This window comes from Cypionkella aquatica (genome assembly GCF_030161095.1).
Taxonomy (GTDB): domain Bacteria; phylum Pseudomonadota; class Alphaproteobacteria; order Rhodobacterales; family Rhodobacteraceae; genus Cypionkella; species Cypionkella aquatica.
In genome coordinates, this window is record NZ_BSPP01000004.1 from 393,612 (window position 1) to 451,282 (window position 57,671).

Genomic DNA, 57,671 nt, shown 5'->3' on the forward strand with positions numbered 1-57,671 from the left:
GTAGAGACCAAGCTGGAAAGCCTTGCGCGTTATGCGGCTGACCCTTCGGCGGCGGGCGGGTTGCAGGCCACCGATTACTTCATGTTGCTGTGTTTGAACCGCCAGATCAACGTGCTGCGGCATCTGCGGCAATCGCGCTATGTGCATCCAGAGCGGCTGTATGAGGAGTTGTTGCGGTTCTCGGGCGAGTTGTGGACGTTTGATCAGGATAAGCGGTTAGCACCGCCCTATGACGCCTATGATCACGCCGATCTCAAGGGCTCGGTCGAGCCTGTGGTGCGCGATATTCAGCGGTTGCTGTCGCGTGATGTGGGTCGGGCGACGCGCTTGGATCTGGTGCAGGTGCGGCAGAATTCTTATCTGGCGCAGGTGCCGGACCGCAACCTGTTCCGCGATGCGACGTTTGTTGTCGAGGTGGAATCTTCGCGGGCGTTGACCTTGGTACAGCAGCAGTTTCCGCTGCTGTGCAAAGTGGGCCCGAACACCCGGATGTCAGAGATTGTGAATAACAACCTGCCGGGGATCGAGTTGATCCATATTCCTACGCCGCCACGTCAAATCCGGGCGGTGTCGCGCAATGTCTATTTCATCTTGGAAAAGAATTCGCCGCTGTGGCGCGAGTTTTCGACCGCTCCAGCGATCGGGATGCACTTTGCAGGCGACTGGCCTGATCTGAAGATGGAGTTGTGGGCCATCGTGGAGACCAAGGTATGAGCAGCAAGGATGACGGCAACAAGGATAAGACCGTCATCGGAGGCATGGGGATGCCCGCGCCGCTGCCGGGGGGCGTCAATCCGATGCCGGGGGGGAAACGGCAGACCACCCCGAATGAACACACCGTGATCGGCGGGGCATTGCCCGGGGCGGGCGGGGCGTTTGGGCCGGGGGGATTTGGGCCTGCTGCGGGGAGTTTTCCACCTGCGGCTTCGCCGGGGTTTTCGGGGGAAGCGGATGCTTGGGGCGTGCCCGCGCCTGCGCCTGCTGGTGGGGGTCAGGGTGGGTTTGCGCCGATCCCGCCCGCATCTTCTACTCATCCTGGGGTGAACTCTCCCGGCTTTGGCGGGCAGCCGTTTGGGCAGGCACCTGCACCGCGTCCCGTGGCGGGGGCGTTTGCACAACCGGATCAGTTTTTCCCCGATGCGTCGACCGCACAGCCCACCAACTACGCCAATACCGGGCCTAAGATTGATCTGCGCAAGGCACTGGTTGCCAAGGGTTTGGGCGCTGGCGGGCCGAAAAGCCCGATGCTGGCGGCGGCGGCCAATTTGTTGATCTTGTTCGGGCGGTTGCGGACTCAGATGGTCGAGATGGAGGCGGTTCCGTTGATGGAATACGTCACCCGCGAGATTGAGGGGTTTGAGGAGAACTGCCTGAATGGCGGCGTGGACGCGCATCAGGCGCAGGTGGCGAAGTATCTGCTGTGTGGCACGGCGGATGATATCGTGCAGAATATCCCCGGCACGGATCGGCATTTATGGATTCAATATTCGATGGTGGCGCGGTTTTTCAATCGGCGCACCTCTGGCGTTGGGTTCTTTCAGGAAGTTGAAAAGGCGTTGCAGGCCCCGGCGCAGAACTTCCAGCTTTTGGAACTTGCGATGACCTGCCTGAGCCTTGGGTTTGAGGGGCAGTATCGCAGCGCGCCGAATGGTGCGGTGGAGTTGGCGCGGATCAGGGGTATGATCTATGACAGCCTGCGGCGGGTGCAGAACCGGCCGGATGACGATATCTCGCCGCGCTGGCAACCTGTCATGGTTGGCGGGCGGCGGCGGTTTGGTGGCACGCCGCTGTGGGTGATCGGGTCAATCCTGGGCGTGGTGCTGATGGGGGCATATTTTGGGCTTTCCACCCTGATCGCGCAGGAGGGGTCTGTGGTGTCGCAGAGGTTGCTGTCGCTGACTCCGACCTCGAAGATCAGCCTCGTGCGGGCGGTGGCGTTTACGCCGCTGGAGGTGGTGCCAGTGTCTGAGAGCAGCCAGTTGGACCGCCTGCAAGAGAAGATGAAGGACGATATCGCCAGCGGCTTGGTGGCTGTCGACATCAAGGGCGATTTCATCTTTATCCGCGTCAGCAATGCCGCTTTGTTTGCCAGCGGAAAGGCGGAAACCAAACCGGAATTCAATGACTTGGCCGCGCGGATCACGGCGGCTTTGGATAAGGAACCGGGGCCGGTTTATGTCTGGGGTTATACCGACAACGTGCCGATGTCAGGGCGCGGGCGGTTCAAGAACAACCACGATCTGTCGCAGGCCCGCGCCGAGGCTGTGCAGAAGGTGCTGGCGGTGGGCATGACCGACCCCACCCGCTTTGAAGTAGAGGGCAAGGGTGAGGCCGAGCCGATTGGCGACAACGCCACCGATGACGGGCGCAGTGCCAATCGCCGGGTGGAGATCATGATCAAGCGGGAAGAGACTTTGCAATGAAGTGGCTCAAACTGGCGCTGGTTTTGATCGGGTTTTTGGCATTTTCCGCCGTGGTCTGGTTTGCAGGCCCGCTGATCGGCTTTGGCGAATCCCGCCCCTTTGATCCCGAATGGGTGCGGGCGCTGATCATCGGTTTGTTGGCGCTTGTGCTGCTGGTCTGGGGGCTGGTCGCGTTCTTGCGTCGCCGCAAGGGCAGTGCGGCGCTGGAAAAGGCGATTGTGGTTGACGCGCCTGCGGGCGATGGCCGCGAATTGGCCAGCCGAATGACAGCGGCGCTGAATACGCTGAAGAAATCTGGTAATTCAAAGACTTACCTTTACGACATGCCTTGGTATGTAATCATCGGGCCGCCGGGGTCGGGCAAGACGACGGCGCTGGTGAACAGCGAGATCAAGTTTCCGGTGTCGGGCCAGCAGGGTGGTTTGCAGGGTTTTGGCGGCACGCGCTATTGCGATTGGTGGTTTGCCGAAGACGCGGTGATGATCGACACGGCGGGGCGCTATACCACGCAAGACAGCGACGCGGGCGAGGATAAGGCATCTTGGACCAGCTTCCTGAATTTGTTGAAGAAAAATCGCCCCAAGCAACCGATCAACGGCGTTATTCTGGCGATTTCCGTGGCCGATCTGATGAACGCGGGGCCGGATAAGATCACCGCCCATGCAGAAACCATCCGGGCGCGCTTGGGCGAGATTCACGAGACGCTGAAGGTGGATTTCCCGGTTTATGTGATGTTCACCAAGGCCGATCTGATCGCCGGGTTCCGTGAGTATTTCAGCAGCTTTGCAGCGGGCCGGCGCAAGAAGGTGTGGGGGGCGACTTTCCAGACCGAAAGCCGCAAAGAGCAGACGTTTGATCGGGTTGGAGGCGAATTTGATGCGCTGGTGGCGCGGTTGTCGGATGAGGTGATTGATCGTTTGTCGGAAGAACCTGACGGCGTGAACCGGATTGCGATTTTCGGGCTGCCGGGCCAAATGGCGATGCTGAAAGACGAGGTGGAAAGCTTCCTGCGGCAGGTGTTCGAGCCGACGCGGTATAAGACCAGCGCCATTCTGCGCGGGTTTTATTTCACATCCGGCACGCAGGAAGGCACGCCGATTGATCAGGTGCTGGGCGCGATGAGCCGCAGTTTAGGGGTGCAGGCGCAGCTTTCTGGCAAGGGCAAAAGTTTCTTTCTGCATGATCTGCTGACCAAGGTGATTTTCGGGGAACAGGGCTGGGTTTCCTATGATCGCAACGCGGTGCGGCGGTCTTCCGTCCTGCGCATGGCGGTTACGACGGCAATGCTGTTGGCCTCGGCGGGGATCTTGGCGGCGTGGGGCTATAGTTATCTGAACAACCGGACTCTGGTGGCCTCGGCCCAGGCGGCGATGGCGGATTATGAGCTGGCAGCGACGGAAGATTTGCAGGCGATTGAGGTGAAGGACACCGATTTTCTGCGTGTCAGCAACGAGTTGAAGCTCTTGCGCACGATGCCTTCGGGATTTGAATCGCCGGAAGAGCCAGAGGGCGATTGGACGCGCGGCTTTGGGCTGTCGCAGCAGGGCGCGATCCGGCAGGCGGCGCGGGATGCCTATGCGCAGGGGTTGGAGCGGCTGTTGCGGCCTCGGCTGGTGTTGCGGGTCGAAGGGCAGTTGCAGCAGTTCGTTTTGGCGAATGAACCGATCCCGATTTATGAGACGTTGAAGGTGTATAAGCTGCTGGGTGGGGCCGCGCCTGCCCCGCAGGACGATCTGGTGAAGACGTGGTTCCATGATGATTGGGAGCAGGTGATGTTCCCAGGCATCAACGAAGAACCAGCGCGGGATATGCTGAACAAGCATCTCGCGGCGATGCTGGAACTGGACGATACCACCGCGCCGACGGTGGAATTGAACGCTGATCTGGTGGCGAAGGCCGAGGTGATTTTGGCGCGGATGTCGGTGGCGGATCAGGCCTATTCTTTGATCGTGGCGACCGCTCCGGTGTCGGGGTTGCCGGATTTCAACGTGGTGGAACGCGCGGGGCCGGATGCGCGGCTGGTGTTTGAAACTGTGGATGGCTCTGATCTGGGCAATCTGACGGTGCCCGCGCTTTATACCTATGCTGGCTTCAATGACTTCTTCCTCGATCAATTGGCGGCGGTGGCGCATAAGCTGGAAACTGAACAGTGGGTGATGGGCAAGCAGGCCGAAGCCGCGAAGGTGGATGAGCAGTTGGCGCGGCTGGGGCCGCAACTGCTGGCGCGGTATCGCGAGGATTATCTGGCGGCTTGGGATGCGGTGTTGTCGAATATCAAGCTGGCACCCATGGCGGCGGACAAGCCTGCCTATCTGGCCCTGTCAGCAGCGGCCTCGCCCACCACTTCACCGATTTTGAAGCTGGTGGAGGGAATCTCGGCGGAGACCAAGCTGACGCAGCCGTTGGCACCAGAGGGCGTAGCGGAGCAGGCGTCTGAGGACGCGACGGCGGTGGCGGATGCGATTTCCCAAGCTGGCAGCGACGTGACGCAGATGGTGGCCAGCCGGACCAGCGGGTTGCAGCGGATCGGGCTTGATATCGCGCTGGCGGCGGGGAAATCCCAGAAACGGGCCGGGGCGGCGGCGGGGGCGGCCCCGACCGTGCCGGGGGCGGATATTGAGGCGCAGTTTGCCGAATATCACGCGCTGCTGGAGGGTTCGCCGGGGGCAAGGCCAATTGATGCGCTGCTGAGCTCGCTGGGGTCGATACAACAGGGGTTGGTCATTGCGGCGGGGTTCAATCAGGCGGAAGCCAACGCGCAGATACCGGCGCTGATCGGCCAGTTAAAGACGGCGGCCAGCCGACTGCCGCCCGAGCTATCGCGGATGGTGAATGAGGCGGTGGATAACTTTGAGGGCGATGCTGCCTCGACCGCCGTGGCGCAGATCAACGCGGATTTGACCTCGCAAGTGACAGCGGTGTGCGAGGGGATTGTGGATGGGCGCTATCCGTTCAGCAAAAGCCCGGCGCGGCAGGTGCCACTTTCCGAATTCGCGCAGTTGTTTGCACCCGATGGGGTGTTGGATCGGTTCTTCAACGCCAATCTGGCGATCCACGCCAATATGGGCGCGGGCGATTGGACATGGCGCGAAGATAGCCCGCTGGCGAAGAAGCTATCCTTGCAAAGCCTGCGGCAGTTTCAGAAGGCAGCCGCCATTCGGGATGCGTTCTTTCCGGGGCGATCCCCTACCGTCAAGCTGGACGTGACGGTGAACCAGATCACCGCGCATGACCGCATCAAGCAGTCGATTCTGGTGATTGATGATCAGCCGATCCAGATGCGCAAGGCGGGGAATACTCCGGTGACGGTGACTTGGCCGGGGGGAGCGGGAAATACCTCGGTGCAACTTTTGCCCGAGATGAACAACCGCGAAAGCCAAATCATGTATCAGGGGCCATGGGCGTTTTTGCAGTTCATCCGCGACGGCAACCCGCGCCAGATCGGCGATGTGATGCAGGTGGATTATGTGATCGGCGGGCGCAACATCACGTATGAAATCCGGGTCAATGCGCTGGTCAACCCGTTCAACATGGCGGAATTGCGCGAATTCCGCTGCCCAACAGGTCTGTAAATGCTGGCGCTTTACGGCAAGCATCGCTCAAAAGGCGACTTTCTGGGCGGTGCTTTGCCAGTGCAGGCGGGGCTGGAGGGCTGGCTGGATAGCACTTTAGCCGAAGCGCGGCACGGTCTTGATCAGGACTGGGAAACTGTGTGGGCCAAGGCCCGCCCGCTGCGGTTCTGGATCGGGCCAAGCGTTTTGGGGGAAAGCCTTGCCGGGGTTCTGGCGCCAAGTGCCGATAAGGTCGGACGACGCTATCCGCTGCTGATCGCAGGTTTCGGGCCGGATTGCCCACCTTGCCCGGTGATTGACCCCGCGCAGGACTGGCACGCAGATGTCGAGGCAAAGCTGCTGGACTTGCTGGCGGCAGAGCATGCCGAGTTGGATGGATTCACGCTGCCTTGCCCGGCCGCGATGGAAACTGGCCCCCCCGAGTTCTGGGCCGCACGGCCCGGCGCGGATGTAGTGGGGCTGCTGGAGGATGTGGCGCTGACCGATCATAACCGTGCCAGCCACAATCGGTCTTATTGGTGGATTGCCGGCGATGACTTTGGCCATTCTCAGGTCTGGGCTGGTGAAGGCTTGCCCTCTGGGCATGTTATCGCGTGGTTTTTACGCGGATATGCGGAAAATGCCTAAGGCAGGTTGGGGCTAGGCAGATGCACCGCTTTGCGCCTAAGCTGCACAGATATATTCAGCCCATCGGGCATAGGTTGTTTTAAGTGGGAGGGTCGATGATCGAGGCTCCATTTCAGTTTCAGACCGGGGCCGCGACCGATACGGGCCGCGTGCGCGATCACAATGAAGACAGTTTTTTAACCCTGCCAGAGGCCGGTGTCTGGGTGGTCGCTGACGGCATGGGCGGGCACCACGCCGGTGATTTTGCCAGCAAGACGATTGTGGACAGCGTCGGGTCTTTGGGGCGGCCGGTTTCAGCCCCTGATCTGCAAGCGCGATTTATGGATCGGATCGTGCGGGCGCATCAACTTATTCAGGATCAATCGGCGCTGCTGAACGGCGCGACGGTGGGGGCGACATTGGTGGCGCTTTTGGCGTTTGATCAGCATTTCGCCTGCATATGGTCGGGGGACAGCCGGATTTATCTGCTGCGCGCAGGCCAATACACCCAAGTGACGATGGACCATACCGAGGTGAACGAGTTGTTGCGCACCGGAGCGATCACCGCCGAACAGGCGCTGACATGGCCGCGCCGCAATGTAATCACGCGGGCGATTGGCGTGCATGCCACGCCGCAGACTGATGAACGCTCTGGCGGCCTTGCCGATGGCGACGTGTTTTTGCTGTGCTCGGATGGACTGACCGAGCATATCGAAGATGCCGAGATGGCAGAGGCTTTGACACGATTTGCGCCACAAGCGGCTTGCGATGCGCTGATCGAACTGACCTTGCAGCGCGGCGCGCGCGACAATGTGACGGTCGTGGTGGTCAAGGTCGCAGCGGTCCCACCGGCAACGGGGGCATGGGGATGAGCGACGCATCCGGCACCGGGCCAAATCACGCCACCACGGTCAGCTCTGGCACGCTGATCATGGGCACCTATGAGATCGAGCGGCTGATCAACTCGGGCGGCATGGGCGAAGTTTACCGGGGCCGCAATATCCACAATGACGAACCCGTGGCGATCAAGATCGTGCTGCCGAGTTTGGCGCATGACCCCAAGATTGTGGCGTTGTTTCAGAAGGAAAGCACGACGCTGTCGCGCCTTAGCCACGAAGCCATCGTGCGCTATCATGTGTTCACGGTTGATCCGATGATCGGGCGACCCTGCATGGTGATGGAATTCGTGTCTGGCACAGCGATGTCCGACCGGATCGAACAGGGGCCGATGCCGGTTGGCGATGTGCGGGTGATGCTGCGGCGGGTGGCCTCGGGTCTGGATAAGGCGCATCGCGCAGGCGTGGTGCACCGCGATCTGTCGCCCGACAATGTGATTTTGGAAGAAGGTCAGGTCGAGCACGCCAAGCTGATTGACTTTGGCATCGCCAAAAGCACCGCCCTGGGCGCGGGCACATTGTTGCAGGGCCAGTTCGCGGGCAAGTTCAACTGGGTCTCGCCCGAGCAGTTGGGCGCATTTGGCGGCGCGGTTGATGGGCGGTCGGACATTTACTCGCTGGCTTTGGTGACGGCTGCGGCCAGCAAAGGCGAAGTTTTGCCAATGGGGGCGTCGATTGTCGATGCCGTGGGCAAGCGCGCGGGCGTGCCTGATCTGACAGGCGTCGACACAGAGTTGGTGCCGCTTTTGTCGTGGATGCTGCAGCCCGATCCAGCGGCGCGGCCCGCCAGCATGGGACAGGTGATGGCGGCGGTGGATAATCCGGCGCTGGTGCCGCAGATCGCACCACCCACACCGAAAACCCCCGACCCTAATCGCACGGTGATTGGTGGGGCTCTGCCGATCCCCGAGCCGAAACCGCTTTCCATCCCACCCATTGTTGCGGTGCCCGTTGCGGAGGCATCCGTCGCACCAGTGTCAGATGTGGAAATCTCGGGCGCTCCAGTTTCTGTGGCCCCAATTTCTGTGGTGTCAGCGTCGGTGGTGCCGCCGGCCAAAACTTCGGCTCCGGTTGGGGCGACGGTGATCAGCGCGGCCTCAGCCGAAAGCGAAGATGTCAGTCCGTTTGGTGCGCCGTCTATGGTCGCGCCAAAGGCCGCGTCCATGCCCGAGCCGCTGCCAGTCAAAAACAGCAAAAGCGGCCTGATCGCCGTCGTGGCGCTGCTTGCATTGGGCGGCGGCGCGGCCGGTGCTTATTTCGGCGGAGTATTTGACGGCAATGCGGTACCCGCTGCAGGCGAAACGCAGGCGCAAGCCGACGCGCGGGCCAAAGCAGAACTGCAAGCCGAAGCCGATGCAAAGGCGGCGCAAGATGCCGCAGCAGCCAAGACCGCTGCCGATGCCAAAGCCGCCGAAGACGCTGCGCGTCAAGCAGAAGCGGCAGCGGCAGCGAAGCAAGCCGCGGATGAGGCTGCGGCCAAACAAGCCGCTGATGAGGCGGCTGCAAAGCTGGCAGCGGATCAGGCCGCGGCACAACAAGCTGCAGATCAAAAGGCCGCCGAAGAGGCCGCCATCAAAGAAGCCGCAGACAAAGCCGCGAACGACGCTAAAGCCGCCGCAGATGCGGAAGCCGCCAAGATCGCTGCCGACGCGAAAGCGGCCCAAGATTCCGCGCAGCAAGCGCAGGCAGCGGCGGCAGCCAAGCAAGCCGCGGATGTGGCTGCAGCTAAACAGGCGGCCGACGCCGAAGCCGCCAAATTGGCCGAAGAAGCCGCCGCAAAAAAGGCAGCTGAAGAAGCCGCAGCCAAACAGGCGGCAGCTGCCCAAAGAGCTGCCAAAGAGGCAGCCGCCAAAAAACTTGCTGATGAGGCAGCAGCACAGAAAGCAGAGGCAGCCGCCAAAGCCGATCCTATGGCGACCCAACTGGCTTATCTGGCTGGCATTACGCCCCCGCTTTGCACGCTCGTGACGCTAAAAGATGCCAAGCCATCCGGCTTTGGGCTGGAAGGCTACACAGCAGACTCGCAGGCTTTGGCGGGCTTTGCCCAAGGTTGGAAAGATGCAACCAACACCACGCCAGATCTTGCCACGCATCAGATCAATGCCGCGCAATGCCCACTTCTCGACTTTGCCAACCGCTTTCCTGCACCAGATGCAGACCCTCTGACGGTGGTTATGGCCTCATCCAGCGAGGTGGTGAAAAGCGGCGCCAATGTCAGTGGCAAGGTTGAAGGGCTAGAGGGCCGCGATTTCGCGCTGTTCATCTTTTCAGAAGGTGGCGGGGCGACCAATCTGAAACCTTGGACCACAATCGCCACCGATGGCACTGCCACATTCGAGTTCAAGCTGACGCTGGAAGCCAATGCCCCGCCTGCGCCGCAAATTCTGGTGGCAATGGTAACGGACAAGCCCTTGCCGGCGCTAGATAAGGTGCCCGCTGGCGTGACCGCGCAATCGCTGATGCCGTTTCTGGAAAAACAACTTGAAAAAGCCGGGGTCAAACCGACACTTGGCTTTGCCTATTTCCGGCTGGAAAACTGAGCAGAAGGTAAGGTCGCAGCTTTTCTTGCCAGATTGGCGCGGCTTGATGTAACGTGTGGGTATCCGGGGTTATTTTCCCCAAGCCTGCCCGTTTTACGCCTATTTTTGAAAGCGATACCAGATGCCCACATTTTCCCAAGACAATCGCATCGGTCGGATGTTCACGCCATTGCCGGCGAACGATTTGGTGCTGATCGAATTTTCTGGCAGCGAAGCAGTGAACACGATCAGCCAGTTTCGCGTGAAAGCATTGTCCAGCAAACCCGTTTCCGCGATCGAGCCGCTGCTTGGTGAGGCGATCGCTGTTGAGATCGTCACGCCGTTGGGTGAGGTCCGCGACTTTCACCAGATGGTCGATGCGATCCGCTATCTTGGCCCCGAGGGTAGCGAACATGTCTATGAATTTGAACTGCGGCCATGGTTTTGGCAGCTGTCGCGGCGGATCAATTCACGGATTTTTCACGAGGTGAACGTGATCGACGTGATCCGCAAGATCGTCGACGAATACGGCAATTCCGATGTGGCGGGCTTTATCGACCTGACCGTTGGCAGCTTTCCCGAGCTGGAATATCTGGTGCAATACAACGAATCCGATATGGATTTCCTGTGCCGGATGATGGAGCGGTTTGGCATCAACTATCATTTCAAGATGGAACAGAGCCGCCATTCCTTGGTGCTGACCACAGGCGCAGATGCGTTCAGCGATGCGCCCTCAGTTCCGCGTGCGTTCAGCCCGCTTGGCAGTCGCGGCGATAACACTGACGAGCATTTTGAGGCGTGGTCGCCGCAACGTCAGCTGACCACCGGTGCGGTGCGACTGATGGATTACAACTTCAAGACGGTCAGCGCCAATATGGAAGCCCGGCGCGAGAATCTGCGCGGCTTTGTCGGGGCCAATATGGAAAGTTTCGGCTATCCCGGCGTGTATCTGACGGCGGAAGAGGGCAAGCCCATCGCGCAACGTCAGCTGGATGCCCACCGGATGGGCGATGCCACGGTGCGCGCGCAGGGAAATGCCGCCAGTTTGGGGGCCGGGATGAAGTTTCCGCTGTCAGCCCATTCCGACGCAGGCCAGCTTGATGAATACGCCGTGCTTGCCGCCTATCATTTCGCGTCAAACGGCACGTTCCGCTCGGGCGGGGCCACTGCGGAAAACGCCTATCATGGCTCGTATGTGCTGACCCGCAGCTCAAATCCGATTGCACCGCCGCGCCAAACCCGACTGCCCCGCATCAACGGACCGCAAACGGCGGTGGTGGTGGAAGGTGCCGACGGCGATATTGATGAATTTGGCCGCATCAAGGTCAAGTTTTTCTGGGCTCCCGACGATGTTTCGATGTTCTGCCGGGTGTCACAGATCTGGGCGCAGGATGAATGGGGTTCAATCTTTGTGCCCCATTCTGGCATGGAAGTGATCGTTGAGTTTCTCGACGGCGACCCTGACAAACCTTTGGTGACGGGCTGTGTCTGGAACGAAAAGATGGGCCCCGAGATGCCAAAGAACCGCCTGATCAGCGGCTTCAAGACGGTGCGTAACAACCAGTTTTTCTTTGACGACACAGAGAATGACGAGAAAATCTTCATCCGCGCGCAGAAATTCATGACGCGTGAGGTGATGAAGGATGACAAAACCACCGTGCATGGCAAACAGACGCTGAAAACCGATGGCAGCAAAAGCGAAAGCGTGGGCGGCAGTGTTTCCACCTCGGTTGGCGGCGATGAAAGCCACAAGGTCAGCGGCAATCTGACAATCGAATCCAAGCAGAAGATCGAGATCAAGGTGGGCTCGTCCAGCATCACCATTGACCAGACCTCGATCAAGATCAAAGCCTTGACGGTAGAGGTCGAGGCAACCGCCGAATTGAAAACAAAGGCGGGCGCGATGGCGACGCATGACGGGGGGGCGATGATGGTGATCAAGGGTATTTTGGTGACAATCAACTGATGGGCAACTGATGGGCAGCGCAACCGATACCACTCCGCCCACCTCGATTGCCCCCGCGCCGGGCTTTCGGGTGCAATTGGGGCAGCAACTGTTTGGCACCATGCCGGAAATGGCCGATGATATCGGCGCACGCCCCGGCGAGGGCGAGCATATGTTCGACTTTGGCAGGCGCTTGCGCTTGGGTGACACGCCCGAAGAAGCGATCTCGCTGATGGCTTTCGCGCTGCATCCGAGGCAAGCGATCTGGTGGGGCCATGAATGTCTGAAAGCTGCCCCTGAACTGCTGACCGATCAAGACCGCGAGATGTTGGAACTGTGCGCCACATGGGTGGCGGAACCCTCCGAGGCAAACCGGTATACCGCTCTGGATGCAGGCTTGCATGTGGCGGTGCGGGGGCCGGGCGCATGGCTGGCACTGGCGGTCGGTTGGGCGAGTGGCTCGATGGCCCCGCAGGGGCTGCCGCCTGCATTGGTGCCGATGTTCGCGATTGGGCGGGCGCTGAATGCTGGCGTGCTGACGGCACTGGCACGGGTGCCGCAAGATAAGCGGCGCCGGATGCTGGATCATTACGTGGCCATGGCCGAGGTGCTGGCAAAAACTGCGTAAGCACCCTATTTACAATATGTCGCCTGCACGGGACGTGCGCGCGCGCCCTGCCCCTCGTTTCTGGAATAAACCGGTATGAAGCTTACTCTGCGGATCGAGAATTTAGACAGTCTGCCGGATGGCGGCCCGCTGGAGTTTTCTTCCGTGGCGCGTGGCTTTGAGGTTGGCCGCGATTCCGCGATGGATTGGACGCTGCCCGATACCAACCGCCATATCTCTAGCCGGCATTTTGAGATCAGCTTTCGCGATGGCCAGTTTTGGCTGAACGACATCTCGACCAATGGCACGTTTATTTATGGCGCTTCGATGCGGGTCTCGTCACCGTTTGCGCTGACGCACAATGAACGCTTGCAGGTCGGCCAGTATATTATCCGGGTGCTGGTGGTTGATCCGGCCGCACCCGATGCCGCATTTTCCGCACCTATCGCCGCCGCATCTGATCCGTGGAGTCTTGCGCCATCACCATCGCCGATGCCGCAATTCTCGAACACGCCGCTGCCACCGCCGACACGCCCCTCACAGGCACTGGCCGGGCAATTTGGCGACAGCTTTGTGGAAAACCCCCGACCTTTGGGATTTTCACCAACCACTCCGCCGCTGGATGAGCCAATCGCTGCCCCAGCAAGTCCCTTGCCGCAAGCGATTACCACGCCGCCGCCGGTTTCCGTGCCGACCCCACCACCGCCAGCGGCATCCGAACCCTTTCCGCTAAAGCCTGTGCCAGTACCGCAAGAAGCCCCGGCAGATGCCCTGCCGCTGCTGGACGCGATCTGCAAAGGCGCGGGCTTGCCTGCGGGCAGCCTGTCAAAGGTCGATGTGGCGCAACTGGGCGAAGACATCGGCAAATCAATGCGCATTGCAACCGAGCAGTTGATGGCGCTTCTGGGCGCGCGGGCGGCTGCCAAGCAATTCGTCAAAAGTTCCAGCCGCACCATGATCGGCGGCATCAACAACTCGCCGTTGAAATTCAAGCCGAATGCAACCGAGGCTTTGACCACCATGTTCACCCAGAAAACCGAAAGCTATCTGGGCGCAGTTGCGGCATTTACCCAAGGTTTTGACGATGTAAAGCGCCACCAGACCGCCGTTTACGCCGCGATGCAGCCGGCCCTTGCGCGGTTGTTGGAAGACCTTTCCCCCGAGTCGATCGAAGAACGCTCTACCGGGGGAATCATGTCATCGAAAAAAGCGCGGGCTTGGGAATTGTTTGTGGAACGCTGGGATGCCAAGACGCACCCCTATGAAAACGGTATGTTGGACGTGTTTCTGGCCTATTTCGCAGATGCTTACGACGAAGCGGTGAAGTCCGCCAATGTGAAAAACGGCGGTTGACCATGCCGCGGCGCGGCGCTAGCCTTCACATAAGTTTTGCAAAGGACCGACAATGACTGCTGCATTGATCACCCTTCTATTTGGCGCTGGCTTGGCGGGGCTTGGCCTGATCGCCGCACAGCCGAAACCGCAGCAAGTGCGTGTTGTCGCGAACCGCAAGTAACCACTCCACATGCGGCTGGATGATCTGATCAAGCCGATTTCCCCGGACGCGCCCTGCGGTGAAGATTTGCTGGCGCTGGATGACCCGGATTTTTGCGACTATTACTTCAACGTCGAAGATCGCCTGCCCACCAGTTACTTCAACATGGTGCGCGGCACCTTGTTTGATTCCAAATCCGTCGATCAAAAGGGCGAAACCGCCCAGTTGGATGCGCTGCTCAAACGCAGCCGCGATTTGCGCCTGTTGGGGCTTGAGGCCAAGTTTCAGATTCTCTCAGGGCGGTTCAAGGGTTTTGCGGAAGCGGTGATGGGCTTTGCCGCTTTGCTGGAAAGCTATCCGGGCGACGTGCATCCGATTGATCCGGTGGATCGCCAGAATGCGATTGAAGAGCTGAACTCCCTCGCAACCATAGCGGCCCCGTTGGATTACGCGATTCTGCTGACCGACAAGCGGGTTGGCGACATCATGTATCGCGGTTTTGGCACTGCGACCGGCAAGATACCCGCCCGCGAAGGCGAAGCGCCGGGGGATGCGGCGGCGATCAGTGGTGCACTCAGTTCTTCGGAGAACGCCAAGGCCGTCGATGCGCTTTACGAGCAACTGACAGGCATGCGCAGCGCCATCAGCACCATGACGCAGCTGTGCCGATCCAGCCCACAGCCGTTCTCGCCAAAGCTGGATCGGCTGGATGACAAGCTGGCCGATCTTCTGGCCATGGTGGTGGATGCGCGCGGCGATCTTGGGGGCACGCCAGCCGCCGCAGGGGATGGCATCGAAAGTGATGCTGGGGCGACTGCGGCGGTTTCGGTCGGTGCTGCGACCACAATCACCGTGCAAACTGGCACCGCCGAGGTGCCAAATCACCGCGCGGCCTATCAGCTTTTGCAAGCCGTAGAGCGGTATTTTGCCACCACCGAACCCGCCTCGCTGGCCATGGTTCTGGTGACGCAATCGCGCTTGCTGATCGGGCGGCCCTTGGTCGAAGCGCTGGACGCTTTGCTCGAAAATTCTGCAGGTTACGCCAAGATCAACTTTGGCTCTGACACTGGCTTTGAAATCTCGATGTCACGGATGCGCGATTTGTCGGGGCAGGCGAACATCACCAGCGAAGATTTCTCGACACCGGATGAAAACGACCCCGCCCCGCCCGAGGTGGTCAGCCGCGATCATGCCGGGCAGATCCTGAAGTTGATCGAGGATTTCTTCCGGATGCGCGAACCGGCCAGCCCGATTCCAATCCTACTATTCAAAGCGCGAAATATGCTGTCTAAAGACTTCCACGCCCTTGTGCGCGAGCTGATTCCACCGAACTGATTTGCTGCAGTGATTTTGCTGCGACGACCACCGTTTTAATTGACCAAATGCCCGCGCGGGCGCAAAGTTGAAATTTGTTGACTTGTTGCACTGGTGCGGCTTTCCTCTGCTTATTTAGATCAGGAGAATTGTTATGGCAGCTTCCGATTCAGCCACAGGCTTTATCAAACGCAATCGCCCGCCTCGGGTGCAGATTGCCTACGCAGACCCGATTGAGGCGAACAAACAAGTCGAGCTCCCTTTCGTGATGGGCATCATGTCCGATCTGTCTGGCAATGCGAGCAAAGTTGAAAAGCCCCCCGTTGCTGACCGCGAGTTTACCGCCGTGTCGTCGGATACGCTGGACGATTACATGGAAAGCGTCTCGCCGGGCTTGGCCATCAACGTCGATAACAAGCTGGACCCGGAACAGGGCGGCAAGCTGTCGGTCAATCTGAATTTCAAAAAAATGGCCGATCTTTCCCCCGGCGAAATCGCGCGGCAGGTGCCTGCGCTGAACAGCCTGCTGGAAGCACGTCAGCAATTGGCCAATCTTGCCCGTTATATGAACGGCAAGTCGGGCGCGCAGGATCAGCTAAAGCAGTTGCTGGCTGACCCGGCACTGATGGCCGCATTGGACGAACGTCGCGCTGCCGCCAAGCCAGAAGGCGAAGAATAAACCCGCGCGCCGTTGCAGGCCGCATATTCCGCAAGACATTTTTAGGACATCGACATGGCAACTGAACTGCAACAAGACGGCGGAGCCGGTGGCGCCCTTCACGAGCTGGACGAATTTTCGGCCATCCTGAAGCAAAACTTCAAACCGCGCAGCGATGTCGCCGCGCGTGAAGTGGAAACCGCAGTCAACACTCTGGTCCGCGAAGCACTGGCGGATGGCTCGGTCATCACCGACGACATCCTTGATACCATCGACAAGATGCTGGCCAAGATCGACGAAAAGCTTTCGCAGCAGGTCAATGAGATCATCCACAATCCAGAATATCAAAAACTGGAAAGTGCATGGCGCGGCTTGGCTTACACGGTGAACAACACCGAATCCGATGCCACGCTGAAGCTGCAAGTGATGAACATTGGCAAGGCCGAGCTGGACAAGGAACTGCGCAGCTATCCGGGCGCAAAATGGGATCAAAGCCCATTGTTCAAAAAGATCTACGAGGCTGAATTTGGTCAGCTTGGCGGCCAGCCCTTTGGTGCGCTGGTTGGCGATTATGCCTTTGATCATTCGTCCTCTGATGTGCGTTTGCTGCGCGATCTGGGCAAGATTGCCGCCGCTGCACACGCGCCCTTCATCACCTCGCCCGCGCCAACCCTGATGGGGATGGACAGCTGGAACGAGCTTGGCAATCCGCGCGATCTGTCCACGGTCTTTGATACGCCCGATTATGCGGGCTGGAACTCGCTGCGCGATTCGGAAAACTCGCGCTACATCGCCTTGGCGATGCCGCGGGTGCTGGCGCGCGCGCCTTACGGCCAAAATGGCGAGCCGGTGGAAGAGTTCAACTTTGAAGAAACCACCGACGGTCACGAAGGCAAGCAATATGCCTGGATGAACGCGGCCCATGCGATGGCGGTCAACATCAACCGCGCGCACAAGGAATACGGCTGGACCGTGCAGATCCGTGGCGTCACGTCGGGCGGGGAAATCTCCAGCCTGCCGGTGCATAATTTCGATACCGGCGATGGCTCCACCGATATGAAATGCCCGACCGAATTTGCGATCAGCGACCGCCGCGAGGGCGAGCTTTCCAAATCGGGGATCATGCCCTTGATCCACCGCAAGAACACCGACCGCGCCGCATTCTTGGGCGCGCAATCGCTGTACCGACCGAAGAAATATCAGAACGAAGAGGCCACGGCCTCGGACAATCTGTCTTCGCGCATCCCCTATATCTTCGCGATTTCGCGCTTCAGCCATTATCTGAAGTGCATGGTGCGCGATATGGTCGGTTCAAACCGCGAACAGGCGCAGCTGGAAAAAGAGCTGCAAAACTGGATCAACCAGTATGTTCACGGCAACCCCGCAACCGCTTCGGAACGCGAAAAGGCCTTGATGCCTTTGGCTGCAGCCAAAGTGGAAGTGATCGCGGATGAAGAAAACCCCGGCTACTACGTCGGCAGATTTTTCCTTCGTCCGCACTACCAGCTGGAAGGCATGGATATCGGGATGAGCCTGGTGTCCAAGCTGCCGTCCAGCAAATAAGTCGCGGTCTCGGGCGTAGGTCCGAGGCAGCTAAAGTTCATTCAAAGGAGAGTATGAAATGGCCGGAACAGACATTTTTCTGAAAGTTGGCAGTGGCATCAACGGTGAATCCACCGACGATCAATTCAAAGAGCATTTGAACATCGACAGCTACAGCTGGGGTGTGACGCAACAGGGCACGTTCAGCGCCGGTTCGGGCGCGGGCGCGGGTGCTGGGCGTTCGGTGGTGCAGGACATGCATTTCACCAAGCTGATCTGCAAAGCCTCGCCCGATCTGATGATCGCTTGCGCTACGGGTAAACACATTCCCGACGCGACGCTATTCGTGCGCAAAGCCACCGGCGACAAGGCGATGGTGTATTTCCAGTTCGTCATGAAAGACGTGCTGGTGTCGTCGTATCAGACCGGCTCGGGCGGCGGCCAAGGTGCTTTGATCAACGAGCAGTTCTCGTTCAACTTCCGCGAGCTGACGCTGACCTACTGGCAGCAGACGGCGCAGGGTGGTCAGGGCGCCAAGACCGAGAAGAAATACGATCTCGCCACCAACAAAGGTTCCTGAGTTCAAGGGCCGGGCGCGACCAGTACCCGGCCTTTCCCTTCGATCACCGCTTGACCCACCGCTCCGCAGGCGACCTGATCTTAAGAAAGTCGCCCGATGGCAGAGCGTGACGGCATTTTCCAAGTCTCATTGATGAACGTGTTCCGCCAAGCCTCGCGCGAACGCGACTCTCAGGCGCGCGATGGCATGATGACGGATGCCGATGGACGTGTGCTGTCGGCGCGCAGTATCGAGCGTCGTGAAGGCGCAGGTCAGGCGACGCTGCGGGACCATCTGGCGATTGATCTTGGCAATCTCATGGCGACCGTGCATCTGCAGGCGTCCGTGCCTTTGGACAACCTTGATTATGTAAAGAAATCAATCTTGAATTACGGCATCCCAGATATGTCGCGGCTGACCGTGGACGATCACCGCAACAGCCAAGTCGCGCGCGATCTGCGAGAGGCTTTGCTGGCGCACGAGCCGCGCCTGATCGCGGAATCTTTGGTGGTGAAGATGCGTCGCCCCGAAGCAGACGCCGCCCAGCGCATATCTTTCGATATCACCGCCGAAATGGCCGCCCGCCCAGTGGATGTGCCGCTTGAATTTGTCGCCGAGATTGACACAGGCGCTGGCAAAGTCGCGCTGTCAAACCTTGTGGTGCGTGGATGAACCGGGCGTTTCTTGAGGCGTATAACCGCGAATTGGCGCTGCTGTATGAAGGCGCCAAGGAATTTGCTGAAGATTTCCCCGGCATTGCCGAGCGTTTGGGCGGGCTGACGCAAGACAACCTTGATCCGGCTGTGGCGGGTTTGCTGGAAGGTGCGGCATTCATGGCCGCCCGCGTGCAACTTAAGCTCGACTCAGAGTTTGAGACCTTCACCAGCGAATTGCTGGATCAGTTGCTGCCAAATTTCATGGCCCCGACGCCCTCGGCGATCCTTGCGCAGGCTGATCCGAACTATGCCGAGGACGAGTTGGAGAAAGGCAAGAATTTTGCCCCCGGCAGCTACCTCGATGCGCGCTATGTTGATCGTGACCAACGAATTTCCTGCCGCTTCCGGCTGTCTGCGCCGCTTACCCTGTGGCCGCTGCGGCTGAACACGGCGCGGTTTGTGGCGGGGCCGACCGGGTTTCAGGCCTTGGGGCTGGATGTGGGCGCTGATACGGCGGGCGGGTTGATCCTGTCTTTCCTGCGCCCGGTGTCTGCCGCGCAAAAGGATAAACCCGGCAAGCCTGTCGCTGCCATTCAGGCCGACACGTTGCCCATTTATCTGACCGGTGATCTGGGCGAACAAATCTCGGTCTATGAGCATCTGTTCACCAACACAATCCGCGCCACCATCCGCTATCTCGATGCGCGCGGCGATCCGGTTTTTCTGCGGCTGGAACCCGGCTGGCTGGATCAGATTGGCTTTGACGATGCGGAAGCGATCTTTCCCGAAGATACTCGGGTGTTTCGGGGCTTTACCCTGCTGCGCGAGTTTTTTCTGTTTCCGCAGAAGTTTCTGGGCTTTCGCCTGCAAGGTCTGCGCAAGGTTCTGCCACGCATCCCGGCCGCCAGTTTTGATCTGATGATCGAGATGAACGCCGTGCGCCCGAACCTGCCCGCCCGCATCACAGCCGAGAATTTCCGCCTGTTTGCAGCCCCTGCGATCAACCTGTTCGAGGAAAACTGCGCGCAGGTCAAACTGGACACTTTGCGGCACGAGTACCTTGTCAGCGCGGATTCCAGCCCTGCCTCGCATTACGAAGTGCATCGGATCACCGAGGTGTTCGCCTATTACGCCGGGGTGAAAACCAAGATCCCGGTGCATCCGCTTTATGGCATGCCCGCCGATGTGATGGCCCCGCGAGAGGCGTTGTATTACACTGCCAAGCAGCGCCCGCGGCGGTTGACGGCCAAGGAAAAACGCTTTGGCCAAGTGCAGGGCTATACCGGCACCGAAAGTTTCATCTCGATCTACGAGCCGGGGCATCTGGATAGTGCCGAGCGGGTCAAGCGGTTGCAGATCAAGCTGCTGTGTTCCAACCGCCACCTGCCGCAATATCTGCCGATTGCCCAAGGTGGTGCGGATTTCCGATTGAACGACGACACCGCCGTGCCTTTGCGCTGTGTGGCTGGGCCGACCAATCCGCGCGAATCGATGCTGGAACTGGATCAGTCGGCACCGCATCGCGCCAAGGCTGGCCCGGTGCATTGGCGGCTGATCTCTTTCCTGTCGCTGAATTTTCTTGGCCTTGATAATCGCGGCAGCCGGGATGAGGCGGCGGCGTTGCGTGAATTGCTGATGCTGTTCACCGATGTGTCTTCACAAGTGACCGAGCGGCAGTTGCAGGGCCTGAAATCGGTGACAAGTCGCCCTGTCACCCGCACCATCCAGCGCGCTGGCGGCTATCATGCCGCGCGCGGCACTCAAGTGACTCTGCGGTTTGATGAGCGGGCGTTTGAAGGCTCGGGCGTCTATCTGCTGGGTGCGGTGCTGGATCGGTTTTTCGCCGAATATGCCAGCGTGAACAGCTTTACCCAAGTGGTGCTGACTTCTGATCAACGCGGCGCAATCAAGACATTCCCGCCGCGCACGGGCCAAGGACCGCTGCTATGAGCGCGCGCCGCGATGATCTGAAAGCCGATCCGGCCAGCTTTGGGTTTCTGGCGCTGCTGCGCGAGGTGGAGCGTGGCAAGCCCGCGCAACCGCGTATCGGGCGCAATCAGACCATGGCGCAGGAAGTCGTGCGGCTGGGGCAGGAACCGTTTCAGGCCTTCCCGGATCGCAACGTCAGTCAGGTGACAGAAAACGCCGAGGGCAAGCTGCGGGTGCGCTCGAACTTCCTTGGCTATTTTGGCCCGCAGGGTGCCCTGCCGATGAACACCACGGCAGAAGTGCAGCAGTGGTATATGTTCAAGGATGAGGCGTTTGTGCGCCTTGCCGATCTGTTCACCAACCGCTTTCAACAGTTGTTTTTCCGGGCTTGGTCGGATGCGCGCGGCATCACGCAATATGATCACCCCGGCGATGATCGCTTTCAGGGCTATGTCGGCGCGCCCGTGGGCCTTGCCTCGCCCGCCTTGCAGGGCCGTGGCACGGTGCCGGATATGGCGCGGCTGCCCTTGGTCGGCATCGCGATGGCGCGGGTGAAAAGCCCGGTCCGGCTGCGGCAGATTCTAGAGACCCTGTGCGGCGTGACGGTAGAGATTGAAGAGAATATTCCGGTCTGGCTGGGGTTTGAACCTTCGGATTTGACCCGGCTTGGGGCGGCAAATTCGGGACTTGGGCGCGATTGTCGTTTGGGCAGCCGCGTGCAATCGGTGAATGAGAAAATCCGGGTGGCGGTGAAAACCGAAAGCCTGCCGCAGTATCAAAGTTTTCTGCCGGGTGGGTCCAGCTTTCAACGCCTGACCGAATTGCTGTTCAGTTACTTGGGGCATGAGACAGAGGTGGAAATCGCACCGTCCCTGCCCGCCGATCAGATCAAGGGCGTCGCCTTGGGCAAGGGTGGCGCTTTGGGGTGGACGGGGTGGATCGCGCCACCCGACTCCCCGCCCGGAACCTACCGATCCGACGCCGTTTTCGCCTCGGACCGCCGCACCGCCTGACATTTGAAAACTGATTTGAAGGGAAACACCATGGCCGATATTAGCCTTGAAACCGTCGCCGGAAAGCTGAACCGGGTGGGGTATGATGCGTTTTTGCAATCACTGCGCCACGCCAAGAATGAGGGCAACCGCAACGTGGAACTGTCGCATTGGCTGTTCCACATCGTGCAAAACCCGAAATCGGACATCTCGGCGACGCTGAACCATTTCAAACTGGACCGTGCCAAGCTGGAGAAAGATCTGGCCTTGGTGATCGACAGTTTCCGCAAAAGTGCCACCGAAATGCCGTCAGTTTCCGAGTCGATGACGACGGTGATGGATCACGGCTGGCGCTATGCCACCTTGCTGTTTGGCGAGGCGCAGATCAGGACCGGGCATATTCTGGTTGCGGCGCTGAAGGATAAAGAGGCGCGGGCCAAGCTGGTGCAGATGTCGAAAGTGTTCGGCGACATCAACCCCGATACGCTGGTGAACGAGGCGCGGGGGGCGTGGAAGGACTCTGATGAGGAGGACATGCGCCCGATGGATGGCACCGGGATTGGCCGGGCACAGGCCGGGGCTGCTGCGGCGGGCGGGCAAACCGGCACCACCGCGCTCGACCGTTTCGCGGTGGATATGACGGCGGTGGCGGCATCCGGCAAGATGGACCCGATTGTGGGCCGCGATGAAGAAATCCGGCAGATCATCGACATTCTGCTGCGGCGTCGGCAGAACAACCCGATCCTGACCGGTGAGGCTGGGGTGGGCAAAACCGCCGTTGTGGAAGGTTTCGCGCAGCGGCTGGCTGCGGGCGATGTGCCGCCGAAATTGCAGGGCAACAAGCTTTACATGCTCGATCTGGGGCTGATGCAGGCCGGGGCCAGCATGAAGGGCGAGTTTGAGCAGCGCCTGCGGTCAGTGATTGACGAGGTGCAGGGATCGCCGGTGCCGATCATCCTGTTCATTGACGAGATTCACACATTGATGGGCGCGGGCGGGGCGGCTGGCACTGGCGATGCGGCGAACCTTTTGAAGCCTGCCCTTGCGCGCGGGACTTTGCGCACGGTGGGGGCGACGACATGGATGGAATACGCCAAGTATTTCGAGAAAGACCCGGCGATGACCCGGCGCTTTCAGCCGATCACCATTGACGAACCGTCGACCGACCGCGCCTGCTACATGCTGCGCGGCATCCTCGCGCCGATGGAAAAGCACCACGGGGTGCGGATCTCGGATGAGGCTGTGGTGGCGGCTGTGAACCTATCCGCCCGCTATATCCCGTCACGCCAACTGCCCGACAAGGCGGTTTCGCTGCTGGATACCGCCTGCGCGCGGGTGGCGATCAGCCAATCGACCACGCCTGCCAAGGTGCAGGATTTGCGGGTGAAGATTCAGGCCCTGGCATCTGAAATCGCCGCCAAGGAAGCCCAGCGCGATCTGGGCGAGGTGAACGAGGAACGCATCACCGAAGCGCAGGGCGAACAGGCGGCGGCCGAGGCCGAATTGGCGGTGACCGAGGCTATGTATACCGGCGAGAAGGCCAAGGTTGATGAAATCTTGGCCCTGCGCGCCTCGCTGACCGAAGACGGTGCTGACACGGCCACCCTGCGCGGTGAACTGGCAGGCAAGATGACCGGGCTGGAGGAAACCAAGCCGGACGACCGCATGGTTTACGCCCATGTCGATGCGCAATCGGTGGCCTCTATCATCTCGGATTGGACCGGGATTCCGGCGGGCCGCATGGTGTCGGATGAATTGCAGATGATCCTGACTTTGGGGGATCGGTTGAAAGAGCGCGTGATCGGGCAGGATCACGGGCTGGAGATGATCGCCAAGCGGATTGAAACCTCATCCGCCAAGCTGTCGAATCCGAACAAGCCGATTGGGGTGTTCATGCTCTGCGGGCCTTCCGGTGTGGGGAAAACCGAAACTGCGCTGGCCTTGGCCGAGGCGGTCTATGGCGGTGAGCAGAACATCATCACCATCAACATGAGCGAGTTTCAGGAAGCGCATACCGTCAGCCTGCTGAAAGGCGCGCCCCCCGGCTATGTCGGCTATGGCGAGGGTGGGCGGCTGACCGAAGCGGTGCGGCGTAAACCGCACTCGGTGGTGCTGCTGGATGAGATCGAAAAGGCGCATTCCGATGTGCATGAGTTGTTCTTTCAGGTGTTCGACAAGGGCATCATGGAGGATGGCTCGGGCCGCCCGATCAACTTCAAAAACACGCTGATCCTGTTGACCAGCAATGTCGGCACCGAAGTGATCATGGATATGGCGGAAAAGGGCGAAACCAAGCCCGCGGTCGAGGATCTGACCGAGGCGATGAAGCCTTACCTGACCCGCGTCTTCCCGCCTGCCCTGCTGGGCCGCATCGTGACGATCCCGTATTTCCCGCTGTCTGCCGAAGTGCTGTCGGGCATCGTCAAGCTGAAGCTGAAAGCCATCGTGCGGCGGATGAAGGAAAACCACGGCGCTGTGATGACAGTCTCGCCCGAGGTGATGAGCTATCTGGTCGATCAGTGCAAAGACCCGGATTCGGGTGGCCGCATGGTGGACAACATCATCACCAACACCATTCTGCCCGACCTAAGCCGTGAGGTTCTGTCGCGGATGGTGTCGCAGACGCCGATCAAGACGGTGGAAATCGTGATGAAAGACGGCGCGATCGGCTACGATTTCGGGTGAATCTGGCGCAGCTTGCAGGCATTTTGCGGCGGCTGCTGGATGCCGGACTAAGCGATGAAAACTGTCCCAGCTGGGACAAAATTATATAGGTGGTGGTTTTGGCCACCGCCTATACAGCATCGGGTAAGAGGGATGGTTTTCAAGCCAGCCAACGTCAGATCGGCGTGCCCAAAATCCCCGCGATGATCTTCTGATAGGCCAGCACTTCGGGCGGGGTGGCGGCGACGGCGGGAAGGCTGCCGCCACCCTTGCGCCCCATCTTCAACTCGGCCCATTCTTTGACATAGGCGATGGTGCGCCCGGCGAGGAATGGGTTGGCCTTGATCACACCTGCACCCATCACATCACCGACCAGCTGGTCATCCTGCGCTTTCAGCACCATGTTCGCGCCCTCGGCCCCCAGGAAATGGCACAGATACAGCCGCCCCGCCGTGATGTCATGGCCGCGCGCGCGCAGATAGCTTTCGCCTTCACGCGCCAGTGCGGTGACCATTTCGCGGCTGATCGTGGGGTCGTTGCGCAAGGCAAGCAGATCGGCGCGGGTCATGGTCGAGGCCAGGTCGGGGCGATATTGCCCCATCATCCTGATCCATGTGCTTTCAATGAACTGCCCCAGACCCGTGGCACTGGACAACGGATTCTTCGCGCTGGCATTGCCGCCGGATTCAACATGGATGATTTGATCGACCAAGATTTCCACCGCCGAACCGCCGCCTTCGGCTACCACCGCAGCCCCCGCCGCAAGCGGGTCCACTGCTGTGCCGTTCTCATAAAGCTCGAAATGCAGATGTGGGCCGGTGGATTGGCCAGTGGTGCCGATATAGCCGATCAACTGCCCTGCCGTGACCGCAACGCCCGATTTGATGCCATCGGCAAAAGCGGAAAGATGTGCGTAGCGGGTCTCGAGATTGCCGGGATGGGTGATTTTGATCAGGTTGCCATAGCTGCCGCCGTCGCCCGCGACCAAGATCGTGCCGCCAAACGCCGCCACCACCGGCGTGCCAATCGGAGCGGCCCAATCGGTGCCCTTGTGCAGCTTTAGCACCTTCAGAATCGGATGCATCCGGGGGCCAAAGCGCGAGGTCAGCACCCCCTTGGCAGGCGTCACAAAGCCCGCACGCAGCGAAACCCCGCCGCCCGCAGCCCCGCCACCGCCTGATGTGCCGGGGCCGAAACAGGTAAACTCATCTTTGCCGGCGGGCTTGTAGACATGACATTCCAGCACCTTGCCCTCGCCCCTGATCGCGGCATAGAGCACCTGACCGGGGCCAGAACCACCCGTGCCGGGGTCTTTGGAATACAGCAGGGTCATCTTGTCGCCGGGGGCAGCAAAGCTATCCATATCAAAAGCTTGGCTCATCATCACGATGGTTTCAGCCACCACCGCCGATGGCACGCCATTGCGGATTGCGGCGGAATAGAACGCATCCAGCATCCGGTATTTGCGAGACGTATCGACATCTGCTGCCACCTGATCGCCGGCAAAGCTGAACAGATCTTCCTCCACCCACGGGTCCGCCGACCCAACCACCGCGCCCGCATCATTCACCGCGACCGAGCCGAAATAATCGGTCTTGGTGTAAAGTGAGGCCTGCACCGGAACCATCGCCCCGCTGCGATTGGCCGCCCGCATCGCGAGGATTTTCCCCGGCCCTAGGCTGGCAAATTCCGGCACCAGAACCGCCGCACTTTCTGTAAACCGCTTGGCAGCCGCAGCCTCCATCCCGTGTTCCACCATCAATGCGGTGAGATCGGTGGTGTCTTTCAGGCGCAGAAACGTATCCTGATAGGGCGGCTTGCGCTGGCCCTCGGGCAGGATGAAATTGACGCTGGTGGTGTTTTCAATCCGGGTTTTGACATAGGTTTCGGGTGCGCTGCTGCCATCCATATTCTCGCCCCAGCTGGCATCGCCATCCGCCACCACCACGGTTTCGGCGGGCTGCTCGGATGGGGCTTGGGGCTTTGGCAGGGCGGCGGGGGCGCTTCGCTGGGCTTGAAAATAGGCGAAATCCTCGCGGCTTGACGGCAAAGTGGTGATCAGCTTTTCCTCGCCGGTGATCAGATCATCGGACAAAAGCGACAGCTCATCCCCGGCGCGGTCTGCGGGTATGTCGATCGGGCGCAACAGCAGCTTGGTTTTCTGCGCAGCCCCCGCATCAAAGCGCAACACCATCGGATCGCCCGCGAGATCAACAAAGGCCGAGACATAGGCCGAAGGTGCTGCATCATCCGCCACCTCCAGCGGATTATCCGGTGTGCCAACCGTCACCACGCCGCCCAGATACAGCGCAACTGCAACGCCGCAAACCGCCACAATCCCCGCAAGCCACAGCACCACAGGCACCGCCACAGCATTGCGCCGCCGCTGCGTTGCCCTGTCGCGGGCCGCCTTGAAACGGGGGTCGATATCCATGCCAACCTTGCCGGGAACGCGCTGAAATTCTGCCAACAATCCCGCAAGACTAACGCAGCAAGCCTCAACTGGCTAGCGGCTGGTGTTCCCTAAAACTTGCCTGAAAACGTCATCCTTTGTGCGCAGATCTCCGCCGGGTGGGACCGCAGGCGGAGGGGCAGAGCGTCGCTACGGCGTTGCCGCCAAAAACAACGTCCAGCGCTGAGTCTTCAGTGTGTCTACTTCGATGAACCCCGCAGAGATGTCGCCACGCGACCAACATTCCGAAATCCCGCGAATGGAAAACTTGCGCGGTGAGATGCACATTTGCGTGGTGCCATTCAGGATCGGCTGACCGAATACATCCTGCGCATATAGATAGATGTAGCGACTGCTCAGCTCTTCCTTGATCACATTGGCGCATTGGTTGGGGCCGATGGTCCACCAGCCTTCGGTCTGAAACTCGCCCTCGACATCTTGGCCAATGGCGACATTCACCACGTCAAAGCTTTGGTTGCAGACAGCAAATTCCGCCCAAGCCGGAGAGGCAAGGCACAGGCCGAACAGCAAGGGCACAGCGCGGATCATGCGGCAAGCATAGCCGCCTTGCAGCGCACCGCAAAGCAACAAACCGCGCGTTTTGCTGTTGCAGATGCTGCGAACGGGCTGCTTCATCCGCGCGGATGGCTGCGGTGTTGGCGTGGCTGGGGCGGCGGATGCCTCTGGTTTGACAGATGCGGCCGCGTTAGGCTGCCCGCGTCCTTACCGAGTGTGCCATGCCAGCTTTTCTGCCCGAGAGTGCCATTGATCGCCCCAGCCTGATCGTCCATGCGGCGGAAAGCTGGCATGGAGATGTCGCGGCGGGGCGGTTTGATTTCTTTGAAAAACTGGGTGCCAAGGCACAGGCCGAGGCTATGGCGACAGGTCTGGTGCAAGCAGGCAGCGCGGGTTCGGCGCAACTTTTGCGAAACAGAATGCATGTGCATATCATGATCGGGCCGCGCCAGCCGATCCGGCCGGGGGTTTTGCACGCGCATCCGGGCTATCTGCGCGGCTTTTGGTATCTTGATCCCGTCGGCGTCAATATGGCGTCGTCCTTGCTGCGCCGCCCCTTCAAGCCGGATCAGATTGACGCCAAAGCTGCGCGGGCTTTCTTTAATGGTGTGACGGGGTGGAACTTGCGGCGCAACGTGTCGAAGTTTCCGCAGGCAGCGCGCGCCGATATGCCAGCCGCCTTTGCTGTGCTCTACCTGCAGGATATAGAGCATTTCGCCACCCCCGTGCATCACATCGACAGCGCCAAGATGCTGAAACTGACGGCGCGCGAGGCTGATGGCGCGCGGGTCTATGTAAAGCTGCATCCGGCACAGCGCCCGGAAACGGTGGCGATGGTGCAGGCCTTTGCGCGCAAAATGGCCAATTTGGTGATCTCGGCGGCGTCCATTCACGATCTGACGCAAGTGTCGCGCATGGTGGTGACGCAAAACTCTGCAGCGGGGTTTGAAGCCTTGATGCAGAAAAAACCGGTGATCAGTTGCGCGGAAACTGATTACCACCACGCAACGGTGGTCGCAAAACGCCCCGCGCTGCTGGTGCAGGCCTTACACTCTGCCGTGCAGACGCAGGCCGGGTTTGATTATGAAAAATACCTGTTCTGGTTTCTGGCGCAGCAGTTGCTGGAACCCGGCAAGCCAGAGTTTGCTGATCTGGCATGGGCCAGAGTCGCAGCGGCACGGGCTTAGCTGCGGCGTGGGGCGCGTTACAGCGGCAGGCGTTTGAACACGGTTTTCAACATCAGGTAAAAGTCGAACCGCAGATTGCGGCGGCGTTGATACAGCAGATCCAACTTGGCTTTGCGCGGCACACAGGCGCGGGCATAGGTGGCATCGGTTTCGGCGGCGGTCTTGCAGCGCGCAAGCAACAGCTCTTCGTGGCGGTGATAGACGATGGTGGCAAGGCCAGTGATGCCGGGCCGCGATTTCAGCACCTCGCGGTAGATCTCTGGGAAGCGTTCGACATATTCGCGCAACGGCGGGCGTGGGCCGACAAAACTGATGTCGCCTTTCAGAACGTTCCAAAGCTGCGGCAACTCGTCCAGCCGGGTGCGGCGGATAAAGCGCCCCGTCTTGGTGATGCGGTTGGCCTTATCGCCGCCCGAGACACCGGATTCCGCCGCGCGCACCGTCATGCTGCGAAACTTGGCCAGCTTGAAACTTTGGGTCGGCGTCTTCATCCGCTCGGCCCAATAAAGCACCGGGCGGCCATCAAGGATCAGGATGGCCAGCGCAGTCAGCAAGCCCAACGGCAGCAATGGGATCGCCAGCACCAACACCGCCAATACGTCGAGAAAGCGTTTCATCGGGGTCATGTCTGGCCTTTGCATGCGCGCCATTCCGCGACCATCGCAGCGGCGTCGGATTGGCTTTCGGTGAAGGAGTAGTGCCGCGAAAGCCGCGCACAGTCCAACGTGATGCGCTGGTGCGCGGCTGCGGGGGCAGGCTGATAGGACCATGCGGCGCCAGCTGCATCGGCCAGATCGGCCATCGCGACAGGCTGTGGGGCGGCAATGTTCAACACCCCCGGCAGCGCTTGCCCCAGCAGTTTCGCCAGCACATCGGCGAGCGTCACCGCACCGATATAGCTGCGCACCGGGCCGGTGCCATCGGCAAAACAGTCGATGCTGGTGGGCTGGTCCGGCTGCAGATTGGCCAGCAAAGCATCCGCCCCCGCGACATTACCGATGCGCAAGGCTGTGATGCGCAGACGGTCGCGCCACTGATCGGCAATGATCTCTGCCGCCAGCTTGGCACGGCCATAGTCGTTAACTGGCGCACAGCGGGTCGTCTCGTGGCAGGGAAGCCCACCATTCACCCCATAAACCGCCGAAGAAGACGCCAGCAACACTTGCCCAATCCCCGCGTCAACCGCCGCGCGCAAACAAGCCTCGGCCAGCTGCGCGTTCAGGCCCAGATCACCGCGCACCGCCCCCGCCAACACAATCATCGCAGTAAAGCGCCCCGACGGCAGTGGTGCGCCAACCAGCGGATGCCATTCCAGTTGCGGCGCTTTCGCAGCCAAGCCCGCACCGCGATGCTGCAAAACCGGCTGCAACCCCGACCGCATCCAAGCCTGCGCCAGCAGCCGACCGACCCGGCCACTTGCCCCCACCACCAAGGTTTGATTGATCTGATCCGTCATCGCCCCGTTATAGTAGATTTTGCAGCCACAGCCAGAGTTCCAAAATGGCGCGAGGGTGGCACTGCCGGATGCCTCCGGCGGGAGTATTTCAAAAAGAGCAAATCCGAAGACCCGTGTTCGCGATCATCCGCGGTTCGAGAATATCACCGCCGGGGGCATCCGACCTTGGTGGCAATCTCGGTGCCACCAGATAGACACTGGCCTTGCCCAAGCGCATAATCCCGCCATGCCTGCTTTGTGCCGTGACTGTCTGACCGCCTTTGAAACCGGAGCCCGCTGCCCGCGCTGCCGCTCTCCGCGCGTGGTTGTTCATGCCGAGTTGAACCAGTTGAGCATCGCCCATATGGATTGCGATGCGTTTTATGCCTCGGTCGAAAAGCGGGACAACCCCGAACTGCGCGACAAGGCGGTGATTGTGGGGGGTGGCACGCGGGGGGTGGTGTCGACCTGCTGTTATCTGGCGCGCATCCATGGCGTGCGGTCAGCGATGCCGATGTTTCAGGCGCTGAAACTGTGCCCCGAAGCGGTGGTGGTGAAGCCGCGCATGTCGGTTTATGTCGAGGCCTCGCGCGCGATCCGGGCGATGATGGAAGTTCTGACGCCAGCGATTGAACCGCTGAGCCTTGATGAGGCGTTTCTGGATCTGACCGGCACCGAGCGCCTGCATGGCGCGCCTGCGGCTGTGGTTCTGGCGCGGCTGTTGAAACAGATGGAGGATCAGCTTGGGCTGTCAGGCTCGGTCGGGTTGTCGCATAACAAGTTTCTGGCAAAGATCGCGTCAGACCTTGATAAGCCGCGCGGGTTCTCGGTGATTGGCCGCGCCGAGACCGAGTCGTTTCTGCGGCCCAAGCCCGTGCGGATCATCTGGGGGGTTGGCACGGCGGCGCAGGCTTCGCTGGAAAAGGCCGGGATTCGCACGATCAGCGATCTGCTGCGCTGGGATCGCGTTGATTTGACGGCGCGGTTTGGCAGTATGGGGGATCGGCTTTGGCATCTGGCGCGCGGCATCGACATGCGGCGGGTGAACCGCGATGAAAAGCTGAAGTCGATCAGCAAGGAAACCACGTTCTTTGAAGACACTTCGGACGGCGATCTGCTGGACGGGCATCTGTGGCGGCTGGCCGAGCAGGTGGCGGATCGGGCCAAGGCCAAGGCTTTGGCGGGGCGGACGGTGACGCTGAAGCTGAAGCGGTCGGATTTTCAGCTGATCAGCCGGCGGCACAGCCTGTCCGATCCGACCCAACTTGGCGACCGCATCTACCGCGCCGCGCGGGCTTTGTTTGATCAGGTGGGCGACAAGGGGCCGTATCGGTTGATCGGGGTGGGGATCAGCGATCTTGCCCCAGAGGCCGAGGCCGATTTGTCTGCCGACCTGCTGGACCCCAACGCGGGCAAACGCGCGGCGGCCGAGCGGGCCACCGATGCCATCCGCGCCCGGTTTGGGCGTGAGGCGATTATCAAGGGGCGGGCATTGCGCTAGCGGGTGGTCCCAACTCGGGACCTTTTTTATCTGTTTTAGGTCAAGGACTTAGGTTTATGAAGTTAAGACATTTTTAACGAATGGCAGCAGATAGGGGGCGTTGCAGTAACCGCAATACCCTCGCCGCGCCGGATCAAGTCCGGCGCGGCGGCGTGTTGGGGGTTATTCGGCCGCGAGCGGCAGGCTGGCGCGGCCAATGCCTGCGATTTCGGCGATGACCTCGGCCATCAGCGCGCGGAAATCCTCAAAGCCGCCATGTGGGGTGATCGTGGCCTCGTCCATATACAGGCCGCGATCTATTTCCACCTGAATGACATGGCGGCGGGCCGAGGGGCGACCGTAGCTTTGCGCGATGAACGCCCCCGCGAAGGGGGTGTTGCGGGCGACGCGCAGGCCGGTGCGCTGAAAGGCTGCCTCGACGTGATCCATGACATGCCGCCCCGCCGCAGCCCCAAAGCGATCGCCCAATACGACATCGGGTTTTGGCTGGCCCGGACGACCGTGGCCGTCAATCGCCTCGTGCGGCATCGAGTGGCAGTCGATCAGCACCGCCTCGCCAAAGCGCGCATGCGTTTCGTCCAGCAACTGCCGCAGGGCGCGGTGATAGGGGTGCCAGACCTGCGCCACCCGGAACTCGGCCTCGGCAAGCGGCAGTTTCCCGCGATAGATCAACCGCCCGCCCGAGACCACGCGGGGAATCACCCCAAGCCCGGACGAGATGCGTGGATTGTGCGGCACCCGCGAGATGCCTTCGATCACGGCAGGGTCAAATTCATCCGGCGCGCGGTTCAGATCAAGATAGGCGCGCGGCACATCGGTCAGCAAAAGCGGCGCACCATGCAGCGGCGCTGCGCCAAACACCTGATCCACAAAGGCATCTTCTGAAGACCGGATCGCGTGGGCAGACAGCACGGTTTGCGCCAGAAATGCCGCCGAATAGCTGCGCCCGCTGTGTGGCGAGGCGAACACGACTGCCGTATCTTGCCGCACAGGGCGAAGGATTCGATAGATCTGCGACACGCCACACTCCTGTTACTTTGTGATATAACTGCAAAATATCCTTTGCCGATACCCCCCTTTACCCCCTTGAACAGCCCGCCGACTCTGTTTATAGCCCAGCCATCCGACGCGGTTCCGCCCGCGTCCTTTTGTTTGAGCCTTGCGGCTGGGACAGAAAGTCAGGGCGGGAACGTCAGGTTTGTGGGCGGTTAGCTCAGCGGTAGAGCACTACGTTGACATCGTAGTGGCCACTGGTTCGATCCCAGTACCGCCCACCATTCACCGTCTCCGGCAACGGGGGCAACGCTTTTCAACTGGCGCGAAGACGCGCCGCGAACAAGGGAGATGCGATATGAAAGTTGCAAACTCGCTCCGCTCGCTGAAGACGCGTCATCGTGATTGCCAGGTCGTGCGCCGTAAAGGCCGCGTCTATGTGATCAACAAGACGCAAAAGCGCTACAAGGCCCGTCAGGGTTGAACAGTGCCAGCAGCTTAGAATAGGCCGCCGAGAGCAATCTCTGGCGGCTTTTTCAATTCCCAAAGGATCACAGCATGCACCCCAATCCCGCGTTTCGCAGCACGCCGCCCGAGGATAATCTGGCTTTTGCCCGCGCTAAGGGATTTGGGATTCTGTCGGTGAATGGCGTGGATGGCCCGCTGGCCGCGCATGTGCCGTTTCTGCTGTCAGCCGATGCGGGCTTTGCCGAGCTGCATCTGGCGCGCTCTAACCCGGTGGCGCGGGCCTGTCTGGCGGGGCCGATTGCGGCGGTGATCATGATATCCGGGGCCGATGCCTATATCTCGCCCGATTGGTATGGCGTCGACGAACAGGTGCCGACGTGGAATTACATCGCGGTGCATCTGCGTGGAACGCTGTCGGCCCTGCCCGGTGAGTCGCTGCGCGGCCATGTCGATGCGGTGTCCGCCGAGCATGAAAACCGGCTGTTGCCGAAGAAACCGTGGACCTCGGACAAGATGAGCAGTGACGGGATGGCGCGGTTCATGCGGATGATTCTGCCGTTTCGGTTTGATGTGGCTGCGGTCGATGGCACATGGAAGCTGAACCAGAACAAGGCGGCAGAGGTGCGGGCGCGGGCGGCAGATCATCTGGCGCAGCAGGACGACAGCGGTGCGCAGGCGATTGCTGCGCTGATGCGCGCGGCGCTGGCCAGAGATCGGGACTGACGCCAGCCCGCAAAGCCACGCCGCCCCGGACTTGATCCGGGGCCCCGTGGTTCATTGCAACGGCGTCAGCGCGGCAACCGGCACCCAGCCCAGCGCGCGGCCATCTTTGGCAATGCGGGCGAAACCGTCTTGCTCTTCGATCTTGTAGACGCCGGAAAACACGCCCGCCGCGATCACTTGGGTCTGGGTGCCGCCGGGCGCATCCAGCACTGCCGTGCCGCCCGCAACCACATGCGTCAAGGTGGCAGGGAAGCTTTCGGCGCTGGCACCCAGAACGGAAACCTTTGATCCCAAAGCAAAATCTGAACCCTTGATCGACATTTGCGGCACTTGGCGCAGCCCAAAGGCGGCAAAGGAAACCTCGGGGACTTTCAGATCCAGAAAGCTGGCGAGTTCGGTGACTTCGATCGTTGCATTGCCGTTGGTATCGGCCTTGCCCATCGCATCCAGCATCGCCCATGTCATCACGCCGTGGCCCTGATAGCCTTCCAAAGCGGGCGCATCGTCGGTGGAGGCCGACAGGATCGTGCGCCCCATTGCCCGCGTCAGGCGTTCCACCGCCGCCGATTGCGCCATCGCGGCATCGACCGACCGCGTTCCGGTCAGGCTGCCGCTTTCACAGGTGTCATAGATCATCACCGATTTCTTCGCCTTGACCCGTGCTGCCCATTCCTGCCAGCGATCCTGATCAATGCCTTTGGTGCGGATCGGATCATCGCCTTCAAAGCGGAAATCCTGCGGGATGAAGTAATATTTGCCCTCGACCGTCTTGCCGTGCCCCGCGAGGAAAAACAGGAACACATCCTGCGATTTGGCTTGTTTGCCCATATCCGTGAAAGCCGCGTCGAGCTTGGCTTCGGTCACATCGCGGTCCAGCAGGGTCACGACATTTACCGATTTGAACAGGCCCGCGCCGGATTTTTTCATAGCCTCGGCAAAGGCTTGCGCGTCGGCCGCGGCGTATTTCAACTGCAAGCGACCGTCGGCGTAATCGTTCACGCCGACCGCCAAAACATGCAGGACGGGCGGTTCCGAACTGGCCACCCCGTCCCACGTCACGGTCATTTGCCGCGCTGGTGAGGCAAGCAGACCGGCGGCGTTATAGGCCACCACCTCGATGATATTCTCGCCGGGGTCCAGCGCCACGCGGGTCTTGGCGGTGGGCAGGTCTTCGTCCAGTGCCACCGGCGCGCGGGTGGGCTGCACCTCGACCGTCATGCCGTTCAGCCGCCATTCGACGCGACCGATACCGCCGCCTTCGTCCTGCAATTCAATCTCGACCTCAAAGTCAGGCTCCGACGACTTTGCACTTGGCAGTTTGAACCGTGTGATCGGTGCGGGGCCAGAGCCCAAAACGCGGGTCACGTCCAGTTCGGCGGCGGCCTTGGCGACTAGACCATCCGGGTCGCCCGCCAGTTTCGCGGCCACCAGATCGGGGCGATACAAAGCCTGATAGACCTGATCGACCGAGAAGGCCCGCAGACCGTTGGAAACGGACACCAGTTGCGCGCCATTGGGCGAGGCCGCAAAGAAGCCTTCGGGCGTCAGCATCAGCCATTCGCCATCTGGGGTCGCCAGAAACTCGGCCAGAAGTGCCCCGGTTTTCAGATCATAGGCGCGGTGCAGGCCGACCGGATCAAGCACCACCCCAACGCGCCCACCCAGCACAGCCGCCCGTGCGCCTTCAACATTCAAGGCCCGGAACTGCGCGTTCAAATCGTCGGAATAGGGCAGCGAAGGATCGTAATCCATCTCGGCCAGAACGGCGTTGGTTTCATCCTGACCAAGTGGGATTTGCGTCAGGGTTTTCATATCGAAGGCGGCGGCCAAACCTTCTTCAAGGCCGGAATACAGGTAAAACCTGTCGCCGACAGGTTCGATCTGTTCTTCGACACCAAAGCCTGCGTCTGTCATCTGGACCCGCGTTTCCAGCCGACCCTGTGCGAGATCCCAAACCCAGACCCCGCCTGCGCCATCCGTGGTGAAAAAGCGGCTGCCATCCAGCAGTGCTGTGCCGTTTTGCGCAGTGACGAGCGGCGTCGCGAAGGTGGCTTGTTTCACCAGGGTTCCGGCATCGAGGCTGAGAATATCGCTGCCTTGCGAGCCGATCAGCACAAGGCTGCCATCGGGGGCAAAGCTGATCCGGTCCAGCGCAGACATGGCGCGGGGCATGCCTTTGGCCTGCGCCTGCGCCGTATCATCCAGCGTCACCTCGGCCAGCAAGGCGCCATCGGCAAGGTTCAGCACGGCAAGATAGGCAACATAGGGATCAGACTGCGTGCTGGAATAGGCCATTGTTTTGCCATCGGGCGCGATATCCAGCGTCATCACCCGATAAACCGTTGCAGGCAGATCAATGCGGCGGCTGCCAGTTTCGGTAATCACATCCAGCCAATTCTCGGGTTTGTAAAAGCCATCGCTTTGCTGCACCAAGCGGCTGCCCGCCATCACCAACGTGCCATCCGGGCCAAGCGCAATCGTCGTGACGGCCGAGGTCAATGCCAGTGGGTATTCCGGCGGCGGACCTTCGGGAACGCGGGCGATGATCTCGCCAGTCAGGCCGCGACGCACCAGCCCGCCTTGGCTGTTGGCGGCGAAGATTTCTGCCGAATCAGCGCTGAAGCGCAGCTTATGTGCGGGTTCCGCGATCGCGGACAGGGCCGCACCCGTCGCAAGGTTCCAGAGGCGGATCTGCATCCCATCTGTCAGGGCCAGCATTTTGCCATCGGGCGAGATCACCATATCCAGCACCGGGCCTTTGAACGGATGCAGGCGGCGCAGTTCTGCCCCGGTCAGCGCATCCAACAGCGCGATATGGCCCGAGGTATAGCCTGCCATGATCAGATTTGTGCCGGGCAGCAGGGTGGCTTGGGTCAGGTCGGCTTGCTTGACCTTGCGGATCAGCCGATGGCTGCGCATGTCCCACAGGGCCAGTTCGGCGTTGAAGCCATTGGCCAACACGGTCAGCATCACCGTGCCATCCCGCGCAAAGCTGATCGAGTGGAGCGAAACATCATCTTGCGCGACGTAGTAATGCGGGTTGGAGGGCACCAGCTCGAACCCGGTGGGGTGTTGCTGTTGCGCGTCGGTCAGCGCGGCCAGTGGCAAGTCATAACGGGTCAGCGGATCGGTCGCCGTGGGAGCAATCACCCCCCACAGATCCCCTTGCCGCACGGGGACCACACCGCCGTCATGCCGCCAGAAATCGTCAAACTGCGGCTCTGCCACCAGCTTGCCGTCTGGTGTGATAAAGCCACGTTTGTCGCCGATCAGCACGCCCGCCAATCCATCGGCAAAGCCATAGGCACGGTCAAAGGTGGCTGGGATAACCATCTGATTCTGGTGGTTTATATAGCCCCACTTGCCGCCTGCCACCTGCACCGGGGCCAGGCCTTCGGAAAAATCGCCCGCCGCCGTGTAATCGCCGCCAATCTCGACATCGACGCCATAAGGCGTGGCATAGCCCCAGCCCTGCGCCGTCTGCACCGCCGCATAGCCATCATGCACAGCGCGCATCGCCACAAATGCCGCTGTGCTGTCATCGCCAATCACCATTGCGCCATCGGCACAGTTGATTTGCACCCAACCGCCCGGCAGCTTGAGAGCGACCATACCTTCCGACGGCGGCAGCGCGTCTTGCACATCCGGCAGGGTTTGCACGAAAGCCTCGTTGCTGCCGGAATTTGGGCTGCCCGAGTAGCTGACAAACGTGTTGTTCTGGGTGCCAGTGATGCAGCGGTCGTCATTACCCAGTATAGTATCAAACGGCAAAGGGTTGGCCTCGAACGCGCCCTGCGGGTTCAGCGCATACCACAGGCCCTGATATTTGAACGGCGTATAGGCGGCAGGCTTGCCGATGGCGTCATAGTCAAAGCCCGCAACCTCGGCGCCGGTGCCATCCAGCATCCCCCATTTCCCGGCCTTTTGCAGCGGGAACCAGCCTTGCGCGGCATCGCCCACCGCTTGATATTCGGGCTGGGCCGCCCATGTGCCATCAGCCGCCATCAAGCCCCAGACATCGCCTTGCTTTAGCGGCACCACGCCCTGACTTGCCGCTTGGGCGTCTTGAAAGCTGGGCTGCACCACCCACTGAAAGGCATCTTCGGCAGCGGCGGGAGAGGCAAGGAAGGCAGCAAGGATAAGGGCGCGCACGGGTAGCTCCGGGTTCGGGTTGCCAAAGGGTGCGCTGGCTGGGGCGTTTGGGCAACTGACAAGTGTTGTCATGCGGGCAATAGCGCGGCTTAACTGGCCGCAATCACACGAATCACAGCCAAGATCGGATCTGCCATGCGCCTTTACACCTCTCCTGCCACGCCGTTTGGCCGCAAAGTCTTGGCGCTGATCCTTGAGCTTGGGCTAGAGGGCCGGATCGAGATGGTGAATGTGATGGGCACGCCTTTGGCCCCCGGATCGCTGCCCGTCGATCAAAACCCGCTGGGCAAGATCCCCGCGCTGCAAACTGACGCTGGCGCGATCTATGACAGCCGGGTGATTTGCCGCTATCTCAACGACTTCGCCGGGGGGGCGATGTATCCGACAGGGCCCGCAATCTGGGCCTGCCTGACCCGCGAAGCCACCGTGGACGGTATTCTGGAGGCCGCACTGGCAATGGTTTACGAGGTGCGGCTGCGCCCGGCGGACAAGCAATTCCCCGATTGGATCGAGGCGCAATGGGCCAAAGCCGCCCGCGCGCTGGATCTGATCGAGGCCGAATGGCAGCCACATTTGCACGGCCCGTTGGAAATGCCGCAGATCGGGCTGGCTTGCGCGCTGGAATACCTCGACTTCCGGCTGGGGGTGCGGAATTGGCGTGAGGGGCGGCCGATGCTGGCAGCTTGGCTTGCCGAATTTGCCAAACGTCCGGCACTTTTGGCGACGCAACCGGTCGCGGTCTGAGTCTCTAAATCCGACAAAAACACTTTATTTGCAGCAAATCCGGGCGAATCGGCGGTCCATGGGAAAGTTTTGCGTCGCTTCAAGGTCGCAGAGAGCGAAAAGCTGATTTCCGCCGCCCCTGCGCGGCTTTGTCCGCTGGACGCCCGCGCTTTCTGTGGCTAAACCCGGCCTTGTAAGGCACCGGGAAACCGGGGCCTCGGCTATATATAGGTCGCACGCCATGCGACCTTTGAAGGGAGAAGTTCTCGTGTCCCACGCAGACGATCACGCAGGCACCCGCAGGGATTTCCTGTATTATGCAACCGCCGGGGCGGGCGTTGTTGCAACTGGCGCAGCGGTTTGGCCGCTGGTGAACCAGATGAACCCCTCGGCAGATACCCGCGCCTTGGCCTCGATCATGGTCGATGTTTCGGGCGTTGAGGCTGGCACCCAGATCACGGTGAAATGGCGCGGCAAGCCGGTGTTCATCCGCCGCCGCACACCCGATGACATTGAAAAAGGTCGCGCTGTCGCACTCAGCGATCTGGTCGATACCAATGCCGAGAACGCCAACCTCGATTCGGCCGCCACGGCAGAAGACAAGAACCGCACCTTGGATGAAGCAGGCGAGTGGCTGGTGATGATGGGCGTTTGCACCCATCTTGGTTGCGTGCCCTTGGGCGATGCCGGCGATTTTGACGGCTGGTTCTGCCCGTGCCACGGCTCGCATTACGACATGGCTGGACGTATCCGCAAAGGCCCAGCGCCGCGCAATTTGCCAGTTCCGGTGGCGAAGTTCGAAAACGAAACCACGATCAAGCTCGGATAAGGACAGAAAACATGGCCGGAATTCCGCACGACCACTACGAACCCAAGCCTGGTATTCAGACCTGGCTGCACAAACGTCTGCCGATCGTTGCGATTGCTTATGACACGCTGATGATCCCGACGCCGAAAAACCTGAACTGGATGTGGATCTGGGGCATTGTCCTTGCGTTCTGTCTGGGGCTGCAAATCATCACCGGCATCGTGCTGGCGATGCATTACACACCGCATGTCGATTTCGCTTTCGCGTCGGTCGAGCATATCATGCGCGACGTGAACGGCGGCTATATGCTGCGCTATATCCACGCCAACGGCGCGTCGCTGTTCTTCTTTGCCGTCTATCTGCACATCTTCCGCGGCCTTTACTACGGTTCCTACAAAGCCCCGCGCGAAGTGACATGGATCATCGGCATGTTGATCTATCTGGCGATGATGGCGACCGGCTTTATGGGCTACGTTCTGCCTTGGGGTCAGATGTCGTTCTGGGGTGCCACGGTGATCACCGGTCTGTTCGGCGCCATTCCCGGCGTTGGCCCGACCATTCAGGAATGGCTGTTGGGCGGCCCTGCCGTCGACAACGCCACGCTGAACCGCTTCTTCAGCTTGCACTACCTGCTGCCCTTCGTGATCGCGGCACTGGTTGCCCTGCACATCTGGGCGTTCCACAACACCGGCAACAACAACCCGACGGGTGTTGAAGTCCGCCGCACCTCGAAGGAAGAGGCCGCGAAAGACACCGTGCCGTTCTGGCCCTACTTTGTGATCAAAGACCTGTTCGCTTTGGCTGTGGTTCTGGCGATCTTCTTTGCCGTGGTCAGCTTTATGCCGAACTTCCTTGGCCACCCTGACAACTACATCGAGGCGAACCCGCTTTCGACACCTGCGCATATCGTGCCGGAATGGTACTTCCTGCCGTTCTACGCGATTCTGCGCGCCTTCACCGCCGATGTTTTCGTGGTGCAGGTGACCGAGTTCTTGTCCTTCGGCATCATCGACGCCAAATTCTTCGGCGTGCTGGCGATGTTCGGCGCGATTGCCGTGATGGCATTGGTGCCGTGGCTGGACACGTCCTCGGTGCGGTCGGGCAAGTATCGCCCGAAATTCAAGGGCTGGTTCTGGCTGCTGGTGATCGACTTCGTGATCCTGATGTGGGTGGGCGCGATGCCGACCGAAGGCATCTATCCTTGGATCTCGCTGATCGCGTCGTTCTACTGGTTCGGCTATTTCCTGATCATCCTGCCGCTGCTGGGTGTGCTTGAAAAACCGCTGCCGCAACCCGCCACGATCGAAGAAGACTTCAAGTCGCACTACGCCGAACCGGCTGAGTGAGAGAAAGGAACTGACTGAGATGTTTCGCAAAATCGCAATCAGCGCTGTCTCTGCACTGAGCCTGATGACAGGTGTGGCCTTCGCTGCCGAAGGTGGCGGCCATATCGAAGACGTGCCGTTCAGCTTTGAAGGCCCGTTCGGCACCTATGACGCGCATCAGCTTCAACGCGGGCTTCAGGTTTACACCGAGGTTTGCGCTGCCTGCCACGGCCTGAAATTCGTGCCGATCCGCGCCTTGTCAGACGAAGACGGGGTGCAGCTTCCGGCAGATCAGGTCCGGGCGTATGCCAAGGGCTTTACCGTGACCGACAAGGACACCGGTGAAGACCGCGACGGCCTGCCGACCGACCACTTCCCTGCCAACAACGACGCAGGTGCCCCGGATCTTTCGCTGATGGCGAAGGCGCGGGCAGGCTTCCACGGCCCCTATGGTCTGGGTTTCAACCAGCTGACCAAAGGCATGGGCGGCCCGGAATATATCGTGTCGATCCTGCACGGCTACACCGGTGAAGAAAAAGAGGAAGCCGGTTCGACTTTCTACGCGAACCACACCTTCCCCGGCGGCTGGATCAAAATGCCACCGCCCTTGGCCGATGGTCAGGTGGAATATGCCGACGGTGCGCCGAATGATATCAAGCACATGGCTGAAGACGTGTCGGCTTTCCTGATGTGGGCCGCAGAGCCCAAGCTGAACGCCCGCAAGGATGTCGGCTTCAAGGCGGTGCTTTTCCTGATCGTGCTGTCGTCGCTGTTGTATCTGACCAACAAGCGGCTGTGGTCGGGCATCAAAGGCAAGAAAGCGCACTAAGCTTTCATGCAGTGCGTTCGGAAAACCCCGCCTTGGTGCGGGGTTTTTCATTTTCTAGCCAAGGTAGTCGCGCAAAGCCTGCGGCGGATTGGCGAACAAATCCACGGTAGGCACCGGCGGATGTGCCACGCCATCCGCCACCAGCAGCGTCTTATCGGCAAAGCGCTTGGCGTCACTGGGGTCATGCGTCACCATCAGCACCGCCGCACCCGTCGCCTGCGCGACCTCATCGACCAGATCCAGCATCTCGGCCTTCAGGGCGGGGCCAAGGGCGGCGAAAGGCTCATCCAGCAACAGCAATGGCCGCGCCCGCAGCAATGCCCGCGCCAGTGCCGCCCTGCCCTGCTGTCCGCCCGACAGTTGACCCGGCTTGCGCCCGCCCATGCCCGCCAAGCCAACCTGCGCCAGCGTCGCGTCGATCTGCGCGGCCTGATCCGGGGTGAGCCTGAGAGTCGGCGACAGGCCAAGCCCCAGATTTTGCGCCAAGCTTAGATGCGGGAACAGGTTCTGATCCTGAAACAGAATGGTCAAAGGCCGATCCCCCGGCGCAACCCCGGCAAGGTCTGCCCCGTGCCACAGAATTCGCCCCTGCGCAGGCGGCAAAAACCCGGCCAACGCCATCAGCAGCGTAGACTTTCCGGCACCAGATGGCCCGATCAAGGCCACCTTCTCGCCCGCAGCCACTGACCAATCGGCAGTCAGCAGGAAATCGTCCTGGCTGAGAACCAGCCTCTCAAGCGTCAGCATAATAGCTTCCCAATCGGTCAAAGGCCCAGAACAGCGCAAAGCTGACCGCCACCAGAATCAACGACGCCGCCGCTGCCTGTTGCAGCCGATACGCTCCGATCAGATGCTGCACGAACAGCGGCAACGTGGCCCCGCCGTCGCCCGCAAACAGCGCGATCACCCCCAGATCACCCATCGACAGCGCCGCTGCCAGCCCGGCCCCATAGCCCAAAGGCCGCGCCAATCGCGGCAAAGTGACAAAGCGCAGCCGCGTGCGGCGTGGCAAGCCCAGCGAGGCCGTCAGGCGGCCATAATCGGCCCGCAATTGGCGTGCCTCGGGCAAAAGCAGGCGGAACAGATAGGGCAAGGTCAGCGTCGCATTGACCAGAACCGTGATCGGCAGCGCCACGCTTTCCGGCGCAATCCATGGCCGCACCAGCAGAAACAACCCGGTGCCCAACACCAACGCACTGGCGGCCAGCGGCAGCATTGCCGCCAGCTCGATGGCCTTGCCTTTGTTACGTGCCGCCCCTGTCGCCATGATCAGCGCCGCTGCACTCGCCAGCAGCGCCGACACCACCGCCACCACAACCGAGCGCAGAACCGCAGGCCAGACCCCATTCGGCAGCGCTGCAAGCCCCGGAACGCCCTTGATCACCACCGCCAGCAGCGGCCCGAACAAGAACAGCGCAGCCGCAGCGATCGCCACCACATCACAAAGCCTGCGCCATGATTTCGGCGCAGGGCTATCCATACTGCGCCCCAACCCCGCGCCAAATCCCTGCGGCAAGGTTAGCTTTGCCGCCAGCAAAGTGATCACCGCACAGAGGCTGAATTGAACGGCAGCCAACAAAGCCGCGCGGCCCAGATCAAATTCAAACCGCAAGGATTGATAGATCGCAAGCTCCAGCGTGCTGGCCTTTGGACCGCCGCCCAGCATCAGGGCGATGGCAAAACTCGCCAGACAAATCAACAGGATCACCGCAAAGATACCCGGCAGTTGTGCGCGCAACATCGGGGCTTCCAGATGGCGGAACTGGGTCGAGGGCGGCAGCCCCAGCGATTGCGCCAGCCGAAACCGCTCGGACGGAATCGCCTGCCAGCCGTGCAGCAGCATCCGCGTCGCCAGCGGCAGGTTGAAGAACACATTGGCCAACACAACGCCATGCAGACCAAAGATCGACACTTCGGGCAGGCCCAACCAGCCAAGCCCCACGTTGATTGGCCCGCCGCGGCCAAAGACCGTCAGCAGCCCCATCACCGCCACCACCACCGGCAGCACGAAAGGTGCGGCCAACAGGCGGATCAACAGCCCGCGCAACGGGAAGCGCCGCCGGAACAAAGCGCGCGCGACAGGGATCGCCAGCAGGCTAGAAACGGCCGCCGACAGGCCAGCTTGCAGCAGCGTAAAGCGCAGTGCCTGCCAATCTGCCGGTGCCAAAGCAAAGCCATCCGCCCATGCGGCAACCATTGCCGCGCTGCCCAAGATCAGCGCGGCAATGACAATGCTCAGCCCTTGGGCTGGGCTTATTTTGAAAGCGCTGCTTGCCATTCCGCAATCGCAGGGGCACGGGCGGCTTCGGCATCGGCGGCCGTCATCAGCAGCGATTTAGCGGGCTGAACCAGTGTTTCAAAGCCCTTCGGAAGCCCTTCCGCCGGGGTTTTCGCGGGATACATCCAGTTCGTGGTGATCAGCACGCTTTGCGCCGCATCCGAGGTCAGGTAGGCCAGAAACTGATCCGCCAGCGCCGGCTGTTGCGACGAGGCCAGCTTGCCCGCCACTTCGACCTGCATGTAATGCCCCTCGGTAAAAGCCGCCGCCGCCTTGGTGTCATCCTGCTCTGCGATCAGATGATAGGCGGGCGAGGTGGTGTAGGACAGCACCATATCGGCCTGCCCTTCGGTGAACATGCCGTAAGCTTCCGACCAGCCGGGGGTGACGGTGATGATGTTATCGGCCAGATCCGCCCAGATCTGCGGGGCCTTGTCGCCGTAAGCGTCCTTCACCCACAACACCAACCCCAGACCGGGGGTGGATGAGCGTGGGTCTTCGATCACCACTTTCAGATCAGACGCAGCCAGCTCTGCAAAGCTGGTCGGCGCCACGGCCACCTTGGTTTTGTCATAAACAAAGGCGAAATAGCCCCAGTCGAACGGGATGAAATTGGCATCGCTGAACGGCACCGGCAGGCTGTTCGGCTGGGCCGCAACGGGGGCAAACAACCCGGTCGCACTGGCATCTGCGGTCAGGTTGGTATCCAACCCCACCACGACATCCGCCTTGCTGTCCTTGCCCTCCAGCTTGACCCGCGCCAACAGCGCCGCGCCATCGCCTGCCGAGATGAATTTCACATCGCAGCCGCAGCTGGCCTCAAACCCCTTTTCAATCGCAGGGCCGGGGCCCCATTCCGAGGTAAAGCTGTCATAGGTCAACACGGTCAGCGTGGGGGTTTCGGCTGCGGCTTGGCTCGCAATACATGCAAGGCCCGCAGCGAGGAGTTTGGTATTCATGTCTTTCTCCAAGTTGCGACGGAATTGGTCGGCAATGGAGAACCCATGCACCTTCCCTCCGCCGGTATGATCCGGTTCAGGTTCGACGGGTTCGCTTTCGCATCTCAGCCTTTGGGCATTTCAGAGAAACGCCGGGGGCTCCCCGAGGTAGGGCAAAGCATAGGCAAAGCTGGATCAGGCGCAAGGGGGCAGATTTGCGGCCCTGAAAACTCGGGGGCTGCGAGCCTGTGTCAACTGCTTTAAGGGTTTATCGGGGGCATGGCTTGGCTTATTGGGGTGACAAAGAGGAGCCCGCCCATGAGCCTGAACACCTTCGGTCATCTGTTTCGCGTCACCACCTGGGGCGAAAGTCACGGGCCTGCGATTGGTTGCACAGTGGACGGGTGTCCTCCGGGGATCAAGCTGAGTGAGGCGGATTTGCAGCCTTGGCTGGATCGGCGCAAGCCGGGGACGTCGAAGTTCACCACCCAGCGGAAAGAGGCGGATGAGGTTCGGATTCTGTCGGGGGTGTTTGAGGGTGTCACCACGGGGACGCCTATTCAGTTGATGATTGAGAATACGGACCAGCGGTCGAAAGATTACAGCAACATCGCGCAGGCGTTTCGGCCGGGGCATGCGGATATTACGTATCATCAGAAGTATGGGGTGCGGGATTATCGCGGGGGGGGGCGGTCTTCGGCGCGGGAGACGGCGTCTCGGGTCGCGGCGGGGGGGGTGGCGCGGGCTGTGTTGGCCTCGCTGGCTCCGGGATTGGTGATCCGCGGGTATATGGTGCAGATGGGCGTCGTGGCGATTGATCGCGGGCGGTTTGATGCGGCGGTGATTGAGGACAATCCGTTCTGGTGCCCGGACGCGGGGATGGTGGAGCCTTGGGCTGACTATCTGGACGGACTGCGGTTGGCCCACAATTCGGTGGGGGCGGTGATTGAGGTCACGGCCTCGGGCGTGCCTGCGGGGTTGGGGGCGCCATTGTATGGGAAGTTGGATTCGGATCTGGCCAGCGCGATGATGTCGATCAATGCGGTGAAGGGGGTCGAGATTGGGGACGGGTTCGCGGCGGCTGGGTTGACCGGGGTTGAGAACGCGGATGAGATCAGGATGGGGGCTGCAGGGCCGGAGTTTCTGTCGAACCATGCGGGGGGGATATTGGGCGGGATTTCTTCCGGGCAGCCGGTGGTGGTGCGGTTCGCGGTGAAGCCGACCTCGTCGATTTTGACGCCCCGGGCGACGATTGATGGCACGGGGGCGGAGATTGATCTGGTCACCAAGGGACGGCACGACCCCTGCGTGGGGATCCGGGCGGTTCCGGTGGGGGAGGCGATGATGGCCTGCGTTCTGGCCGACCATTTGTTGCTGGACCGGGGCCAGACTGGCGGGGTTCGGGGGCGGATCGGGTAGGGTCCCAACTCGGGACCTTTTTTTGTTGTGGGATATCAGGGGGTTGGGGTGGTGGATTTAAGGATTTGTTAAGGTTTGGCCAAGCGCGGTCTATACGCCTAGCGGCGATCATTGCAACCTGACTGTATTCATGTCAGGAAATGCACTACAAGGTAACCATAGACTAGAAATATAAGTTAAAGCCTCATAAATGTATTCAATAAAGAATAATCAGATTGACCAGTTTCCTGACTGCACTGATTTTGATAACATAGTGCTCAATGTGATGCGTAACGCAAATTTCGTTCGCTCCCGCGCAGCCAGTCACTTCATTCACTTACCCATATTGAATAATCATTCGGATCATTTTTCCCTAGATGGATCTGCTCGAGTATCTGTTTCCTTTTTTGGAGATAGTGCACCAGCCTATTTTAAAAGGTCGAGACGCGTTACGATATTCAGAAATCTTGTGCATCTCCGGGGAAGCCGATATACTATATCATCCAATCCGACCTTTGAGTTGCGTCAGAAGTTTGATACATTTAAAGTAGATTTTCTTGAAGGAGTTGAGTCGCTCGGAAATAACATGCCATTACTCTTTCAAATTGGCATTGCAGATTATATTAAGAACTCGGCAGTTACAATATTGAATGGGCTGATTTACCGAGAAAAGATTGGTGGTTATCACTTCGATAATCCATCCTATCAATCCTTACGTCGAGATATGCAAAAACTCGCGCAAAACTGTGTTGATTTATTCTATGGAATTTTATTTGGCAGAGGAACCTTCGCCTCGCTTAGCTATGCTTCTATCATTGCATCAAAACTTATTCTCGATAAAGTCATCGCACACTTGATTACAGAGTATGAAGGTCGCAGTTTATCTTCAAGGCATATAACACGGCCAGAGTCTGCACATCCAATAGTGATGTGCGCTGCAGCTTTTAGATACTGTGCAAGTCAAAGAATTCAACCGGAAATCATAATTGGACTTCCCTCTGGATCAACTGAGTTAGCAATGGCTTATCAGTCAATTCAAAAAATGCTTCTGATGCGCCCATCAAAAGTCTTATTATTTCCTGTATCCATACATTCCATTAAAAGAGATTTTGATGGCGCATCCACCGATCCGGCAAACCTTACTCGCTTCGCCATGAAGCTACGAAAAGAAGTAAGAGGAAAAAGGGTTGTTGTCGTTGACGACAATACTTCAACAGGATCAACTATCTCTATGGTTGCGAGCGCAATTCGCAGTGCATTGCCACGGCAAATAGATATTGCAATTGCAGAAGCTGATATTGTGCGAAGTCAAATCAGAATAGATGCCCTGGAGAAATGCGCCATTGCAACGCGATCTGCATACACTCACTCTGTGGGCGTTCTACCCGTCTCAAGAGTTATAGAGCCTAAATTCGATTTGAAGGAAATACTAGAGCGCAAGAAGATGATCTCATGTGTAAGAGCTAGATACTCTAGTTCGGGCCACACACTTGTTGATAAAACGATGGGTCGCATATACGAAGACGCTATTAGATTTCCAACAGAAATTGCTATAAAAGATTTGCAGACATATCAACTGAAGATCTCATTCAGGGGCACATCGCTCTCAAATTTTTATGAAATTCCAACCGTTCGAAGCCGCAGCCTATATGCGTCTGTTGAGCACGCGTATCAAGCGGCAAAATTCCCTCCAAATGCGTTAGAGCGAGTTGGCGATAAAGAGATCCACAGGATAAATTCAAGGCTTGCCTCACGAGGTGTCACTGTAACAAAAGAATCTTTACCAAGCCTTTTCGAGGGGCCGGAACTAACTGCAGGCGCATCAAAGATAGCTGCAAATGAATTGCGTATCATGGGCTATGTTCGTGATGACTGGGATTATGTTAAACTTAGAATTATGACTGAACTTCTAATTCAGAAGTTTTCCAACGATTCAGCTTACAGATTGCTGCAGGAGACAGCGCCGAAATATCTGGTCGAAGGAAACGATTGGGGCGACACATATTGGGGGTTCACTGATGGTCGCGGTCGAAATTTTTTGGGCAGACTTATCATGCAAATTCGTGCAAACTCGATAGAAACCTTGAAGGAGGAAGCGGATCGTCTTGAGCCGGAAAGGCCTTCAAACTGAAGGTTTTTCTTAAAGACATTTACTCCATTCCTCTACCTCGGCTGAAACAGCCGCTCGATCTCGTCCATCACGTCGTCCATCAGGCCGTTGCGTTTCGCCTCTGGGCCGGTGAATTTCAGCGACCAGCCGCCCGCGCAGCGTTCTCGCCTTATCGTCAGCCCCTGTTTCAACGTCAGCAGCCGACGCGGGCGGCCGGGTTTGGTGGGGGTGGGGTCGGACTCGGGGTCCAGGGCTTCGGTCAGGGTGGGGGTGAGGGCGGCCCATTGGCTGGGCAGGCTGGCTTTGCGGTTCTCCTTTAGAATCTGGCGGATCACCGGGGTGAGGTTTGCGCGCAGGCAGGCGGCGAGGCGCTCTATCTGGTTTTGCGACAGCAGTTCGGGGGTGGCGATGCAGTCTTCAAACTCTTCGGCGACAAGGGCGAGGGTGCGCAGGCGGGTGCGTTTCTGTTTGGTGGCGGTGGGGTGCAGGGCGAGGATGGCGGCGTCGATGGTGGGGAACAGGTCTTGCTCGACGGCGCGGGCGAGGGTGAGGCCGCGCTCCCACGGGGTGAGGTTTTCGCGGATTTCGTTTTCGGCGATCATCTGCGCCATGGCGTCGGGGATCGAGGCGGGGGTGCGGATGAAGGCGGCGATGGTGGTGTGTGTGGCGGGGTTGCGGGTGTGCAGCAGGCGGGTGGCGGTGAGGCGGCGCAGGCCCGAGATCAGGCCGTAGCGGTGGGTCTCGGTCGGTTGGGAGAGCGCCCAGACCTCGATCGGTTGGCGCAATCCGTCGCGGTGGATGGAGGCGGCGAGGTCTTCGAGCGCCTCGGTGTCGAGATGGGCGCGGTCGCGCAGCAGCGCTTCGTCGAGGATTTCGGCGGTGGGAATGTGGGTGATTTCGGTGTGCATGGCGGCCTCCTGTTTGGGGCAGGGTGCCGTGGGGTGGTTAAGCTTGGGTGAGTTGGGCGCGCGCCGGGGGGGGTGCCGCGGCGCGCGAAAGGGTCAGATCAGGCGGGTGAGGCGGAGGGCGTCGTAGATCGCGGCGTGGATGTTGCGGGCCTCGACCGCGTCACCGATGCGGAACAGCTGAAAGCCAGCCGGGCCGCCGCCATAGGTTTGTGGTTGGCCCGCGATCAGGGCGTCGTAATCGACAGCACCAAGGTTGACCGAGCGCGGCTTGAGATCGAAGTAGATGTCCGCAAGCGGCTGGGTGCCGTGGTTGACGACGATCTGATCGTAGTGGCCGGTTTTGCCCAAGGCCATGTAATCGGAATCGACGGTGGTTTTGATCTGGTTGCCGTCCTTTTCAACTCCGGTCAGGCGATAGGTGACGGTGAAGGTCACGTCCTTGTCCTGCAAAGCGCGCATGTAGGGGACAAGGTTCATCGCCATCACTTCGGGGGCGAAGGTGCGGTCGGGGGTCATGATCTCAACCTTGGCACCGGCCTCGGCGAGGGTTTGGGCGGCCTGCAGGGCGGTGTGGTCGCCGGCATCGTCATAGAGCAGCACGTTGGCGCCGGGTTTGACATCGCCTGACAGGATGTCCCAGGCGGAGACGGTCAGATCGTTGCCAAAGCTGAGGATGTCTTTCTCGGGCATGCCGCCTGTGGCGATGATCACGACATCAGGGTTCTCGGCCAGGATTTCGTCGGCTTCGGCCCAGGTGTTGAAGCGGAATTCCACGCCGAGGGCTGCGCATTGGGCCATGCGCCAGTCGATGATGCCGATCAATTCGGCGCGGCGTTTGGTTTGCGCGGTCAGGCGGATTTGGCCACCCGCTTCGGCGGCAACCTCGAACACGGTGACTTTGTGGCCACGTTCGGCGGCGACGCGGGCGGCCTCTAGCCCGGCGGGGCCTGCGCCGACGACAACGACCTGCCGTTTGGTCGTGGCGAGGGCGATGGCGTGCGGTTGGGTTTCTTCGCGGCCGGTGGAGGGGTTATGGATGCACAAAGCCATGCCACCTTGGTAAATGCGGTCAAGGCAATAGGTGGCGCCGACGCAGGGGCGGATGTCATCCTCGCGCCCCTCGACGATCTTTTGCACGATATGCGGATCGGCCATATGGGCGCGGGTCATGCCGACCATATCCAACTGCCCCGAGGCAATCGCATGGCGGGCGGTGGCAACATCGGGGATGCGGGCGGCGTGGAAGGTGGGCAGGCCGACTTCGGCCCGGATACGGCCTGCGAAATCGAGATGAGGGGCGGATTTCATGCCGTGAATTGGGATCACATCGGTCATCGCGGGGTCAGTGTGAATACGGCCCTTGATGATGTTCAGGAAATCGACCAGCCCCGAGTCGCGGAACATTTTACCGATTTCGACGCCTTCATCGGCGGAGATGCCGCCCTGCTCTACTTCATCCGCCGTGTAACGCACGCCCAGCAGGAAGTTTTCCCCCACACGTTTGCGGCAGGCCGCCAGCACATCCATCGCAAAACGGGCGCGATTTTCCAAAGACCCACCATAGGGAGCAGCAAGGCTGTTGGTGAAGGGCGACATGAACTGGTCCATCAAATGGCCGTAGCACTCGAATTCCACGCCATCCAAGCCCGCTTCTTTCATCCGCTCTGCCGCGTCGGCATAGTCGGTGATGATGCGCTCGATGTCCCAATCTTCGATCACCTTCGGGAAGGCGCGGTGGCTGGGTTCGCGCGACTTGCTGGCGCTGACGACGGGCAGCCAATCGCCTTTGTCCCAGCGGGTGCGACGGCCAAGGTGGGTCAGCTGGATCATCACGGCGGCCCCAGCCTCGTGGCAATCATCGGTCAGCTGCTTCATCCACTTCACCACCTCGTCCTTATAGGCGAGGATGTTGTTGAACACCGGCGGGCTGTCTTTCGACACGGCAGCCGAGCCTGCGGTCATCGTCAATGCCACCCCAGCCTTGGCGCGTTCAAGATGGTACAGCCGGTAGCGATCCTTCGGCATGCCGTCTTCTGGATAGGCAGGCTCGTGACTGGTGGTCATGATGCGGTTGCGCAGCGTCAGGTGTTTGAGTTGATAGGGCTGCAACAGCGGATCAGTGGACATTGTGGCCTCGCGGTGAATGTGGCTGGGGTTTTCAGCAGGAAAACAGGAATCGACATATGTGTCAAGTTTTCTGTGCAGAGGTTGAAATGCACCCCGATGGGCCTTAGTCTGCGGCGATGGATACAACACAAACACCCGAACGTGGTTGGCGCGGCACGCCCGAAGTCTGGCTTGACGCAGCCTATGCCCTGTTGGTGGAAGGCGGCGTAGAGGCGGTCAAGGTGATGCCGCTGGCCGCAAAGCTTGGTCTGTCGCGCACCAGTTTTTACTGGCATTTCGCAGATCGAGAGGCGCTTTTGGCGGGACTGATCGCGCGTTGGCAAAGCCAGAACACCGCCAATCTGATCGCCCGCACCCAAGCCCCGGCAGCGACGATTGCCGAGGCGATGCTGAATGTGAACGATTGCTGGATCACCCCTGCGTTGTTTGACAGCCGGATGGAGTTTGCCATCCGCACTTGGGCCCTGACCGACAGCGCTTTGGCCGAGGTGCTGAAGGCGGCGGATCTGGCGCGGGTTCAGGCTCTGACAGCCATGTTCGAGACGTTTTTGTATCCGGCGCTAGAGGCTCGGGTGCGGGCGCAGACGGTGTATTTGACGCAGGTGGGCTATATCTCGATGCGCACCGAGGAATCCTTGCAGTTTCGCCTGCACTCGATCCCGGACTATGTGCTGATCTTTACCGGCCATGCCCCGACGCCCGCCGAATTGGCCGCATTTCGGGCGCGGCATCAGGATCTATAGGTTCTGCTCTAGCCGCAATTCGGCAATGAAATCATAGATATCCGAGCGGTAAAGCCCACGGGTGAATTCGACCGGGCGGCCCGTTGGCAGAAAGCCGGTTCGGTCAATGCGCAGAACGGCGGTATTTTCTGGCAGATCAAGCAGGCGGGATTCGCTGGCGGGCAAATTGATCGCAGTGATGCGCTGCACGGCGCGGGACGGCGCGGTGCCATTGGCGCGCAACACATCGTAAAGCGAGGTGCCGACAACGCCGGGATCGGGCAGGATATCTTGCGGCAGCGACGACCATTCCACCGCCATCGCAATGCCATCTGCCATCCGCAAGCGTTCAATCCGCGCGACGCGATCGGCGGCAGAAAGGCCAAGGGCGATCTGCTCGTCCGGGCTGGGGTGAAAGATGCCGCGATTGATGATGGTGCTGGTCGGAGTTTTCCCGCGCTGAAGCATATATTCGGTAAAAGACAACAGCTTGGACAGGTAATGCTCCATCTTGGCGCGGGGGATGCGCACGAAAGTCCCCGCCCCCCGGCGCTGTTCCAACACGCCATCCTCGACCAGTTGCGCGATGGCTTTGCGCACGGTCACGCGCGACACTTCGGCAATTTCGGCCAGTTCACGCTCGGGCGGCAATTGGGTTTCCGGGCTTAGCGTACCCGAGGCGATGCTGGCCGACAGGTGGCGATAAAGCTGTTCATAGCGCGGGCCGCGGGCGGGGCGCAGCCAACTGGCGGGTTTGAACAAAGTGATCTGGTCATCAGGTTCCATCAGATGCGCACGGCTGCGGCCAAGGCGGTGGCGGCGTTCAACAACAGGGGAATGTCGCCGCCGACGCCCAGAAAGGTCACGCCCATGTCGCGGTAATGTTTGGCGCGTGCGAGATCAAAGGTCAGGATACCCGCGGCTTTGCCGCTGGCGATGATCTGGCGCATGGCTTCCTCAATCGCCGCCTGCACCTCGGGCGCTTCGGTATTGCCCGGAAAGCCCATATCGGCGGCAAGATCGGAGGGACCGATGAAGATACATTCGATATCAGGCAGAGTCAGAATTGCGGGCAGCGCTGCCAATCCGGCGCGGCTTTCGATTTGCAGGATCAGGCAGGTTTCGGCGTTGGCACTGGTCAAATAGTCACTAACACGGCCAAAATCGGCAGCCCGCGCCACCGAAGCACCCAGACCCCGCACGCCTTGAGGCGGGTATTTCATCGCCTTTGCCATCGCGGCAGCATGATCGGCGCTTTCGATCATCGGCACCATCACGGTCTGGATGCCAAGGTCGAGCACCTGTTTGATGCGATGCGTCTCGCCCACCGGAATCCGCACCACGGTGTTGGTGCGCTGACCGATGGTTTGCGCCTGCGCCAGCATGGTCGGGATCGAATTGGGGCCGTGTTCGCCATCAATCAGCAGCCAGTCAAAGCCACAGCCCGACAGCAATTCGGCGGAATAGGGGCTGGCGAGATTCACCCAGATGCCAAATTGCGGGATCTTGGCGGCAAGAGCGGCTTTCAGATGGTTTTTCGGCGCGGGCATGCGGGCTTTCCTGCAAAAGTGATTGGCCCTTGCATAGCATGGATGCTGCGGCGGGATAGCAAGATTTGGCCGGATTGGCGCGTGGCAGAAAGCCGCCGAGCCCGGGCGTCGGGGCTGGTTTGGCATCTGAGCGACCCCATCTAAAGCGTTGAAACAGTGGCGATCCGCCCGCGATGCTTTGTAACAACAGGAGAGTTTGATGCTCAATTTCCGCGATATGACCCGTCACAAGGGCAATAAGTTCCTGAAATCGCCGTTGTTGCGCGGCCTTGCGGTGACTTTGGCCGGGGTGACAGCGACAGCCGGGGCGGCTGTGGCACAGCAGCCGGTTGAGACGCGCGCGCCGAATGGTGTCGGGCAAACGCCGCAGCGGGCGGATCAGACCCGCGCGCCGCAGCCTGACACTTTGACAACGGTGGACACGCAAGTGATCGCCGCCGATCTGCCGCCGCTTTGGGCGATGGAGTTTTTGCCGGATGGCCGGATGCTGACGACGGTGAAGGCCGGGGCGCTGCGGATTGTGGCAGCGGATGGCAGCTTGGGGCCAGAGATCACTGGCCTGCCAGAGGTTGATGGGCGTGGTCAGGGTGGGTTGCTTGATGTGGCTCTGTCACCGCAGTTCGAGACAGATGGTCAGGTGTTTTTCTCTTATGCAGAGCCGCGTGACGATGGCAATGGCACGGCTGTGGCCTCGGGAAAGCTGGTGCTGGATGAGGCAGGCGGCGGGCGGTTGGAAGATGTCCGCGTGATCTTCCGCCAAACGCCCAGCCATTCTGGCAATGCGCATTTCGGATCGCGCCTGGTGTTCGGCGCGCAGGGTGAGTTGTTTGTGACGGTGGGTGAGAGGTCTGACGCCGCGACCCGCCAGCAGGCACAAGACCCCGCCAGTGGTTTTGGCAAGGTTTTCCGCATTGATGCCAGCGGGGCTGCGCTGGGTGACAATCCATTTGTGGCTCTGGACGGCGCTTTGCCTCAGGTCTGGAGCCTTGGGCATCGCAATATGCAGGCGGCGGCATTGGATGACAAAGGGCGGCTTTGGACAGTGGAACACGGCCCGCGTGGAGGTGACGAGTTGAACCGCCCCGAGGCTGGGCTGAACTATGGCTGGCCGGAAGTGACCTATGGCATCGACTATAGTGGGGCGAATATCGGCGATGGCATCACCGCCACCGCCGCGACCGAACAACCGGTGTATTATTGGGATCCGGTGATCGCGCCTTCGGGGATGACATTCTATCAGGGAGATGAATTCCCCGAATGGAACGGCGCGTTTCTGGTCGGTGGGCTGGTCAGCCAAGGCGTTGTGGTGCTGCATATGAAGGATGATCGCGTGGCTTATGAGCAGCAGATCAGTCTGGGCGAGCGGGTGCGGGATGTGAAACTTGGCCAGGATGGCGCGGTTTATGTGGTGACGGATGGCCGCTCGGGCGCGTCGCAGATTTTGCGGCTGACCAAGGCCTAACCTCCGACAGTGCTGTAAAAACAGGCAATTGCTTTGCCGCGATGGATTGACCTTTGCGGCGAAGCAATAAACTCTTGTTGATCGAAACGGTTGGAAAACCGAACGCCTTTGGGCGGCTTTTTGGATTTGTAAGGGTTAAGCGCATGTCATTTTTTACCGCTCATCGGGTTACTGCCATTGCGGTGTTTGTCGCAGCTGCCGCTTGGGTGGCGACGGGCGAGTTTTCGGCGGTGGGCAGCCAAGAGCTGAAAGCGGAGGAAGCTGGCACTACGGTTGATCCGGCGGTCGATCCGGTAGTTGATCCTGCGGCCGTGGCTGCACCTGTGCAGCGCACGGTGGCGGCGGTGGCCCCTGTGTTCACTGATTACGCACGCGAAATTCGGATTTCGGGCGTGACAGAGGCTGACAAACAGGCGGTTCTGGCCGCCCGCTCGGCAGGGATCGTGCATGAATTGGGCGTCAGCAAAGGCGGTGAGATTGCTGCCGATGCTTTGGTCATGAAGCTGGAAGGCGCCGAGGTTTTGGCAGGGGTTGATACCGCGCAGGCCGCTTTGGCGCAGGCAACCGAAGAGCTGCGGGTGGGGCAGGCGCTGTATGACAAGGGCAGCATGGCAGAGCTGGAGTTGATCTCGCGCAAGGCGGCCAAGGCTGCGGCAGAGGCGGGGTTGTCGCAGGCGCGCGCGGCAGAAGATCGGCTGCTGTTGAAGGCCCCCTTTGCGGGGTCGGTTGATATGGTCGATGTCGAATTAGGCGAATGGGTGCAGGCGGGGGCGGCGATTGCCACCATTCTGGCGCTTGACCCGATTGTGGTGAAAGCCGAGGTCAGCGAGCGTGATGTGGCGTTTGTAACGGTCGGCTCGAAGGCCAAAGTGCGGCTGGTGGACGGGGTTGAGATGGAGGGCGTGGTGCGGCATGTGATGCGGCAAGCGTCAACCAAGACCCGGACCTTTGGCGTCGAAGTGGCATTGCCGAACGCCGATCATGCGATTCCGGCGGGGATGACCGCCGAGGTGCGGTTGTATACGGCGGCGGTGCCTGCGGTGGTGGTGCCACGCTCGATCATCACCATCAACGAGGATGGCGTGATCGGCTTGCGGGTGGTGGGGGCGGATAACAAGGCAGTCTTTGCGCCAGTGACGGTGATTGATGATGGCGCGGCTGGCATGGTTGTGACGGGGGTGCCGCGCGATAAAAAGGTGATCGTCGCGGGGCAGGATCTTGTCTCTGATGGCGATTTAGTGACTGTTTCAGAGCTGACGCCCGCGCAAGCCGAGGCGATGCAATGAAACTGGTAGAACTTGCAATTCGCAACGCGCGACTGACGCTTTCGGTGCTGGTCTTCCTGATCTTGTCGGGGGGGCTGGCCTATTACTCGATCCCGAAAGAGGCCGAGCCGGATGTGCAGATTCCGATCATTTATGTGGCCATGACCCTTGATGGTATTTCGCCCGAGGATTCCGAGCGGTTGTTGCTGCGACCGATGGAAACTGCGCTGAAGTCTATCCAAGGCATCAAGAAAATGACCGCGACCGCCTATCAGGGCGGCGGCAACGTGCTGTTGGAATTTCAGGCAGGGGCCAATCTGGCCAAGGCGAAATCGGATGTGAAGGATGCCGTTGACGATGCCCGCCCCGATCTGCCTGCCGAGGTCGATGAACCCACGGTGAACGAGGTCAACCTGTCGGAATTCCCGGTGCTGGTGGTGACTTTGTCGGGCGACGTGCCAGAGCGCACCTTGAACGCCACGGTGCGGGCGTTGCGTGACCGGATCGAGGATATTCCGGGCGTGCTGGATGCCGCCTTGCAGGGCGTGCGCGATGATGTGGTCGAGATCGTGATTGATCCGGCCAAGCTGTCATCCTACGGCTTGCGCCCCGATACGATGATCGCGGGATTCAACGCCAACAACCGGCTGATCGCGGCGGGCTCTTTAGAGGGGGTTGAGGGCCGCTATGCGATCAAGGTGCCGTCGCTGATAGAAACGGTGCAGGATCTGGCCGGGCTGCCGGTGGTGGCCGAGGGCAATGCGATTGTGCGGGTGAGTGACTTGGCCGAAATCCGGCCTGCGCTGAAAGATCCAACCTCGATCACCCGGCTGGATGGTAAATCGGCGGTGGCAATTGAGGTCTCGAAGCGGATCGGATCGAACCTGATTGAGACGGTTGATCGGGTGAAGGCGGTCACCGAAGAGGTGCAAAAGCAGATGCCGCCGGGGGTGGTGGTGTCGTTTTCGCAGGATAAATCGACCACCATTCGGCAAATGCTGAGCGATCTGCAGAATTCGGTGCTGACGGCGGTGGTGCTGGTGTTCATCGTGATCTTGTATGCGTTGTCGGTGCGGTCTTCGATCCTGATTGGCTTGGCCATTCCGTCGTCGTTCCTGATGGGGATTCTGGGGCTGCAACTGGCGGGGTTGACGGTGAACCTTGTGGTTTTGTTCAGCCTTATTCTGGCGGTGGGGATGCTGGTGGATGATGCCATCATCGTGGTGGAATATGCCGAACGCCGCATGAATGAGGGGATGGAGCGGCGCACGGCCTTTGCCGAGGCCAGTCATAAAATGGCGGGGCCGGTGATTGCCTCGACCCTGACGCGGATTGCGGCGTTCTCGCCCCTGCTGTTCTGGCCGGGGGTGGTGGGCGAGTTCATGAAATACATGCCGATCACGCTGATTGCGACACTGTCGGCG

At 60.2% G+C, this 57,671-nt stretch carries 44 protein-coding genes, 1 tRNA gene and 1 riboswitch (2 of these 46 cut by a window edge); of the genes, 32 read left to right on the plus strand and 13 right to left on the minus strand.

The features are described from left to right. The 17 genes from tssK to tssH all read left to right on the plus strand — a co-directional run. Nucleotides 1–714, plus strand: partial view of a type VI secretion system baseplate subunit TssK gene (gene tssK / locus QQJ98_RS05410; protein ID WP_284324305.1) — the 3' portion only. 618 nt of this gene lie to the left of the window's left edge; the window shows 714 of its 1,332 coding nt (coding positions 619–1,332); the start codon falls outside the window, past its left edge; the stop codon is at nucleotides 712–714. Further along, entirely contained in the window at nucleotides 711–2,423 is a 1,713-nt protein-coding gene (gene tssL / locus QQJ98_RS05415; protein ID WP_284324306.1) for a type VI secretion system protein TssL, long form, read from the plus strand. The genes tssK and tssL overlap by 4 nt, the downstream gene beginning before the upstream one ends. Continuing rightward, the gene (gene tssM, locus QQJ98_RS05420) at nucleotides 2,420–5,995 is read left to right on the plus strand and encodes a type VI secretion system membrane subunit TssM (RefSeq protein WP_284324307.1); all 3,576 of its coding nucleotides are present in this window, start codon (nucleotides 2,420–2,422) and stop codon (nucleotides 5,993–5,995) included. The genes tssL and tssM overlap by 4 nt, the downstream gene beginning before the upstream one ends. Continuing rightward, nucleotides 5,996–6,622, plus strand: a complete 627-nt coding sequence (tagF, locus tag QQJ98_RS05425) for a type VI secretion system-associated protein TagF (RefSeq protein ID WP_284324308.1) — start codon at nucleotides 5,996–5,998, stop codon at nucleotides 6,620–6,622. Between the two features lie 95 nt (nucleotides 6,623–6,717). Next, a complete protein-coding gene (locus QQJ98_RS05430) occupies nucleotides 6,718–7,473 on the plus strand; it encodes a PP2C family protein-serine/threonine phosphatase (RefSeq protein ID WP_284324309.1) in 756 nt (251 codons plus the stop codon). Then, nucleotides 7,470–10,037 (plus strand): serine/threonine-protein kinase, encoded by a 2,568-nt coding sequence (locus tag QQJ98_RS05435; protein ID WP_284324310.1) that lies wholly within the window; start codon nucleotides 7,470–7,472, stop codon nucleotides 10,035–10,037. The genes QQJ98_RS05430 and QQJ98_RS05435 overlap by 4 nt, the downstream gene beginning before the upstream one ends. Before the next feature lie 121 nt (nucleotides 10,038–10,158). Further along, the gene (locus tag QQJ98_RS05440) at nucleotides 10,159–11,982 is read left to right on the plus strand and encodes a type VI secretion system Vgr family protein (RefSeq protein ID WP_284324311.1); all 1,824 of its coding nucleotides are present in this window, start codon (nucleotides 10,159–10,161) and stop codon (nucleotides 11,980–11,982) included. A gap of 10 nt (nucleotides 11,983–11,992) precedes the next feature. Beyond that, complete coding sequence (locus QQJ98_RS05445) at nucleotides 11,993–12,589, plus strand: DUF6931 family protein (RefSeq protein WP_284324312.1); 597 nt, start codon at nucleotides 11,993–11,995, stop codon at nucleotides 12,587–12,589. Nucleotides 12,590–12,664: 75 nt separating this feature from the next. Next, a complete protein-coding gene (gene tagH, locus QQJ98_RS05450; RefSeq protein WP_284324313.1) occupies nucleotides 12,665–13,921 on the plus strand; it encodes a type VI secretion system-associated FHA domain protein TagH in 1,257 nt (418 codons plus the stop codon). A gap of 172 nt (nucleotides 13,922–14,093) precedes the next feature. Further along, on the plus strand, nucleotides 14,094–15,398 hold the full coding sequence (locus tag QQJ98_RS05455) for a type VI secretion system protein TssA (protein ID WP_284324314.1): 1,305 nt from the start codon (nucleotides 14,094–14,096) through the stop codon (nucleotides 15,396–15,398). Between the two features lie 133 nt (nucleotides 15,399–15,531). Beyond that, on the plus strand, nucleotides 15,532–16,056 hold the full coding sequence (gene tssB, locus QQJ98_RS05460; RefSeq protein WP_284324315.1) for a type VI secretion system contractile sheath small subunit: 525 nt from the start codon (nucleotides 15,532–15,534) through the stop codon (nucleotides 16,054–16,056). A 54-nt stretch (nucleotides 16,057–16,110) separates the two neighbouring features. Further along, the gene (tssC, locus tag QQJ98_RS05465; RefSeq protein ID WP_284324316.1) at nucleotides 16,111–17,598 is read left to right on the plus strand and encodes a type VI secretion system contractile sheath large subunit; all 1,488 of its coding nucleotides are present in this window, start codon (nucleotides 16,111–16,113) and stop codon (nucleotides 17,596–17,598) included. A gap of 58 nt (nucleotides 17,599–17,656) precedes the next feature. Continuing rightward, a complete protein-coding gene (locus QQJ98_RS05470) occupies nucleotides 17,657–18,157 on the plus strand; it encodes an Hcp family type VI secretion system effector (protein WP_284324317.1) in 501 nt (166 codons plus the stop codon). Between the two features lie 96 nt (nucleotides 18,158–18,253). After that, nucleotides 18,254–18,808: a type VI secretion system baseplate subunit TssE gene (gene tssE / locus QQJ98_RS05475; protein ID WP_284324318.1), complete on the plus strand. Its 555-nt coding sequence runs from the start codon at nucleotides 18,254–18,256 to the stop codon at nucleotides 18,806–18,808. Continuing rightward, entirely contained in the window at nucleotides 18,805–20,742 is a 1,938-nt protein-coding gene (tssF, locus tag QQJ98_RS05480) for a type VI secretion system baseplate subunit TssF (RefSeq protein WP_284324319.1), read from the plus strand. Before tssE ends, tssF begins: the two co-directional genes overlap by 4 nt. Next, nucleotides 20,739–21,734, plus strand: coding sequence for a type VI secretion system baseplate subunit TssG (gene tssG, locus QQJ98_RS05485; RefSeq protein ID WP_284324320.1), 996 nt, complete (start codon nucleotides 20,739–20,741; stop codon nucleotides 21,732–21,734). Before tssF ends, tssG begins: the two co-directional genes overlap by 4 nt. 30 nt (nucleotides 21,735–21,764) lie before the next feature. Continuing rightward, complete coding sequence (gene tssH, locus QQJ98_RS05490) at nucleotides 21,765–24,398, plus strand: type VI secretion system ATPase TssH (RefSeq protein WP_284324321.1); 2,634 nt, start codon at nucleotides 21,765–21,767, stop codon at nucleotides 24,396–24,398. A gap of 154 nt (nucleotides 24,399–24,552) precedes the next feature. Here the strand turns inward: tssH and QQJ98_RS05495 are convergent, their stop codons facing one another. Together QQJ98_RS05495 and QQJ98_RS05500 are read right to left on the minus strand one after the other, a co-directional pair. Continuing rightward, nucleotides 24,553–26,811 (minus strand): peptidoglycan DD-metalloendopeptidase family protein, encoded by a 2,259-nt coding sequence (locus QQJ98_RS05495; RefSeq protein WP_284324322.1) that lies wholly within the window; start codon nucleotides 26,809–26,811, stop codon nucleotides 24,553–24,555. A gap of 168 nt (nucleotides 26,812–26,979) precedes the next feature. After that, nucleotides 26,980–27,378 carry a DUF1036 domain-containing protein gene (locus QQJ98_RS05500; protein WP_284324323.1) on the minus strand — a complete coding sequence of 133 codons (399 nt, stop codon included), beginning with the start codon at nucleotides 27,376–27,378 and terminating at the stop codon, nucleotides 26,980–26,982. 188 nt (nucleotides 27,379–27,566) lie between these two features. Here QQJ98_RS05500 and QQJ98_RS05505 point away from each other — a divergent pair, with 188 nt between their 5' ends. Continuing rightward, nucleotides 27,567–28,532, plus strand: coding sequence for a capsular polysaccharide export protein, LipB/KpsS family (locus tag QQJ98_RS05505; protein WP_284324324.1), 966 nt, complete (start codon nucleotides 27,567–27,569; stop codon nucleotides 28,530–28,532). 17 nt (nucleotides 28,533–28,549) lie between these two features. Here the strand turns inward: QQJ98_RS05505 and QQJ98_RS05510 are convergent, their stop codons facing one another. Next, nucleotides 28,550–29,158 (minus strand): sugar transferase, encoded by a 609-nt coding sequence (locus tag QQJ98_RS05510; RefSeq protein ID WP_284324325.1) that lies wholly within the window; start codon nucleotides 29,156–29,158, stop codon nucleotides 28,550–28,552. Beyond that, nucleotides 29,155–29,988, minus strand: a complete 834-nt coding sequence (locus QQJ98_RS05515) for an NAD-dependent epimerase/dehydratase family protein (protein ID WP_284324326.1) — start codon at nucleotides 29,986–29,988, stop codon at nucleotides 29,155–29,157. Before QQJ98_RS05515 ends, QQJ98_RS05510 begins: the two co-directional genes overlap by 4 nt. Nucleotides 29,989–30,214: 226 nt before the next feature. On the opposite strand from QQJ98_RS05515, the gene QQJ98_RS05520 reads away from it, so the two are divergent. Further along, a complete protein-coding gene (locus tag QQJ98_RS05520; RefSeq protein ID WP_284324327.1) occupies nucleotides 30,215–31,468 on the plus strand; it encodes a DNA polymerase IV in 1,254 nt (417 codons plus the stop codon). A 162-nt stretch (nucleotides 31,469–31,630) separates the two neighbouring features. On the opposite strand, the gene QQJ98_RS05525 is transcribed toward QQJ98_RS05520, so the two are convergent. Then, nucleotides 31,631–32,488 (minus strand): N-formylglutamate amidohydrolase, encoded by an 858-nt coding sequence (locus QQJ98_RS05525; RefSeq protein ID WP_284324328.1) that lies wholly within the window; start codon nucleotides 32,486–32,488, stop codon nucleotides 31,631–31,633. 182 nt (nucleotides 32,489–32,670) lie between these two features. On the opposite strand from QQJ98_RS05525, the gene QQJ98_RS05530 reads away from it, so the two are divergent. From QQJ98_RS05530 to QQJ98_RS05540, 3 genes are all read left to right on the plus strand, one after another. Then, nucleotides 32,671–32,745, plus strand: a tRNA-Val gene (locus QQJ98_RS05530). Between the two features lie 74 nt (nucleotides 32,746–32,819). Further along, nucleotides 32,820–32,945: a type B 50S ribosomal protein L36 gene (gene ykgO, locus QQJ98_RS05535; protein ID WP_023666132.1), complete on the plus strand. Its 126-nt coding sequence runs from the start codon at nucleotides 32,820–32,822 to the stop codon at nucleotides 32,943–32,945. A gap of 74 nt (nucleotides 32,946–33,019) precedes the next feature. After that, nucleotides 33,020–33,652 (plus strand): FMN-binding negative transcriptional regulator, encoded by a 633-nt coding sequence (locus QQJ98_RS05540; RefSeq protein ID WP_284324329.1) that lies wholly within the window; start codon nucleotides 33,020–33,022, stop codon nucleotides 33,650–33,652. Between the two features lie 51 nt (nucleotides 33,653–33,703). Here the strand turns inward: QQJ98_RS05540 and QQJ98_RS05545 are convergent, their stop codons facing one another. Then, the gene (locus QQJ98_RS05545; protein ID WP_284324330.1) at nucleotides 33,704–37,804 is read right to left on the minus strand and encodes a WG repeat-containing protein; all 4,101 of its coding nucleotides are present in this window, start codon (nucleotides 37,802–37,804) and stop codon (nucleotides 33,704–33,706) included. A 135-nt stretch (nucleotides 37,805–37,939) separates the two neighbouring features. Here QQJ98_RS05545 and QQJ98_RS05550 point away from each other — a divergent pair, with 135 nt between their 5' ends. From QQJ98_RS05550 to QQJ98_RS05565, 4 genes are all read left to right on the plus strand, one after another. Next, on the plus strand, nucleotides 37,940–38,548 hold the full coding sequence (locus QQJ98_RS05550; protein ID WP_284324331.1) for a glutathione S-transferase: 609 nt from the start codon (nucleotides 37,940–37,942) through the stop codon (nucleotides 38,546–38,548). A 247-nt stretch (nucleotides 38,549–38,795) separates the two neighbouring features. Then, nucleotides 38,796–39,356, plus strand: coding sequence for a ubiquinol-cytochrome c reductase iron-sulfur subunit (gene petA, locus QQJ98_RS05555; RefSeq protein ID WP_284324332.1), 561 nt, complete (start codon nucleotides 38,796–38,798; stop codon nucleotides 39,354–39,356). 11 nt (nucleotides 39,357–39,367) lie between these two features. After that, entirely contained in the window at nucleotides 39,368–40,681 is a 1,314-nt protein-coding gene (gene petB / locus QQJ98_RS05560; protein WP_284324333.1) for a cytochrome b, read from the plus strand. 19 nt (nucleotides 40,682–40,700) lie between these two features. Further along, on the plus strand, nucleotides 40,701–41,489 hold the full coding sequence (locus QQJ98_RS05565) for a cytochrome c1 (RefSeq protein WP_284324334.1): 789 nt from the start codon (nucleotides 40,701–40,703) through the stop codon (nucleotides 41,487–41,489). A gap of 54 nt (nucleotides 41,490–41,543) precedes the next feature. Here the strand turns inward: QQJ98_RS05565 and QQJ98_RS05570 are convergent, their stop codons facing one another. Genes QQJ98_RS05570 through thiB form a run of 3 tightly spaced genes read right to left on the minus strand, consistent with a single transcriptional unit; the run spans nucleotide 41,544 to nucleotide 44,726 of the window. Further along, nucleotides 41,544–42,236, minus strand: coding sequence for a thiamine ABC transporter ATP-binding protein (locus QQJ98_RS05570; RefSeq protein ID WP_284324335.1), 693 nt, complete (start codon nucleotides 42,234–42,236; stop codon nucleotides 41,544–41,546). Next, nucleotides 42,223–43,767: a thiamine/thiamine pyrophosphate ABC transporter permease ThiP gene (locus tag QQJ98_RS05575; RefSeq protein WP_284324336.1), complete on the minus strand. Its 1,545-nt coding sequence runs from the start codon at nucleotides 43,765–43,767 to the stop codon at nucleotides 42,223–42,225. Before QQJ98_RS05575 ends, QQJ98_RS05570 begins: the two co-directional genes overlap by 14 nt. Further along, the gene (thiB, locus tag QQJ98_RS05580) at nucleotides 43,743–44,726 is read right to left on the minus strand and encodes a thiamine ABC transporter substrate binding subunit (protein ID WP_284324337.1); all 984 of its coding nucleotides are present in this window, start codon (nucleotides 44,724–44,726) and stop codon (nucleotides 43,743–43,745) included. The genes QQJ98_RS05575 and thiB overlap by 25 nt, the downstream gene beginning before the upstream one ends. 36 nt (nucleotides 44,727–44,762) lie before the next feature. Then, nucleotides 44,763–44,881, minus strand: a riboswitch (TPP riboswitch). Nucleotides 44,882–45,023: 142 nt separating this feature from the next. Here thiB and aroC point away from each other — a divergent pair. Continuing rightward, nucleotides 45,024–46,124, plus strand: a complete 1,101-nt coding sequence (aroC, locus tag QQJ98_RS05585; protein ID WP_284324338.1) for a chorismate synthase — start codon at nucleotides 45,024–45,026, stop codon at nucleotides 46,122–46,124. A 190-nt stretch (nucleotides 46,125–46,314) separates the two neighbouring features. Continuing rightward, nucleotides 46,315–48,234, plus strand: coding sequence for an NADAR domain-containing protein (locus QQJ98_RS05590; RefSeq protein WP_284324339.1), 1,920 nt, complete (start codon nucleotides 46,315–46,317; stop codon nucleotides 48,232–48,234). 32 nt (nucleotides 48,235–48,266) lie between these two features. On the opposite strand, the gene QQJ98_RS05595 is transcribed toward QQJ98_RS05590, so the two are convergent. Further along, nucleotides 48,267–49,121, minus strand: coding sequence for a ParB/RepB/Spo0J family partition protein (locus QQJ98_RS05595; RefSeq protein ID WP_284324340.1), 855 nt, complete (start codon nucleotides 49,119–49,121; stop codon nucleotides 48,267–48,269). Between the two features lie 93 nt (nucleotides 49,122–49,214). Continuing rightward, nucleotides 49,215–51,248, minus strand: coding sequence for an NADH:flavin oxidoreductase (locus QQJ98_RS05600; RefSeq protein WP_284324341.1), 2,034 nt, complete (start codon nucleotides 51,246–51,248; stop codon nucleotides 49,215–49,217). A gap of 116 nt (nucleotides 51,249–51,364) precedes the next feature. Here QQJ98_RS05600 and QQJ98_RS05605 point away from each other — a divergent pair, with 116 nt between their 5' ends. After that, nucleotides 51,365–51,991 carry a TetR/AcrR family transcriptional regulator gene (locus QQJ98_RS05605; RefSeq protein WP_284324342.1) on the plus strand — a complete coding sequence of 209 codons (627 nt, stop codon included), beginning with the start codon at nucleotides 51,365–51,367 and terminating at the stop codon, nucleotides 51,989–51,991. On the opposite strand, the gene QQJ98_RS05610 is transcribed toward QQJ98_RS05605, so the two are convergent. Continuing rightward, entirely contained in the window at nucleotides 51,986–52,756 is a 771-nt protein-coding gene (locus tag QQJ98_RS05610) for a GntR family transcriptional regulator (protein ID WP_284324343.1), read from the minus strand. The genes QQJ98_RS05605 and QQJ98_RS05610 overlap by 6 nt on opposite strands. Then, on the minus strand, nucleotides 52,756–53,520 hold the full coding sequence (locus tag QQJ98_RS05615) for an HpcH/HpaI aldolase family protein (protein ID WP_284324344.1): 765 nt from the start codon (nucleotides 53,518–53,520) through the stop codon (nucleotides 52,756–52,758). Before QQJ98_RS05615 ends, QQJ98_RS05610 begins: the two co-directional genes overlap by 1 nt. A 199-nt stretch (nucleotides 53,521–53,719) precedes the next feature. Here QQJ98_RS05615 and QQJ98_RS05620 point away from each other — a divergent pair, with 199 nt between their 5' ends. The 3 genes from QQJ98_RS05620 to QQJ98_RS05630 all read left to right on the plus strand — a co-directional run. Further along, on the plus strand, nucleotides 53,720–54,982 hold the full coding sequence (locus tag QQJ98_RS05620; protein ID WP_284324345.1) for a PQQ-dependent sugar dehydrogenase: 1,263 nt from the start codon (nucleotides 53,720–53,722) through the stop codon (nucleotides 54,980–54,982). A gap of 143 nt (nucleotides 54,983–55,125) precedes the next feature. Next, nucleotides 55,126–56,268 carry an efflux RND transporter periplasmic adaptor subunit gene (locus QQJ98_RS05625; RefSeq protein ID WP_284324346.1) on the plus strand — a complete coding sequence of 381 codons (1,143 nt, stop codon included), beginning with the start codon at nucleotides 55,126–55,128 and terminating at the stop codon, nucleotides 56,266–56,268. Further along, on the plus strand, nucleotides 56,265–57,671 hold the 5' end (the start) of the coding sequence (locus QQJ98_RS05630) for an efflux RND transporter permease subunit (protein ID WP_284324347.1). 1,707 nt of this gene lie beyond the right edge of the window; 1,407 of the gene's 3,114 nt are visible here — the first part of the coding sequence; the start codon lies at nucleotides 56,265–56,267; the stop codon falls past the right edge of the window. The genes QQJ98_RS05625 and QQJ98_RS05630 overlap by 4 nt, the downstream gene beginning before the upstream one ends.

Coding starts and splice junctions, on each gene's coding strand:
- ykgO (WP_023666132.1), top strand. CDS start 32,820: ATGAAAGTTGCAAACTCGCTCCGCTCGCTGAAGACGCGTCATCGTGAT.
- thiB (WP_284324337.1), bottom strand. CDS start 44,726: ATGAATACCAAACTCCTCGCTGCGGGCCTTGCATGTATTGCGAGCCAA.
- tssC (WP_284324316.1), top strand. CDS start 16,111: ATGGCAACTGAACTGCAACAAGACGGCGGAGCCGGTGGCGCCCTTCAC.
- QQJ98_RS05615 (WP_284324344.1), bottom strand. CDS start 53,520: ATGCCCGCGCCGAAAAACCATCTGAAAGCCGCTCTTGCCGCCAAGATC.
- tssH (WP_284324321.1), top strand. CDS start 21,765: ATGGCCGATATTAGCCTTGAAACCGTCGCCGGAAAGCTGAACCGGGTG.
- tssB (WP_284324315.1), top strand. CDS start 15,532: ATGGCAGCTTCCGATTCAGCCACAGGCTTTATCAAACGCAATCGCCCG.
- tagH (WP_284324313.1), top strand. CDS start 12,665: ATGAAGCTTACTCTGCGGATCGAGAATTTAGACAGTCTGCCGGATGGC.
- tagF (WP_284324308.1), top strand. CDS start 5,996: ATGCTGGCGCTTTACGGCAAGCATCGCTCAAAAGGCGACTTTCTGGGC.
- tssE (WP_284324318.1), top strand. CDS start 18,254: ATGGCAGAGCGTGACGGCATTTTCCAAGTCTCATTGATGAACGTGTTC.
- QQJ98_RS05600 (WP_284324341.1), bottom strand. CDS start 51,248: ATGTCCACTGATCCGCTGTTGCAGCCCTATCAACTCAAACACCTGACG.
- QQJ98_RS05430 (WP_284324309.1), top strand. CDS start 6,718: ATGATCGAGGCTCCATTTCAGTTTCAGACCGGGGCCGCGACCGATACG.
- QQJ98_RS05595 (WP_284324340.1), bottom strand. CDS start 49,121: ATGCACACCGAAATCACCCACATTCCCACCGCCGAAATCCTCGACGAA.
- QQJ98_RS05565 (WP_284324334.1), top strand. CDS start 40,701: ATGTTTCGCAAAATCGCAATCAGCGCTGTCTCTGCACTGAGCCTGATG.
- QQJ98_RS05605 (WP_284324342.1), top strand. CDS start 51,365: ATGGATACAACACAAACACCCGAACGTGGTTGGCGCGGCACGCCCGAA.
- QQJ98_RS05575 (WP_284324336.1), bottom strand. CDS start 43,767: ATGGCAAGCAGCGCTTTCAAAATAAGCCCAGCCCAAGGGCTGAGCATT.
- QQJ98_RS05550 (WP_284324331.1), top strand. CDS start 37,940: ATGCGCCTTTACACCTCTCCTGCCACGCCGTTTGGCCGCAAAGTCTTG.
- QQJ98_RS05470 (WP_284324317.1), top strand. CDS start 17,657: ATGGCCGGAACAGACATTTTTCTGAAAGTTGGCAGTGGCATCAACGGT.
- QQJ98_RS05435 (WP_284324310.1), top strand. CDS start 7,470: ATGAGCGACGCATCCGGCACCGGGCCAAATCACGCCACCACGGTCAGC.
- QQJ98_RS05500 (WP_284324323.1), bottom strand. CDS start 27,378: ATGATCCGCGCTGTGCCCTTGCTGTTCGGCCTGTGCCTTGCCTCTCCG.
- tssG (WP_284324320.1), top strand. CDS start 20,739: ATGAGCGCGCGCCGCGATGATCTGAAAGCCGATCCGGCCAGCTTTGGG.
- tssF (WP_284324319.1), top strand. CDS start 18,805: ATGAACCGGGCGTTTCTTGAGGCGTATAACCGCGAATTGGCGCTGCTG.
- QQJ98_RS05590 (WP_284324339.1), top strand. CDS start 46,315: ATGTATTCAATAAAGAATAATCAGATTGACCAGTTTCCTGACTGCACT.
- QQJ98_RS05445 (WP_284324312.1), top strand. CDS start 11,993: ATGGGCAGCGCAACCGATACCACTCCGCCCACCTCGATTGCCCCCGCG.
- aroC (WP_284324338.1), top strand. CDS start 45,024: ATGAGCCTGAACACCTTCGGTCATCTGTTTCGCGTCACCACCTGGGGC.
- tssM (WP_284324307.1), top strand. CDS start 2,420: ATGAAGTGGCTCAAACTGGCGCTGGTTTTGATCGGGTTTTTGGCATTT.
- QQJ98_RS05515 (WP_284324326.1), bottom strand. CDS start 29,988: ATGACGGATCAGATCAATCAAACCTTGGTGGTGGGGGCAAGTGGCCGG.
- QQJ98_RS05440 (WP_284324311.1), top strand. CDS start 10,159: ATGCCCACATTTTCCCAAGACAATCGCATCGGTCGGATGTTCACGCCA.
- QQJ98_RS05455 (WP_284324314.1), top strand. CDS start 14,094: ATGCGGCTGGATGATCTGATCAAGCCGATTTCCCCGGACGCGCCCTGC.
- QQJ98_RS05510 (WP_284324325.1), bottom strand. CDS start 29,158: ATGACCCCGATGAAACGCTTTCTCGACGTATTGGCGGTGTTGGTGCTG.
- QQJ98_RS05540 (WP_284324329.1), top strand. CDS start 33,020: ATGCACCCCAATCCCGCGTTTCGCAGCACGCCGCCCGAGGATAATCTG.
- petB (WP_284324333.1), top strand. CDS start 39,368: ATGGCCGGAATTCCGCACGACCACTACGAACCCAAGCCTGGTATTCAG.
- QQJ98_RS05610 (WP_284324343.1), bottom strand. CDS start 52,756: ATGGAACCTGATGACCAGATCACTTTGTTCAAACCCGCCAGTTGGCTG.
- QQJ98_RS05520 (WP_284324327.1), top strand. CDS start 30,215: ATGCCTGCTTTGTGCCGTGACTGTCTGACCGCCTTTGAAACCGGAGCC.
- QQJ98_RS05620 (WP_284324345.1), top strand. CDS start 53,720: ATGCTCAATTTCCGCGATATGACCCGTCACAAGGGCAATAAGTTCCTG.
- QQJ98_RS05505 (WP_284324324.1), top strand. CDS start 27,567: ATGCCAGCTTTTCTGCCCGAGAGTGCCATTGATCGCCCCAGCCTGATC.
- tssL (WP_284324306.1), top strand. CDS start 711: ATGAGCAGCAAGGATGACGGCAACAAGGATAAGACCGTCATCGGAGGC.
- QQJ98_RS05495 (WP_284324322.1), bottom strand. CDS start 26,811: ATGGATATCGACCCCCGTTTCAAGGCGGCCCGCGACAGGGCAACGCAG.
- QQJ98_RS05625 (WP_284324346.1), top strand. CDS start 55,126: ATGTCATTTTTTACCGCTCATCGGGTTACTGCCATTGCGGTGTTTGTC.
- QQJ98_RS05570 (WP_284324335.1), bottom strand. CDS start 42,236: ATGCTGACGCTTGAGAGGCTGGTTCTCAGCCAGGACGATTTCCTGCTG.